The following is a 57,671-nucleotide window of genomic DNA, read 5'->3' as shown; positions in this document are numbered from 1 at the left end:
TCGAGTCCCTGGAGGAAGTATTGGAACATTATTGACAATTATTGGATGGATAATATTTATTACATTAATTGTAATTAAAAAAAATAGGTGGAAAACTTATGAATAAGAAGTGCAAATGGATATTTTATGAAAAACGTTGCAAATTTAGAAATTTTTATTTCCATAAAGTTATTCGGCGTCATATTTGTGAAAAATACTTCAATTTTGACCCGGTTATGCATTTTTATGCAAATAAATTAGTAATGGGGAAAATGAAAACGAATAGATGGTTAAAAGAGCAAATTGATTTCGGACAACCATTTATGGCTGCCAGATTTGGAAATACAGAACTATCTGTAATGACCAGCGTATTAAAAAGACGTATGTTTGGTACCTCACCTGAAATAGAAGCCAGATTTAATAAATGGTTTGCTCGGTTAGGAGAATTATCGGGGTTTTTTCCAAATGATCCTAAATTGGCAGAAAAGTTTACAGATTTAATGTTGGAATCATGCAGATATACAGATTTGCTCGCTATGTGGCACTGTGAAATGGATGACTACATTATTACTGAATACATGCCAGATGTTAAATTATCTTTTTTGAATTATTTAGAACCATGGCGTTGTAAAGAACCATGGTCATCGGCCTTAGAGGGAAAAAAAGTTTTGGTAATTCATCCGTTTGAGGAGTCAATCAAAGAACAGTACAAAAAAAGAAATTATATTTTCCCAGGTACAAATGTTTTGCCTGAGTTTGAATTGAAAACATTAAAAGCTGTGCAGACAATTGCTGGAGAAAAAGATGAACGTTTTGACACTTGGTTTGATGCATTAGATTATATGTATAATAAGGCGTTGGAAATAGATTTTGATATTGCTGTTCTGGGATGTGGAGCCTATGGTTTTCCGCTTGCTGCAATGCTTAAAAGAGCTGGTAAACAGGTTATTCATATGGGCGGGGTTACGCAAATACTATTTGGAATTAAAGGCAGGCGATGGATAGAAAATCCGAGGGCCGAATTATCGTTTAATGATGCCTGGGTATTTCCGAGAAGTTCTGAAACACCTAATAAGAATAAGGAAGTAGAAGGCGGTTGTTATTGGTAATGAATTAATAAATTTTCGACATAAATTGTTGACTTAAATAATCCGTACTTTAAATAGAGCCTAAGGAAAATAAAACGTATGAGTTCAGTGAATCAGATAAAAAAAAGTACTTATATTACATTAAGGATAGATGAGGCATGCTATTATCTATTTTGGATGATAATGCTATTTGCAAAGGGGATTGGGTTATACGAGGGCATGCAGTTATACAATATCTGTCTTATTTTGGCCTTTATTTTCCTGGGCATTAAGTTAGTGCTTACAGAATATAAAGTGGTTGATATACTGTGGATGCTTCCTTTAGCGCTTTTTGGAGTATGGATATTTTTACATTCTAAAGATAAAAGTGCATTGATTTTAATTGCATTAATAATTGGCTTGAAGAATATTGATATTATAAGGGTATTTAAGATCGGGGCATTGTTTTGGGGCAGTTGTTTTGCTTATATGATACTGCGTACATTAGCCGGAGGATATACAGGGCCGATTTTGGCTCATGAAAAATTAGGATTGGGTCCTATTCTCAGGTGGAGTTTAGGTTATACGCATCCAAATGTCCTTCATATAACTTATGTAGTGCTTTCTGCATTTATCCTTTATATATGGAATCAAAAGCCACGTAGACAGTGGAAGATTACAGGATGGCTTATGTTGGGAAATTTATATATTTTTCTATATTCAGTAAGCTTTACTGGTTTTCTGCTGGAAGTACTTTTATTGCTTTTTAATCTGTATTTATCCAATCGGAAAGAAGTGTTCAGATTGGAGAGAATTTTTTTGCAGTGTGTTTTCCCTATATGTATTTTATTCTCTTTGGTGGGGGCGATGGTGCTTGATGGAGATGGTAAACTTTTTGGGCTGATTAACAATGCTCTTAATAATAGGTATTTGGCAACTAGGGTTTATATTGAGCAATTAGGGATTAATCTATGGGGGACGAATGTGCCTGGTATAGGAGGCTTTGCAATAGACTGCAGTTATACGGAAGCCTTGATGTCATATGGTCTTGTTTTCTTTACAATTATTATTGTCGGTTATATGCTTACGATTCACGATATGGTTAGAAATAATAAATGGAGTGGATTAGCGATAATGTTATCATTGTTAGTTGCAGGTGTATCCGAGCCTTTTCTTTTTAATACCTCTTTTAAAAACTTAACGGTATTATTCATAGGACAATATTTATTCGGGACTATGGGGAAGAATTCTAAAATATTGAATATCCGCGGGATGGATCGGAAAGTTCCTTTATTATCGAATTGTAATAGAGAATATTATATTGAGATAGGATGGGCTGTTAAGATTCTGCGGTTTTTTGTACGAACAGCAGTTAGATTCAGCGGGAAACTGACACTTTTTATGTTTTTTTCATTTATTGTATGTTCTTTATTAGGAGCGAAGTTTGTTGATCGGCCCGACAGTATATACATTGGAATTGGCAGCACAGACTGTGGCGCACGCGAAGAAAAGTATATAGATATGAAAGCGCTTCCGGAGACATTTAACAGTATTGTTTATGAATATCCTGGCCCAGAGGGTGCAATGTATGAGTTTGACGGCAATATGCTAAAAATGGAATATGCACGTAAAGTAATCAGTTCGGGAATATGGGGAACATTAGGAATAACACTGGTAGTTTTAATAATTATCACAGCGATTGCATATTCAAGTGGTGAAAAAAATGGTAAAAAGATTGATGGATAGAGTTAAAAATCGGGATTTTGTTATAATGTTATTAATGGCCTGTATCTTTTTAGGTGTTATATGGCTTATGGCTAAGTCTGAAATAAGTGGAAATATTCCCGGATATGTAACTCATATAGGTCATTTTGGAGAAGAGCAGTTTATATATTCCCTAACAAATGATTATATTATTGAGCAGGAATTTATCAGCCCGAAGGATTTTGATTTTGCTACAATAAACTTTTCTGATCATGAGAATCAAATATCGGGCAAAACTTTTATATCAGTTCTGGACAAGACTTCGAGCGAAATTATATATTATAAAGAAGTGGAAAATTCAGAAATACATTATGGTGAGTCTGTCTGTATTTCTATCGAAAATGGAGGGAAAAAAAAGACTCCTTATATTCTTAGACTGCAGTTTGAGGGGATGGGAGAGGAAGGCTTAGGTATTTTTGGATTTAAAACAGATGAATATGATATGCCTGCCATAATAAATGGTAAGACAGGAGATTATTCCGTAGGGGTGGGTACGCATACTTATACAAATCGATATAAAAATCTTGCAGCAGCAGTTTTTTTGATGATATTTTTCATAATTATAATTTCATTGCTGCTGGTAAGTCAAACCAGACTTTCGGAAGAATATTTGTTTTTAGGTTTAATTATTCCTGTTGGAGTAACTTTTCTGCTGTTTTTGTCTGTCAATGTTGTTCATGATGGGGGAACTCATTTGGCAAAGGCTTATCATTATTCGAATGTTTTGTTGGGATGGGATGAAAAGGACACAAGTTCTTATGTCTATTTGAAGACTGATGAGGCAAAAGCATTTGATGAAATTTATGTCATTTATCGCAGGGAGAATGAAGTAGCGCAGCATTTTTGGGATACATTAGATGAATTTGATAATCGGGCTGCTGATAATCAACTTGTAATGAGTCACGAATATAGAGGAACAAGTGCTTCCAGTTTTTTTGAATATTTTCCTGGAGTGATAGGGTTAACCCTTGGGAGGATTTTTGGTGGAAGCGCACGGTTTAATATATTGTTTGCTAAGATTTGCTTTTTTGTGTTTTATGCAGCAATGGCTTTTTATGCGATTAAAATATCTCCATATTTAAAGTCAGTATTAGCATTTACTGTTTTATTGCCCATGGGGATTTATCAGGCAACGGGTATTACCTATGATTCTGTTGTTATGGCAGTCTGTATAGTTATAGTTGCATTATTCTTCAGAGCAAGGGCGGCAATATTAAGTAAAAGAAATTGTCTGATATTGTTAATTTTAGCGGCAATTTTGGGATGTGTTAAGGGAGGATTTTATTTATTATTTTTGTTACCTTTTATGTGTATCTCGGCCAGAAACTATGGGAGCAGTAAAAGAAAATGGCTTATCAGTCTGGGAAGTTTGGCTGTGGGAACATTAGCAATGCTCTTTACATCCTTTAATGCGTATTGGTCAATGCTGCAAAAAATGATGGGAATATCATCTAATGAAATTACAAAAAGTATAGTTAATATGGCACCTGTAGTAGTTGAGGCGGTAGAAAAAATTCCGGAAACAAATGTTACGGCATATGGAATATCATATTTATTTACTGATTTATTTGGATTTATAGAATTGTTCATCAGAACTTTAGTGAATAAAGCCGATTTTTATCTGGGTGGTCTTTTGGGATATAGAATGGCGTGGACAGACAAAACCATAAATTGGGTAATTCTTATTCTTTTTATTTTGCTTTTGGCAGCATCTGCAGTCAGAATAAAAGGTGAAAAAGCACCTGTTATCGGCATGAAAGAAAAGGCTGCATGTCTATTCTTTTTTGGAGTGGAGGTTATCGCTTTTCATTTACTCATGCTGATTGAAACGCCTATGAATGCAACTGTTATAAATGGTGTTCAAGGAAGATATTTTATTGTATGGATACCAATTATTCTTTATTTAATGTATAATGAACGAAGACTGTGCGAATATTCAGAGGTGCGGAAGCTATACTATTATTTTTCTATGGCCGAATGTTTATACATTTATTGCTTTTTTAAGATATTTCTTGGTATTTCCTAATGAGGTGCAAAGTGAAAGTTTTAATAATTATTCCTGCTTTTAATGAAGAGGAGAATATTGAAAAGGTAGTAACAAATATTCAAAAAACGTTCCCAGAATATGACTATTTAATAGTTAATGATGGCTCAATGGATTTAACGGGAGAAATCTGCGAACAAAAAGGGTATTCATTATTAAATTTACCTATAAATCTGGGTATTGGCGGAGCAGTACAAGCTGGTTATCTTTATGCAAAGAAAAGTCATTATGATATAGCTATACAAATAGACGGGGATGGACAACACAATATTATATATGCAGAAGAGATGGTAAAGTTACTTTCTGATGGACAAGCAGATGTTGTAATTGGTTCCCGATTCCTGGAAAAGGAAGGCTTTCAGTCATCTGGTGCAAGGCGAATGGGGATAAAGGTGTTAAGCTTCTTGATCAAGGTTTGTACAGGAAGTAAAATTTATGATGTGACAAGTGGCTTCAGAGCGGTAAACAGGACTTATATTAATATATATTGTCAGGACTATTCAAATGATTATCCTGAGCCGGAAGCTATTGTTACTGCAGTTATGTATGGAGGTATTATAAAGGAGATTCCTGTTGTAATGAATGAACGGCAGGGCGGAGAAAGTTCAATTAAATTTTGGAATTCGATTTATTATATGATAAAAGTAACGCTTGCTATTATCATTCGAAGAATCAGTTATGGTATAAGGAGGAAAAGATGATACCTTCAACATTAAGAATTGTACTGATTATCGCCTTGCTTTTCTATTTTGTTATTCTTTTAATCTTTTTGAAAAATAAAACACTTGAGTTACGTTATACTTTGTTGTGGATGTTTGCTGGATTTATTTTAGCATTATTAGTTATTTGGCCGGATGTATTAAGGGGATTCGTAAAGGTGATAGGAATTCAGGATAATATGAACGGCCTTTTTATCATGTCGTTTGCTTTTGTAATAATGATTATGATGTCTTTAACTTCTATTGTATCCAGGCAGGCAAATAAAATCAAATTATTGGTACAGGAGCTGGCTATAATGGAAAAGCGCATACGTGAATTGGAATCCCGGCAGTTTTCTGACAACAAAGATGAATTTGTTGATATGGAGAAAAGGTTTGAGCGAAAATAAACTAAAAATATTATATATTGGTCATGAAAGAAAACTGGGAGGAGCTTCATTATGTCTGGTATCTATGGCAGAAGAAATGAAGATAAGAGGACATGAAGTAATTGTTATTTTGCCTTTTAGACATTGTCCTGTAGGTGATAAACTCAATAAATTGGGAATACCTGTTTTTGGTGTTTTTTTTGGGTGGTGGATGGCTCCGGGTTATTGGAATGTTGCGTATAGAGCCTTGTTTAGCATATTACATTTTATGCAGTTTATACCTGCTTATAGAATTTGCAGAATAATAAAAAAAAATAAAATTGATATTGTTCATAGCAACTCCAGTACTATTGATATTGGAAATATGGCCGCTAAAAAAAGTAAAATAGCGCATGTGTGGCATTTTCGTGAATTTGGAGATTTGGATTATGAATTGAAGTTTATAAAAGGGCGTAAAGAGAGTTTAAAGCAGGTTGCGGCAATTGATGGAAGAGTAGTATTTATTTCCAGATGTTTAAGAAAATATTATCCTGAGCTGACTGAAAATGTGGAAGTGATTTATGATGGTATTTCGTCCCAATATCTAAATTATTCATGTCCTTTCTACAAAGAATCTCGGAAAATTACTTTTTTAATTGCGGGTAATTTACAAAGAAATAAGGGACAGAAAATAGTATTAGAAGCAGTACATTTATTGAAAGAAAAAGGAATAGAAAATTTTTGTGTTTTAATAGCAGGCGCAGTAGCAAGTACAAGAGATTCTGTTGTGTATAATGAAGAACTTCGGCAGTATATTGCAAGCCATAAACTGGAGGAAGTTCAACTTCTGGGAAGAATAGATGATATGAATGCTCTTCGGAGGAAATGTGACGTGGAAATTGTAGCATCTGTAATGGAAGCATTTGGCAGAGTTACGATAGAGGCGATGCTAAGCGGACGTCCTGTGTTAGCATCGGATTCCGGGGCAAATCCTGAATTAATTCAGGATAAGGTAACTGGCTGGTTGTTTAAATCAGGTGATGCTGAAAGCTTGGCGGTTAAAATGGAGAATATAATTATGCATCCCCAATGGCTGGAAAATATGGGTAAGACAGCATATATGTGGGCGAAGGGAAATTATATGTCAGAGAAAAATACACAACAAATTGAAGAGTTGTATCAATTTTTGTTGAAGAAATAGGAAGAAGAATGAGATTAGCGGTTATATTAGTAAATTACAACGGATTAAGATTTAATGAAGAATGCATTAATTCAATTTTACGGAGTGACTGGTTGGGAGAAATAAATATATATTTAGTTGATAATCATTCTACAGATGCTTCAATGGAACAACTTAAAAGTAGTTTTAGTAACAGGAAGGAAGTAAACTTTATATATTTATCACAGAATATAGGCTTTGCAGCTGCTAATAATATTGGTATTAAAAAAAGTTTGACAGAAGATGCTGATTTTGTAATGATATTAAATAATGATACTGTTATAGAAAAGGATATGATAAAAATAATGGTTGAAACATCATTGGAATATCCAAATAGTATTATTGTTCCTAAGATATTATTCGAAGCAGATAAAGATATCTTGTGGTATGCAGGCGGCTTTTTTTCACGTTTGGTATGGAAGCCTAAAAGTCGTGGAGAAAGCGAAAAAGATCAAGGGCAATATGATGAAGACACAGATTGTGATTTTGCAAATGGATGTTGTATGCTTATGCCACGAAACATGTTCAGCAGACTGGGGTTTATGGATGAATCATTTTTTTTATATTATGAAGATACAGAATATAGTTTGAGAGCTAAAAAAGCGGGAATTAAAATCCGTTATTCGTCTATGGCCAAAATGTATCATAAAGTAAATGCATCTACAGGAGGCAACAGCAGTCCTGCTTGTGCGTATTATATCAGCCGTAATTGGATAATGTGTATGCGCAAAAGGATGCCGTTGCTTCGGTTTGTATTTTTCTTTTTATATTATATTATAAACAGAATGGGCTGCTTTGGAGTTTGGGCATTGCAAGGAAAATGGAAAATGATATATGCCGGTTGTTTGGGAATATGTGATTATATGAGACAGAAAAGTGGGAAGTGGAGTGGCGTTCAGTGAAGAAAAGTATTGTGAAGAATGGATATTATATTCATTCGGAAGGCAGAAGCAGTATTGGTGTTGCGAGGAAGATAGATTATCAGATAGAGTTATTATCCAGGCATTTCCATGTGCGCGAATTAGAAATAAAAGTTGCTAATAGAAAAATTGGAGAACGTATCATTGGTCTAATGCCACTGTACTCAATTCCAAGAAATTATGATGAAGTTCTGGAACAGATGCAGTCTCCGGATTTTGTTTATATAAGAAAAATACTTGCAGATAAACTGTATATTAATTTTTTACGAAGTCTAAAAAGAAAATACCCGGAGTGCAAAATAGTAGTGGAAATTTTTACTTATCCTTATGATAAGGATGAGTTCCTTAAATGGAATACATGGCCTTTTTATTTTAAAGACAGATTTTGGAGAATGCAATTAAAAGATGTAATAGATCGTTTTGTAACCTATTCGGATAATGATATAATCTTTAATGTACCTACTATAAAAACAATGAACGGCGTTGCTGTAGAAAATATTACAAAGGTTTGTAGAAAGAATAATAAAAAGACAGATGTTATTAATCTGATAGCAGTAGCGAACCTGCAACGTTCACATGGTTATGAAAGAATTATAAAAGGATTATATGAGTATTATAAGAAAGGCGGAACGCGGAAGCTTTTTTTTTATGTTGTAGGAGAAGGCAGTGAACTGAAAAAATTAAAACATTTAAGCAGTAAACTGAAGTTAGATAAGTATATAATTTTTTGTGGGCGTAAGGTAGGAGAGGATTTAGACATAATATATAATCAGGCTGATATTGCGCTGGCAGCATTTGGATTGTATAAAGTAGGTGTTCAAAGTATAAGTACGTTAAAAGTATCAGAATATTTAGCAAAAGGGATGCCTATTGTAACCGGCTGCAAAGAACGTGCATTAGAAAATTTTCAGTTTTCATTGGAATTACCTAATAATAATAATAAAGCGGATATTAATAAGATTGTTGAATTTTATGACTGGCTGTCCGAACTTCCACAGGGGATGGCCGGAATTACTGAAGAAATCAGGAACTATGCTTTACAAAAAGTAGATATGTGCCATGTTATGGAGCCAATTGAAGAGTATATTGGTTTTTGAAGAAGCGGGGCTGTATAAATAAAGTGGATTTGTTTAAAGGATGCATTTTACATGAAACAAGAAATGATTTTAATCACTAAAGATTATCCATATGGATTTGGCGGCGGCGACAGCATTTTTGTGCTACCTGAAATTGCCAGCCTGAGTGAACATTTCAGATTATCAGTGATATCAACGTCAAATTCTGATGAGATAGGGACCGGTTTAAACAAGAATGTTAATTATTTACATTATCATCAAAAATTAAGTATATTCAAAAAAATTGGATATTTTTTTCTTTTTTGGCTGGATATATGTGGATGGAAGGAATTCGCTGATATCATAAAGCAGAAAAAGGATATTGTTGGAAGAACCTGGAAAAGTATAGAGTTTTATGCATGTGCAGAAGAATTTTATAAATTTATAAATAATAATATTGATATAGCCCGGTTTGAAGGAATATTTTATACATTTTGGTGTGATGAATATACTTTGTCACTCATAAAGCATAAATATAAAAACCATAAATATAAAGTAGTTTCCAGGCTGCATGGAAGAGATTTGTATAATGAGCGATATGCATTTGGCAGGCAGCCTTTTAAAAACATTATAAATCAGAGGGTAAACCGACTTTTTTTTGCTGCAGAACTTCCACGAAATTACTATTTGACTGCCTATCCAAATTTGAATATAAATAGAACAAGAGTCAGCAGATTGGGAGTTCATAGAGCAGGACGACAGGAGCCAGGGACTGAGAGCGGTAAAAAGATAATTATCAGCTGCTCTAATATAATTTCTTTAAAGAGGGTAAATTTGATAATAGAAGGCCTTGCTGGAATAGATGATATTGATATATATTGGATTCATTTTGGAGATGGAGAGCAGGGGAATGAAATAAGAACTCTTGCAGAGAAAAAATTGAAAGGTAAATCAAATATAAAGTATAATTTCAGGGGAAAGGTAGATAATAGAGAAGTTCTTGAATTTTATGAAAGTAATAAAATTTCAGCGTTCATTACAACTTCTTCCACAGAAGGAGGGTGCCCGGTATCAATAATGGAAGCTATGTCTTATGGGATTCCTATTATAGGAACCAGGGTGGGAGACATACCATATATGATTGATAAGAACGGACTATTGCTTTCGGAAAATCCTTCGGTTTCTGATATATCAGAAGCTATTCGTGAAATAATGGATGCTGGTTCGGAAAAAGAAGAAAGCATGCGTCAGGCATCTTTTAAATTATGGGAAGAGAATTTTAATGTAGATAAGAATGTTCCCCGATTTATACAGGAGTTAGAGGGCTTATAAAATCAAGACATTCACCCTATTAAAAAAGTAAGGACCGTGTTATAATATTATAGGTTTATTAAAAAGAAAAAGGACGACGTCGATGAGTGGGAAAAAGCCGATAGAATTGGATTATTTATTTATTTATGAACATAAAGTCAGAGAACTTGAAAATATTTGCTTGATGAAATATGAATTGGATAGGCGGGGATATCGTACACATATTATTCATATTGAAGATGAGAAAGCAGCCAAGGCTGTAAAACCTATCTATCATGCAAAAGTTATAGTTATGATGGCATGTTATGGAAATGATACTATGGAATGGCATACTAAGAGGTATGTCAAATTTGAGAAAGCTATAGATTTACAGTGGGAAAATATTATTTATCCCATGGATGAAAAAAATTCAAACGCGTTTAAAAATTATTCCGGCATTGGAAAAGAAGTAGTAAGGGTTTCCTGGGGAGAAGCGAATAGACGCAGGATGCTTGATGTTGTTGGTATGGATCCTAAAAAAGTTAAGGTAATCGGACATGTGGGTATGGATTTCCTGCGGGATGAGCTTAGAGGCTATTATCTATCCAAGGAAGAACTTTTGCAGCAATATGATATTGACGTAAATAAAAAAATCTATTTATTCGCATCTCCCTTCTTCTCAGATACTTTAGATGAAAGTTATTTAAACAAAATGTGTACACGTTTTGGTGAGGGATGGAGACAGTATTATTTTGAATATATGCTTAAGTCAAAGGCGATTATTTTAGAATGGATTAGCAAAATCTGTGAGAGCAGAAAAGATATTGTGTTTATTTACAGACCCCATCCTGCTGAAATTAGCTATCAGGCAGAAAAGCTGGAAAAGAAGCTTGACAATTTTCGGGTTATTGGTGATAAATCAATTAAACAATGGATTGTTATCAGTGATAAAGTTTATACAGGCAATAGTTCTACATTTGTTGAAGCTTTTCTTGCCCGAAAAATGTGTTATATGATATTCCCGATAGAACCTTCTGAGGATTATGAGTTGGAGATGATTAATGGGGCTGATAAAATAAAGACTTTTGAGGCTTTTGAAAAAAGTATTTTTGAAGTGGGAGGGAAATTCCCGATTAAAGAGGAGTTGATCGATACTGTCTATTCGATAGATTGGGAAAAACCAAGTTATGTTAAGTTTGCCGATATGGCTGAAGAAGTTCTAAGTAATCCATATTATACATTAACAAAAGAAAGTCTTAATAATTACAGGGTAAAGCAGGGAGTAGGTACCCGTATTATTCATCAGGTTTCCAAGTTAGGTTGTTTATATAACATATATTTAAAACTGCTTAATAACGAAAAAATACAATGGAAGTTATTACAACCAATGCGAGACGCTCACAGAAAAATAGAAGATACAGCCAGGAACTTAGCTTTTGAGCAAACTAATGATATAGAAGTACAAAGTATAGTTAACAGAATTGCAGAGCAGTTGGATAATAAAGATTTATAATGGAGGATAACGTCATGAAAAAAACAATAACAGCAATTGTTCCGGTAAAAGGAAACAGTACCCGCCTTCCCAATAAGAATATTTTGCCCTTCGGGGAAACCAATCTTCTAATTCATAAATTAAGGCAGCTTAAGCAGGTAGAGGAAATAACAGATATTATTGTCTCATCTGACTCTGACATTATGCTTAAAATGGCAGAAGAGGAAGGTGTTACAGCAATGAAACGTCCTGAAAAATATGCAAATGAGTCTGTACCTTTCGGTATGTTTTTGGAGTTTATCTGTAAGGAAGTTCCCAACGAACATATCATGTGGGCATGTGCCACGTCACCGCTTGTCGAGCCGTATCTTTACAGAAAGGCGATAGCGACGTATTTTGAAAAGTTGAATGAAGGCTATGATTCCCTGATAACATGCTGCCCATTTCAGACATATTTGATGGATGATAATGGACCTGTAAATTTCAAAATGGGACTTGAACATAAAAACTCAGAACAATTACCAATGTTGTATCATTTTACAAATGGAATAAATCTTGCGCCTAAAGATAAAATAATCGAATGGCATTATAACTATGGCCCCAAAGCATATAAGTTGATTGTTAATAAGCGGGAAGCAGCGGATATTGATGATGTCTACGATTATGTATCTGCGAAGGCAATGTATCAGATGAATGAAGGCGAAGAAATATAGGAGATAACAAAATGTCCCAGATAAAATTATTGGATTGCACTTTGCGTGACGGCGGTTATATAAATGATTGGAATTTTGGATTTCAGACAATTCGAAGTCTTATCCGTAAATTGATTGAAGCACAGGTCGATTATGTGGAGGTTGGATTTTTGCGCAATTGTGAATATAATGCCGACAAGGCGGTATTCAACAATTGCAGTGAGATGATACCAATTTTACCGGATAAGCGCGGTAATACAAAATTTACGGCAATGGCTCTGCATAATAAATATGATGTGGAAAAATTGGAAGACTATGATGGAGATACGATTGATGCAGTCAGAGTGACATTTCATGATTATGATATCGATGAGGGACTGGCTTTTGTTAAGAGTGTAAAGGAAAAGGGATATCAGGTGTTTTGCAATCCGATAAATATAATGGGATATACGGATGCACAGCTTCTTCAGATTATTGATAAGGTAAATCAGATTAAGCCTTATGCATTTTCTATCGTAGATACATTTGGATCAATGATGAAAGAAGACTTATTGAGAATATATTCCCTGGTAGAACACAATTTAAACAAGGATATAATTATTGGGCTTCATCTGCATGAAAATCTTGCACAGTCATATGCACTGGCTCAGGAGTATATTGAATTACAGTCGGGTAATCGTAAAAGTGTAATTGACGCATCAATGTTTGGCATGGGAAGAGCTCCGGGTAATCTTTGCATGGAACTGATTATGGATTATATGAACAGGAAACAAGAAGGGCATTATAATGTAAATCCTGTATTGGATGGAATTGATGAACATATCGTACATTTTAAAGAAATAGAACCATGGGGCTATAATATTGCATATGCCCTCTCTGCAAAATATAATCTTCATAGAAATTATGCGGAATATTTGCTGGAAAAGGGACGTCTGAATGCAAAACAGATTAATCAGATTCTTTCTCAAATAGAAACGAATAAAAAGACGGTATATGATGAAACTTATATAGAAAAGATATATTTGGATTTCCAGAGCAATATTGTTGATGACTCAGATACAATAAATGTTTTAAAGAAAAAATTGGATAAAAAAAGGATAATTGTTTTAGCGCCTGGGTCAAGCCTGAGCAGTTATAAAGATGATATTCATAAATTTATCAATTCCGGGGAAAATGTTATTATTTCGGCTAATTTTATACCAATAAATTATAAAATTGATTTTGCTTTCTTTTCCAATGCAAGAAGGTATGATGCGTGGAAAGAACAGATTGATGAAAAGAAGTGTATCATTTCGTCTAATTTGTTGGAAGAAGGAAGAAAAGCAGAATTTATAGTTAATTATTCTGATTTAAGTATTGATGATAACGGACGATGTGATAATTGTACTATTATGTTGATAAAGCTTTTGCGTAAATGTGGAATACAGGATATTTATATTGCAGGATTTGATGGCTATGATGAGGCCGGGAATAACTATATAGATACCTATATGGTCAGCATCCACACAAAAGGTAAAGAAGAAAATGTAAGAATCAAGAAATATGTGGACGATCTAAAAGATAGTATGATGAATCTTATCTTTCTTACTCCTTCAAAGTATGAGTAGGAAAAGGAAGGGGATAGATGGATTATAATAAAATTAATTTTCTTATAATAGATGTTGACGGTACTATGACGGATGCGGGAATCTATTATGATGAACATGGTAATGAGTATAAAAAGTTTTGTACTAAGGATGCTGCCGGTTTTTTTGCCGCCAGGGAAGCTAATATGAAAATAATGGTGCTGACCGGCAGACAGTGCGAAGCTGTATCCAGACGAATGACAGAATTAAAAGTTGATTATATAGTACAAAATATAAAAGATAAAGAAGTATATTTAAAGAATTTTATTGAAAAAGAAAAGCTAAGGCAAGATGAAATAGGATATTTGGGAGATGATTTGAACGACCTTTCCGGTATGCGTTTCGCAGGGTTTGTAGGCTGTCCGGCAGATGCCTGTGAAGAAGTAAAAAGTGTGGCGGATTATGTATCCACTGTAAAAGGCGGATATGGAGCGGTCCGAGATATTATCTCCCATATTTTAAGAATCAGGGGACAGTGGAACGATATAATTGCAAAAATATATGGCGCCGGAATATAAGTAATGCACCGGTTAATTCAGAAGGATATACTTATGAAACCCAGAATGAATGTTTATATTACAACATCTAAAAAAAATTTAAAATATGCGTATGTGGCAATTAAATCTTTATTTGAAAAAAATACGGATTCAGAGGTATATCTTTATATTGTTTCTGAGGATCTGGAAGAAAACGATGTAATAAATGAAAGAAACCTTGCGGGAGAGTTGGGACATCGGATTATAATATTACACTTTGATGAAAAGGTGGCGGAAAAACAGATTATATTGGGAGACAAGAATCACTGGCCTCTTGCCACACTGGCATGCTACTGGTTGTTTCACGATCTTCTTCCCAATGATGTAGAACGTATAATAATGCTTGAATCTGATGTGTTGGTAATGGGATCATTACGGGAAATGTATGATGCAGATATGCATGGATGTTATGCGGCATGCCCCGGACCGGAACATAAACCGGTGAGACATCGTGAGCTTATGAAAAAATATGGCGGTGATACTCTTACCTTTGTCGGTTCTGTATATGATGTTGAGAAAATAAGAAATGATTTTACACTGCAGGATATACTGAAAGTAAATGCAGAAGCAAATAAAAAATTTGGCTTTTCTCAGCAGGAATTAACATTTGGCTTACTCTTTGCAGGAAAAATCAAGTACTTTCCCGGAAAAGAATCCTGTATAGAGGAAAATAGCCAGGCGATTAAGGAGTGGGGATATGACTATATTGTGCAGTGTGAAAAGCAGTGTAAGTTATTGCATTTTTCCTCCCGCTCAGATCATGGCAAACCTTGGAATCCGGTAAGTATTATGCCTGGGTATTATTTTTGGTGGCAGGAGGCTAAGGACAGTCCTTATTATAAGCAGTACTTTGAGGAACAGTGGATATTATATGATAGGGTAGTTTTGGAAAAAAAGCAAATTGAAAAAAATATTAGCTATAGAAATATTTTGCTAATTACTATAGTTATAGGAGTTTTACTTATGTGTGCAAGTGTAATCTTATTTAAATTACCTATTTATTCTATACTAATAGTTTATAGTGCTTTGATTTTGGCATTTTGCATTACGATTCTATTAAGACAAGTTAGTATATTGTGGAGTAGAAAAAAGGGGCATAGGTAATGAAAATATTGTTTGCTGTTCATTCATATTATCCTGAAAAAGATGGAGTAACAATTGTTACCAGATATTTGTCTGAAGGATTAGCGAATAGAGGACATTATATAGCAGTAGTCACTGAAGACAAGGGAAAATATAAAGCATTTGATACGTTCAAAGGTGTAGAAATACATCGGCTTGACATTAGAAAGCAAGGCATGAAATATAATGGAGATAGAAAAGGATATTTTGAATTTATTGATAGCTTTAAACCTGATATATTAGTGATTGTGTGTACTCAAACGTGGGCCTTTGATTGGGTGAAAAAAGTAATAACAAAATTCAAATGTAAGAAAGTTCTTTTTTCACATGGCTATAGTGGCTTGAAATATAGTGGAGTATTGGATAAGTATCCTGTTTGGAAAGATATTAGATATTGGCAAATAACATCTTTGAAAAATCATTTTTATTGGAAGTGGTATTACTTAAGTGCTCAAAAATTTATGAAAAAAATAGATTCTATTATTTATATATCGAATAAGGGAAGTGATTATAAATATGGTATTAAATATAACTTGACGAATTATAGGATTTTAGAAAATGCTGTAGAGGATCAGTGTTTTAAAGAAAAGATGAGAAGCAAAAACATAAAAAAAACTGTTTTTTTAAATGTGGCAAATTATAATCAAAATAAGAATCAACTAAGAATATTAAAAGCTTTTTATATGACATCGTTAAATAATGCTAAATTGATATTTTGCGGCAGTAGCCCTAATCAATATATGGAAAAACTCATACAAGAAAAAAAGAAGTTAGATTCGATGGGATTTCGTGATGTGGATATTTTATATGGATTGTCGCGAAATGAAGTATATCAGCTTTATGATAATAGTGATATATTTGTTTTAGGTAGTGATTGGGAATCCTTTTCTTTAGTATTGTGTGAAGCTGGTGCTAAAGGACTTGCAGCAATATCTACCGATGTGGGGTGTGCCAGAAACTTGGATGGCTGTCTTGTTGTTAAAGATGAGATAGAAATGGCGGAAGCTATGAAACGTCTTTGTGTTGATAAAGATTTATGTATAGAGAATGGGAAAAAGATGAAAAGATTTGTAATGGAGCATTTTCGAACTGAGGATAAAGTATTACAACTTGAAAAGATATTTGAGGAAATATAAAAAATGTAAAAGTGTACTTTTTTGGGATGGAAAATATGGCTGAAAATAGTATTAAATTAACGAAGTTAAATAGTGAAATTATTAGTCTTTTACGGGTGGCTGCTTGCATAGGGGTTTTTTGTGTTCATTTTGGTATCGCTGTTGGTTTAGAAGGTAGTATTAGGGTTATAACTGATTTTGGAGCAAGAGGAGTACAACTATTTTTTATAATTAGCGGTTTTTTGGCATTTAACAGTGTTGTTAAGTCAGGCCTGAATGGAGCGATAGAATATTATTTTAAACGAGCAATTAGAATTTTGCCCTTATATTATTTGATGATTTTTTACTATTTTGTTGTGCATGTATTTTATTCAAAGGATATGCAGCCTGATAAGTTTGGATTTGGATGGTTGAGATATTGGGGATTAGCAAATTGTTGGGCACCAAGAGGAGAGGGGTTATGGTATAATTTGGGTGCAACATGGTCAGTTTTTGTCTTTGTCAGTTTTTACGTAATAGTACCGATTGCGAAAAGATACATAAGAAATTTTCGAGCAGCAGTATTGTTAGAGATTGGCTTTTTTTTCTTTTCATACATTTGGGCAAATTTTAATTTTGATTTTTTAGAATGTGTTAACTATTTTCCATACTTCGGCTTAGGTATAATTATATGGTTTGCATTATGGGAAAATAAAGAATTGTTTTTGTCTATATTTCTGAATTTAGGTATTTTATTTAATCTAGTTCAAAGCGGTAATATGGCAATTACATATTCAATGATATTTTCTCTGCTATTCTTAAATGGTTTATTATTAAATAAGAAATGTAGTTATGAAAATAAAGTACTCAATTTTTTAGATAAGTATTCATATACTATTTATCTGGTTCATCCTTTAATATTGGGTTTAGCTGCATACTTAAAAAACACTTCTATTTTTAATGATATTTTAATTATTATAATATCATTTATTGTGACATTATTACTATCAATTGTTGTATATAATTTTGTAGAATATCCTATTCAAAAGTTTTTAAAAAAGAAACTTATTAACCATATTAAGGAGTACAATTAAGGTAAATTTAATGGCGGCTAAAAAGGAAATTATTAAAGTAATTCATTGTGCAATTACGAAATTTAAATACTTTATAAAAAATGAATTGATTTTTTGGTTAATGAGGCCAATAAAAAAATATTACATTATTCGTAGACCAGAACCAGGAGCGGGTTTTTTTTCAAATTATTTTTGGGTTTTGGGACATATTGTGTTTGCGCGTAAAATAGGCTATGTACCTATTGTGGATATGCAAAATTATAAAACTTTGTATAGTGAAGATGTGCCTGTTTTAGGAGAAAGAAATGCCTGGAATTATTATTTTGAGGATGTTGATTCCATATGTTTAGGTGAAGCATTAAATAGTAAAAAGTATATTTACTCGAAAGAGAAGTATTTAGCTAAGTATTGTGAAAAATATGCATCTATACCTTATAGATATCCAACGGAAGAGATGATAAATTATTATGCACCTATAATAGCCAAATATATGAGAATCAAACCAGATATAGTAAGAAAGTTTCAGGAAGATTGGAGACAAAAAATTATAGAGGGACAAGATATTTTAGGAGTCCATATCAGGGGAACTGATATGAAAAATAATTTAGGTCATCCTATGCCTGCTACAGCTGCTCGGTATATAGAAATAACAAAAAATATTTTAAGTGAAAACTCCCAAATAACTATGATTTTTTTGGCGTCGGACGAAATCGAAGTCATAAAGAGTTATATGAAATGGTTGGAAGGTACACATTATAAGTTAATTGTAAATGATGCATTTCGAGCTGATAAATCTTCAGAAAAAAAGCTTGTTGGTATTCATGAAATGAATATAGTAAATGAAAGATCTTATCATAAGTATAATTTAGGGTTAGAAGTATTAAATGATGCATGGTGTTTAGCAAAATGTGATTATTTATTATGTGGGCACTCCAATATAACTAATATTGCTATATTATGGAATAATAAAAAATATAAAAAAATAATTTGTCTTTAATTAGAAGTGAGGGAAAATGGAAAATAGGTTATATACAGTATTATCCTGCCTTTGGAGAAATACTGTATTGAAATATTATCGTGGTTATCTTAAAAACAAAGAATTGAAATATTGGGAAGAGCGGATCAAACATTTTGGATGGAAGAATAGAAATAAAACATTTTACGTTATTAGAAGAAGGGATGCTTACTGTGGGATTTTTTCTATTTATATGACAACGCTTGCTCGCATTGATGAAGCTTTAAAAAATGGTTTTATTCCTGTCGTTGATATGCAAAACAGTTTTAATATTTATTTAAATAAAAAAAAGATTGGGAAGGAAAATGCATGGGAATACTATTTTGAGCAGCCAATGGGGTATACACTTTCAGATATCAATAAAAGTAAAAATGTTATAATAGGATCTGGCGCAGTACCGCAAATGTTTCCATATTTAGATGTTTCATTTCTATTAGGAAAGACTGGTGACTTTGAATACTGGAAGGCGCTTGCAAAAAAGTATCTTCGGATTAATGATAAGGTAAAAGAATATGCTGAGAAAGAACGAAACAGACTTTTTTCGAAAGATGAAAAAATATTAGGTGTTAAGTGCAGGGGAACAGACTATATAAAAGAATGTCCCAAAAATCATCCGATTCAGCCGGGTATTTTAGAAATCATAAATGAATCAGAAAGAATTTTTAAAGAATATAATTGCAACAAGATTTTTCTTGTAACAGAAGACAGGGAGTACTATGAGGCTTTTCAAAAAAAGTTTGGAGAAGTATTGGTGATATATGAAGATGATTTTGTAGACTATAAAGAAGGTTCAGTTGGTAAGGCGTTATATGAACAGAGTAAAAATATGTATGAAGAAGGATTGAAATACTTGACAACAACGCTTTTGCTGAGTGGCTGTAATTGTTTATGCGCAGGCTGTGTCTCAGCAACAGTAGGAGCATTACTAATGACTGAGGGATATGAATATTTGTATCTATTTGATTTAGGCATATATTAATATGGGAGTGAATTATAATGGGAATTCAAAGTTGTATGGATAATAGTAAAAGTAATGTTAAATTGTCAATATGTCTTCTTACATTTAATCATGAAAAACATATATGAGAATGTATGGACAGTTTTTTTGAACAAGAGGTTGACTTTGATATGGAAATTTTAGTCGGAGTTGATTGTTCTACAGATAAAACCGTAGAAATTTTAGGAAGTGAATACGGATGAAGTATTGACTTGTTTAAAAGAGAAAGCAATGTGGGATTGTGTGCTGATATGTACGATCTTTTTATGAAAGCGAGGGGAAAGTATTTTTTCGTTTTTCAGGAGATGATGTATGGAAAAGGAAAGTGAATTTTTGAACAAATTAATGATTTTTTTTATGTATCGGGGAGAAAACTACATTATAAAAACCAAATTTATATATAGGGGAATTTATGGTGACTATACAATTTTGGATTACCTTTTTGGACAGGAAGCATCTTATATTTATAGAACTATGAGAAATATTTTTTATTTGGATGAAATAAATAATGAGTTTTTAAAGATGGGATTATGTAATAATTAAGAAATAAAAATGTAGTTCTATACATTGGATAAAGGGAAAAAAATATATTTAGAGATATTATGTCAACATACCGTTATGTTGAATACAAGGAAGAGAATAATAATTATTATACTTATAAAATTAAAGATAAAGTTCATGATTATTAAATATACTTTAGGCTTGTAAATAAATTATATAGTAAAAAATATAATTTAAAGCTTTGTTTTCTTAAATTAGTGAATAATTATTGCCTTTATATGAGCGAGGATTTTAAAAGCATATTTTTTTGTATTCACTTTCATTCAAATGTGTTATTGATTTATAGAATTACTAATAAATTTTTATAATAATTTTATCTGTATTTCTCTTAAATAGATAATTTTTTTGCGTTAATATAACTGATTATAATATTACTATTAGTAATGAGTAGTAATTTTGATTAACAAAGGAGAGATTGTAAATTTATGAAGCAATGTGGGAAAGAACCAATTATACTCAGTGTTTGTATTGTTACTTATAATCATGAGAAATATATAAAACAATGTATTGATAGTATTTTGCAGCAAAAAGTTGAATTTTCAATAGAAATTCTTATTGGTAATGATTGTTCAACTGACAAGACTGCATGTATCTTAGGGGAAGAGTATGGTAGTAAAGTAGTGCTGATAAATAGAGAAAAAAATATAGGATTATGCGCAAATATGTATGATTTATTTTTGAGAGCAAAAGGAAAGTATGTGTATCTTTTTTCCGGTGATGATTTTTTGCATATTAATTATGTTTTTAGTAAACAAGTTGAATTTCTTGAAAAAAATCCAGAATATTTTAGCGTATCTGCTAGAAATCTGATATATAAACAGAAAACAGATTCGTACCAAGATATTATGGGGCCGGTTGGTGAATATTCTATATATAATTATTTATTAGACGGAGGAGTTCCATCTGTTGTAGGGACTATGAGAAACGTATTTGCCCAGGATAAGGAGTTTAATGGATTTCTCAAAAGAGGAGCAAGAAACAATGAGGAAATGAAGTTATGGCTTTATACATTGGACAAAGGGAAAAAATATATCATTGATGAACCTATGAGTGTTTATAGATCGGTAACAGAGTATGAAGATAATTATAACTCCACACATACAATTGTGGATAAGGTACACGATTATGCCATGGATTATCGCATTGTAAATAGAATATATGGAAATAAATATAATGTTAAACCGTATTATTTGCGATTGCTTAATTGGTATTGTGTTCATATGAGTTATAATATAAAAGATATGGTTGTTTTTTTTAAAAGTTTATCTCTTGAAGATACAATAGCTTTAGTGATGTATAAAATGTATTTGAAAACACATGGATATAAAAATCCATTAAAATGGACAAAAGAGGATTATTTGATAAAAAACAATAAGAACTGGAAAGCGAATCTTTAGGAAGGAAAGTTTAATAAATATGAATGTACCGTTTGTTTCTTTTAAACCATTGGAAGACGAAATACATAGTGAAATAGTTTCAGCTTTTGAAAAAGTTTTACAATGTAGTAGGTATATTGATGGTAATGAGTGTAAAGAATTTGAAAGAGAATTTGCTGCTTATTGCGGAGTAAATTATTGTGTAGGATGCGGTAACGGTTTAGACGCATTATTTATCATATTGAAAGCATATGGCATAGGTCTAGGAGATGAAGTGATTATTCCTTCTAATACTTTCATAGCTACTGCTTTGGCGGTAAGCAGAACGGGTGCAAAACCAATTCTGGTAGAACCTGCTTTGTCTACATACAATATTAATGGAGATTTAATTGAAGAGAAAATTACAAATAAGACAAAAGCGATTATCGCTGTACATCTATATGGTCATCCGGCAGATATGGATAAAATAACTTCAATAGCTCAGAAATATCAAATTAAAGTTATAGAGGATGCGGCTCAGGCGCATGGAGCTTATTATAAAGATAAAAAAGTAGGAAGTTTAGGAGATGCTGCAGCTTTTAGCTTTTATCCAGGAAAAAATTTGGGAGCTTTAGGAGATGCAGGATGTGTTACTACAAATGATTATAAACTGGCGGAAAAGGTCAGGGCACTTACAAATTATGGAAGTGATTATAAATATCATCATATTTACCAAGGCTATAATTCACGGTTAGATGAAGTACAAGCAGCTTTTTTGAGGGTAAAACTACCTTTATTGGATAAGATAAATATTGAAAGGCAAATTATAGCAGAGAAGTATTTAAGTAAAATTAGTAACAGTCTAATTATTCTTCCAACTATGTTGGCCTATACAAGACCGGTTTGGCATATATTTGCGATAAGAACAGGTTATAGAGATGCTCTTGTTAAATATTTACATCAGAAAGGAATACAGACGAATATACATTATCCCATTGCAATGCATAATCAGCTTGCTTATGATGAGTGGAAAATTAACGAAGGGGAACTCCCGGTTTGTGAAGAGATAAGCGCGACAGAACTAAGCATTCCAATGTATTATGGTATGAAGGATGCGGCAGATTATATTATTGATGCTATTAATGATTTTTCGGTTTAAAAATATAATTATAAGAGTGAATGGAGAGAGCTATGGAAATACAAATAATAAATTTTCAGAGCCATGGCGATGAAAGAGGTGAGTTAATTGCTTTGGAAGAAAATAAAAATATACCGTTTGAAGTTAAAAGGGTATATTTTATGTATAATACTAAGAAAGAAGTCCATCGAGGTTTTCATGCACATAAAAAATTACAGCAAGTTTTGTTCTGTCCATGTGGCTCATGTACAATTAAATTAGATTCTGGTAAAGAAACAGTTACGGTTCGTTTGAGTAATCCTACAGAAGGCCTGGTAGTGGAAGCTAATACCTGGAGAGAAATGTATGATTTTACACCTGAAGCTGTATTGATGGTACTTGCTTCAGATTATTACGATGAAAATGATTACATAAGAGACTATGATGAATTTTTGCAATATGTGGAAGCATGTGAAAGGAAAAAAGAATGAAAGAATTGGAAAAGGTCAGAGATGCTATAAATAAATTAAATTTCATTCTTACAAAAGAACAAAAAAAGTATACAATAATAATTTTTTTCATGTCTTTAATCGCCGCATTGTTGGAGATGTTAGGCCTATCGATTCTAATGCCTTTAATGCAGGCTTTTTTGGATGCAGATGAATTATATAACCAACCATATATTAAACCATTTGCAGATTTATTGAACTTAAAGTCGTCAGATCATATAGTTGTTTTTGTATGTATTGGAATTATGGGGATATATATTTTTAAAAATATATATAACGCTTTCTATATATGGGTGTCAAATAAATATTCCACCAAAATAATGAGGGAACTATCCGTTAGGATTCTGACTACTTATTTGCAGCAGGGATATATTTTTTTCGTAAATAATAATAGTGCCAGATTATTAAGAGGATTAGGTTCAGATGTCTCTAGCGTTTATAATATTGTAAAGGAAATGTTTAATCTTATATCTAAAGCGCTTACAATTATTTGTATTATAATTTTTATAATAGTCCAAGCACCGGCAATGGCTGTTTTCCTATTATTGTTAGTAGTGTTTTGCTTTATACTTACACAGGTCATTTTCAGAAAACCCATGCAAAAATATGGAAGGGAAGCAAGAGAATATAATTATAGATGCAATCAAGCATCATTAGAGGCTATACAAGGAAACAAAGAGGTATTAGTAACAAATCGGCAAAAGTATTTTATTGATAAATATAGAAAGTATATGGAGGGGGCTAATAGGGCAAGCATACGAATGGCAGTTGGAGCTGCAAGCCCATCTTATTTAATCGAAGGTGTGTGTGTATCCGGATTAATGTTAGCAGTTGCATTTCAGATTACTCATTCGGACAATGCTTATACTTTAATCAGCCAGATGGCGGTTATTGCGGTTGCTGCATTCCGCATTTTACCATCTTTGGGAGGGATATTGAGTTCGATAAATGGTTTGGTTTATCATGCTCCTGCTTTAAGTGCTGCTTATGATACATTGTCAATGGTCAAGGAACTTGAAAAAGGTAAGGCAGAAGATAATGTAATAGCAGGACAAGGTAATAGGGTATCATTTCAGAAAGAGTTAACTATTTCAAAATTATTGTTTTCATATCCCGGTTCGGAAGAAAAGATAATAGATAATTTAGATATGAAAATAAGAAAAGGTACCTCTGTTGCTTTTATAGGTATGTCAGGTGCAGGAAAAACGACTTTATCAGATTTAGTACTAGGTTTGTTAAAGCCTCAAAAAGGTGAAATATTGATGGATGGAGTTAATATTGATAAATTGGGAGGAAATTGGAACAAAGTTATAGGATATGTGCCTCAATCTATTTATTTAACTGATTCTACTATACGTAAAAATATTGCATTTGGAATTGATGATGATAAAATCAATGATGAACAAGTATGGAAAGTATTAGAAATGGCACAACTAAAGGAATTTGTTTTAAAACAGCCCAAGGGATTAGATACTTTAGTAGGAGAATGGGGGGTGAAATTTTCCGGAGGGCAAAGGCAGCGAGTGGCTATTGCACGAGCCTTATACGGCAACCCGGATATTTTAGTTCTGGATGAAGCAACAGCAGCCTTAGATTCTGAAACGGAAACAGCAGTAATGGAAGCCATTGAAATGCTGCAAGGGTATAAGACTTTGATTATTGTGGCACATAGATTGACAACGATAAAGAATTGTGATGTGATATATGAAATTAAGGAGGGAAAAGCTGTACCGAGAGAAAAAAAGGAAATATTTCCAGATTGATAGTGGGGAGGGACAATGATTTCTTTAATTAACAAGAGTGGGAAGTGGTTACTACATTACTTGAAATGGAAAAAAATTATAATTAGACAAAAATTTATGAAGTTTCATTGGTATCGGTTGTACGATGTAAAAAAAAGATACGGTCTGAACCACCATACAATGTTTAAAAAAAATTATGGTGTATTGGAATACTGTAAAATAAATAAGTTGAATTATACTGTTTTATACGAAGACGTTTCAACTTCAGTAGTTGAACCCAATTATTATGGAAGCCGAGTGGGGGGGGGCAAAACCGAATTCACATGCCCGCCTATATATATTGCTGAACTAGAGGAGATAGAAGTCTTTGGACAGAGTGACTGTCTGACATTAAAAGATAAGATAATTTTATGTGATTTTTTTCAAATCGATGAAAATAATGGAAGGCGGTATGATCTTTCCTCTGGAAGTATAATGAAATATAAGAATAAAAATGCAATAACCCTCGCTTATATAGATAAAGGTCGGACTTTGGATAAAGCGATATCTTTAATTGGCTGTTTTGCTTCGAATTATTATCATTTTACATTGGAAATATTATCGAGGTTAATATATGTTGACAATACACAAAAATATGATAGTTATCCGATTTTAGTGGATGAAAATGCATTGAAGATTAGACAATTAATGGAACTTTTAGATATTGTCAATCAAAAGCACCGTAAAGTTATCAGTGTAAAGTATGGAGAAAAGATACATATAAAAGAGCTGATATATATATCACGTAATATTTGGTTACCTCCTAATTATTTCAAGGGAGCAGTTATGAGGCCCCAGGATTTTTTGATTTCACAAACTGCAGTTATGAATATCAGAACATGTGTATTGGGCAAAAAAAAATTAGATCAGGAAAAGACACACCAAAAGATTTTTTTGTCAAGGAAAAATTGTTCAAATCAGCGCTTAATTAATTTTGTAGAGGTTGAGCAGCTATTTCAAGAATATGGATTTCATATTGTCTATCCCGATGAAATGTCTTTGAAAGAACAGATAGAGACATTCAATGGAGCAGATTATATTGTAGGTTCAGCTGGTGGTGCATTTACAAATCTTCTTTATTGCCATGAGGGCGCTACAGCTGTTATAATAGCGCCTCCTGCACATAAACTATATTGTTTTACAAATATAGCTTTTATGCTTCATGTTGAAGTGATGGTTCTCGAATCATATACAGTTGATGAGGGTATGGCTCGCAGTCAGGACAAATTTATGCTGGATATGTTTAAATGCAGACAGTTTTTGGAACAGTCACTTTGGATGTGAAAGGAGATATTAGTATGTTAAAAATAAGCATATTTGTACTTAAATTCAGCAATTGTTTGTGAATTAATAGCTCATGGCTTTTATGTTAATTATTTTCACTAATTTATTTATATAACTGTGATTTCAAGTGATTATAAGAGAATTTATTGTATAGCACAAATTTGTGAGACAGAATAAAACGGATTACATTTTTTGATATTTCTGTGTTTCTCTTTAGGAGTCGTTATAATATATGAGATATGTGTAACCGAAAAGTATAAAATATACAATAATATTATATTTAATTGTTTTGGTGTTTATATTATAAGTGTTTAATAATGGATTATTAATAAATACAAAAAGAAATTTACAAGACGGTAAAACACTAAAATATTATCTGCACAAGGATTTCGTACGAGTGTTTATTATTGTTAGTATATTTAACTTGCTGCTTTGCAGGAAGGAACAATATCGTTTGTTTGCTACTTAAACATAAACAACATAAACTAAAAATTATCCTTGCCTTGATGAATAATTACCCAATGCAATATATGAGATATCTTAATCTTTTTTCTGAAAATATTTTATAAAATTAATTAGAATTTATCGAAAAAACAATGCTGATATACTCTAATTATACTTATATTCAGGTGCTTGATGATGCTATGACAATTAAGTTATTAAACAGACAGATAAATTTAAGGAAATTAGGATATGAAAAAAGAAAAAAAATTACTGATAATTGGTTCGGGAGAATTTGCTGAAATTGCTTATGAATATTTTACATATGATTCCGAATATGATGTTGTAGGATTCGCGGTAGAAAAAGAATATTTAAATAAAGAAGAATTGTTTGGTAAAAAAATTGTCGAGTTTGAAAATATTTTAAAAATGTATCCTCCGCAACAATATTATGTGTTTGTTGCAATTACTTATAACCAATTAAACCGGGTGCGCAGGAGGCTTTATAGAAAGTGCAAAAAATTAGGTTATAATTGTGCTTCATATATAAGCTCTAAGGCGTTCGTGTGGCACAATGTTGAGATAGGAGAGAATACGTTTGTATTCGAAGATAATACTATACAATATCATGTTAAGATAGGAAATAATGTGATTTTATGGAGTGGTAATCATATTGGTCATAGAACCGTTATAGAGGATGATGTCTGGTTTACATCGCATGGAGTAGTATCAGGCTACTGTAGGATTGGAGCGGGTTCCTTTATAGGTGTAAATGCCACTTTAGGTGATAATGTAACTCTTCCACCGGATACAGTTTTCGGTGCGGGGGCTTTGACAGTTAAAAGTTTGGAGCAAAAGGGACTTGTTTATGTGGGATGTCCAGCAAAACCTCTGGGGAGGACATCTTATGAGCAATTTGGTATAGAGGAGGATGTTAAAGATGAAATGGAATAAAAAAGGATTAATATATTGTCCGGATGGAAGTGATGGTTGGAAAAATCAATTTGCTATGTTGCCAACACCTATTTTACTAAAAGACAAGCTTCGTATATATCTTGGATTTTGTGATAAAGATAATGTTGGAAGAATTGGCTATATTGATGTGAATCCGGCAGACCCATTGGACATATATGAAATCAGTAATGATCCAGTATTGGATGTGGGTATAAAGGGGGGGTTTGATGATAATGGTGTAGTACCGGTTTCTATTATAAAAAATGGGAACGAAATTTATTTGTATTATATTGGATTTCAGTTAGGAGTAAAGGTGCCTTATTATATGTTTTGTGGACTCGCAATTAGTGAAGATGGTGAAAAATTCACCAGATTTTCTCAATGCCCTATACTTGAGAGAAGAAATGATGAGATTTTTGCAAGGTGTGGGGTAAATGTTATAAATGATAATGGAATGTATAAAATGTATTATGTTGGTAGTTTTGGCGATGGATGGACATTAAGTGATGGAAAATTAAAACCATTATATACCATGAAATACCTGGAATCTTTTGATGGTATTCATTGGGATACAGAACCTATTAATTGTATGAATTTTGTTAGTATGGATGAACACGGATTTGGAAGACCATATGTATGGAAGTCAAATGATATATATAAAATGCTTTATTCTATCCGCACTTATTCTAGAGGTTACTATATTGGATATGCTGAATCAATAGATGGAAAGAAATGGTTAAGGAAAGATGAAGAGGCAGGAATTGGAGTATCAGAGAATGGATGGGATAATACAAATATAAGTTATCCCTATTTATTTAATTATAAAGATAATGTATATTTGTTTTATAATGGAAATGGCTGTGGTAAATCGGGAGTTGGATATGCTGTGCTGGAGGAATAATACATGGGGTTATTAGAGATAATTGAATATTTGCCTAAATATGAAAATAAATGGGATTATTTTGTTGAAAATGAGTCAATGAACGGAACTTTTCTTCAGACCAGGCGTTTTTTGTTATATCATCCAGAAGAAAGATTTGAGGACTGTTCACTACTTTTTGAGGAAAAAGGCAATTTAGTTGCAGTATGTCCTGCATGTGTAGTGAAGGAAGAGGGGAAAAAAATATTTTACTCTCATTTAGGAAGTAGTTATGGAGGGCTTATTATATCGCCTAGATTAAATAGACTTGAAAAAGTAATGGAATTGATAAATTCATTAGAAACGTATCTAAAAGAACAAGGATTTTATAAGTGCATTTTAAAGCCAACAATGAATCTGTTAAGTAATCCGCGGCAGGATTTGATAGAATTTTGTTTATCTTTTTGCAATTATATAGAGTATAAAGAATTAAATTTATATCTTGATTATGAGTTTTATCCAGAGGACGTTGTAAGTGCATTTTCGAAATTAAAAAAAAGGCTTGTAAAAAAATGTAATAATGAAGGGATTGAGTTGCGCAGACTGAATGAGGAAAAAGAAATATCTATATTCCATAGAATATTATGTAGAAATTTAAAGAAATATAATACAATACCGGTTCACTCAGTTAAAGAACTTATAGATTTATCAAGGCGGTTTCCTGAAAATATTCAATTTTATGGAGCCTTTTTATCAGTTAACATGATTGCAGGTACAATGGTTTTTTTATTCCCTAAGTATAAGTGTGCTCACACTCAGTACCTTGCTGCAGATCCGGATTATAGTTCAATTAGCCCCATGACTTTTGTATATTATTCTATGGCTAAAAAGTTTAAGGAAGTAGGGTATCGGTATTTATCATGGGGAATTGCAACAGAACATTTAGGTGAAAAAATCAATTATAATCTTATGAATAATAAAGAGGAGTATGGAAGCAGACATATTCTTAATCATGTTTATGAAAAACAATTTATATGAACTTGTATGTATTAAAAGTGATATGGTCATGATTTTTGATTGATATTGGAGAAATTATGACTACTATGGAAAATGATTAAATATAAATTATATGGTTTTCATATTAGTAATCCTTTGGGGGGGGAGGTAGTTTTTTTGTTCATCCGTATAACTACGTATTTTAGTAAAATAAATTTTCATGCCGCCAGTATTTAGCTCTACACTCTTAACTAACGAAAGTTTAAATACGTAGTTTTGCAGAAGAACCTTACGAGATACTTACTGTAGGGAAGAGAGAATGGCCTTGTCATATTGCTGAAGGATATTATTTTCAGAATCCATACTAATTATAGGGTTATAATACATGTGTTACACCAGCATAAACAAAAAATACGAGAACAGATTTTTGTGTTATATTTTAATCACCACAAAACAAATAAATACAAAGGAGTCTGTTCTCACATAATTCGTATAACACAGAATATGAGGTATTGTCTATCACACTATGCAAACAAATTTGACGTTTTCAAAGCGGCTGTCAAGTATAAGGCCAATCGGCAGTATATCTATCGTTGGAAGGAAGTGGCGCTTCGATGGCTCAATAGAGTCTCTGGGTGAACGCTCCAGACGACCTCATCACCATCCCAACCAGCACCCGCTGGCGCTTTGTAGAGGCTTTTGAGGAGCATAACACCTATTCCTCCGCCTTGTTCCTGAAACATCTGGTGTTGCATGGTATCACGCATAAGCTAATCCGGCCATATACGCCTCGTAACAACGGGAAAGTATAGTGGAGCCACCACAAAGATAACGAACGATTCCATGCGATATACCTGTTATATTCTTTGGGGGACTTTGCGAAGCTGCTGCAGGTGTATAACCACAGGGACTACAACCGCTTTCCTATGCGGCCCTTAGGATGGAAATGCCCTCAACGGGTATGGAACAATTATCTGCTCTCTCTGTAACAAATGTTTGACAAACCTACAGACTATTTTCAGAATCCAGACTAATCAACTTGACATGGATATTTATAGTAATGATTTCTGAATAGCTTGGTCTCGTTTAATTAATAGAGGTAGGAGAATGGAACGAATGAAAGCTAAATATAGGGTATGAAGTACGCGGAGGAATAATAAAATGATGTCTAAGAATGTTAATAGTATAGATATATGTAAATTTATAATGTCCATATGCGTAGTTGCAATTCACATACATCCTTTAGCAAATTGCAATAATGACCTTTTACTTTCGGTTTATAATAATATAGTTTCATTGGCGGTTCCATTTTTTTTTACTTCAACAGGATATTTTCTATTTCATAGAATGGGGGATAATTTATCTGGTAAGGAAGCTTTAAATATATTAAAAATGCGTATTTTACAGTTATTTAAAGTATATATTTTTTGGAGTGTAATATATTTTCCAATTGCATTATTTTATTATTTTCATGATAATCAAGGTTTCTTATTTGATTTGTGCGATTATATAAGAAAATTTTTATTTACTGGTTCCAATCATTTTTCTACTCAATTTTGGTATTTATTACGATTAATTTATTCATTATTGTTAATATATTTTTTACTGCGTAAGAAAATTACTGTAAAGGTAATATTGGCAATTGGTTTTGTTTTTTATATTCTGGGGATGTTTATTAATTATAAAATAAAAATGAATGATATGACGGGTATATTTGGAAATATACTTAAATATTTTGTTAGTATTTTTAGTCAAGCCAAATTGCTTAAAAGTTTTTTGTTTGTATGTCTTGGTGGTTTCATTAGTCGTATTGAATTTAAGAAATATATAAATAAGACAATCTTCTTTTTTGGCTTATTCGGATTTTGGGGAATATGTATTGGGCCTAAGCTATTGATTAATGAGTTCATTCTCCCTTTAGAAGTTATAATATTATTTACTTTTCTATTAAACTTTAATATAAAAAATAGAAAAGTTTATATTATATTAAGATCATTTAGTAAAATTATTTTTTATACACATATGTATTTCTATTTTATTTACACTTTAGTATCTGAAAAGTTTACAAGGTTACCGCCAGATGGTAGTATGGCTTTTGGCATCGTTCTATTCTTATGTATGTGTGTTGCCAGTTTATTACTTTATCTGGATAAATGTACAAAAAATACTAAGGTAAATAAATTGATAGTGCTATTTATTAAATAATGCTTTGTATAAATAGTATATAACATTACATAGTAGATTAGTAAAATTCAAGTTTGGACAATAGGTGATAAATGATGGGAATACAACTGTTATTAAAAAGACCGTTTCGATTTCTGTTAAAAAAAATAAAATGTTATCTTGGTATTGAAGTTGAAAGTGAGATCATGATTAAGTCTTTAAGAAAAAATGGAGCACATATTGGCAACAATGTTAGCATCATTAATTCTGAACTGGATTATGGTCATGCATTTTTGATCGATATTGGAGATAATGTAACCATAACAGGAGCAAGAGTTTTAGCACATGATGCTTCATTAAAAAAAGTATTAGGATATAGTAAGGTTGGCAGAGTAATAATATCAGATAATGTATTTATTGGAAATGGAGCAATTGTTTTACCAAATGTAACAATTGGTAAAAATGTTATTGTTGGAGCAGGTGCTGTTATAAGCAAAGATGTTCCGGAAAATTCAGTTGTAGCAGGAAATCCGGCAAAAGTTATCCAAAGTTATGAGTGTTTTATAAATAAGCATAAAGTTGAAATTGAAAAAGGAAATACAACTTGGAATACATATTGGTTAGATAAGACAGAGAAGGAAAAAGAAGAAATGAGAAATTGTCTCATTGATTGTACAGGTTATGATATTTAAAATCATATTTATAGGTTATGAGGAGTGGAACTAATATGTCATTTATATCGCAAAAGCGTTTTTATAGATCAATTGTTATTATATCTGTTTCTATGTTATTTATTTATAATTTAGCTTTGACAGTATTTAAATTGCATACTAATGATATTGTTTTTATGGACTTTCACGCTCGGTGGCAGGAAAGTGCATATCTCTGTAAAGGTTTAAATCCATATAAAGTTAATGACCTAAATAGTATTGATTCAATAGGCATAATAAATCCACAAATGATTACAGTGCCTTGGGCATGGTTAATTGGAATGCTTATTAACCCTGGTTTTTTGCCTTATGGAATAGCGAAAATAATTGGAGTAATAATATATATCGGGACTTACCTTATAACCTCAGCAGTATTAGCTAATTATTGGCTTAATAATATAGTAAATAATAGAAAGAAGGATTTGTTATGGGTGATTTTCCCGGGTTTTTTATTAGGTGCTCAAATATATTGGTGGTGGTCAATAATATGTGGTAATCAAGGCGCTATTAATGCTTGTATTATTATTATTTGTTTATGTTTATATAAAAAACATCCAATTATAAGTGGTCTTCTGATGACTGTTGCCATGGTGAAACCACAGCTTACAGCAATCTTCTATGTTCTTTTATTGCTGCAGAAAGAATATAAATTAATTTTTACTTCTATAATTTCAGGTTTAGTTTCTTTCTTAAGTGTATCGCTTATAACTAAAAGTACTTTTGTAGAATTGCTTTTACAAACATTTCAATCTGGAAGTAAGTTAGATGGTGTATTTTATGGATTATTTGATGTAATGAAATTTTTTAATGCGCCGATTGCTTTGATATTATTTGCGGATATTGTATGTGGGCTATTATATGTTTTATTATATTGGAAGGTCTTTAATAATAAAAATTGTACTAATATATTTGTTTTGTTTTCGGGAGTTGCAATTGCATCTACGTTTTGGTTTTATAAACAACCACATGATAATATAATTTTGGCGATTCCATGCATAGCCTATTTGTATATAGCATATGTTACTGACAAAAGAAGAGATTATTAATAAATGTATAATTAATATTTTTATATTAGTAGGTGCTTTTTATATACAAGGTGCAGTTCAAATAATATTTAGATTTTTTAAATGTTCAATACAGCCAGAAATGGCAACATCTATAGGTAAAACTATATACTGTATATGTCTAATAATTTGTGGGTGTTCAATACTGAAATTTAAAGAAAGCTTCGCTTTGACGAATATAAAACATTGAATTCGTGCTCAGAAGATTTGGAATGTCTATAAGTAGTAGCGGGAGCTTAAGTTATAAAGGGGAACATATGAAAATCAGGAATATTGATAAAACAGGCTTCGGTGTATTTATGATATATATTATTGGCTGTCTTGTATATGTTATGTGCGCAAGCAATATGTCAGTTCCAGTGCATTTAAAAGTAGACGAAGAGCTTTATCTGGCAATGGCCAAGTCATTTCATTATCAACATAATTTTCAGCAAGCATTTTCCTATGTTAATTATAATTGTGTATTGTATTCCATCTTAATTTCTTTTGCATATTATTTATTCGATCCTGAGAATATTATGTTTATTGTTAGGACAATTGGAATTATAGTAATGTGCTCAACAGTATTTCCGGCTTATCTATTGTCAGAGAAAATATTAAAAAACAAAAAATACGCTTTATTGATGACAATATTTGTCCTTTTCATTCCGGATATGATAGATAGTATGTATATTATGCAGGAAGTTTTATGTTTTCCGATTACTATCTGGTGTTTTTATTTTGCATATCGAGATATGGACTATAATGAAGACTGCATTAATAGATACAGTATTTTAACTATTGTGTTTTCAGTCCTTGCATTTTTTACAAAGACTAATATGATCATACTTTTACCGTCATATATAATTTACTTAGCATGTAGGGTCAATAAGCATAAAATAAAAAAAATAGTTTTTTTATCTATTCTGGGATTCACACTAATTGTGTTGGGAATGCTGTCTATAGAATTACTAAATGGTATGCATAGTGGAAGTAATCATTATGCAAAACAAATAATGGCTTTATTTCCTATTACATTTAAAACTTTCATGGCAGCGATAAATGGAATAATATATTATGTAATTTTCTTCTTGTTATGTACGGGTATTCTTCCAGTATTCGTAGTTCTTAAGAATACCAACAAGTATAGAAAAACAGAACAGAAGTTTATTCTATATCTTTCACTATGTTTGATTTTTTTAATACTTGAAATAGTAATAACAATTTTTTTGACTGAGGAAGCAGGGGCATTATATCCGCATAAATTTTTATTCAGGTATTTATTTGCATTAGGTATTCCTTTTATTATTCTGTTTTTTTCCAATAAAGAGAACGATGCGTTTTGTAAAAAAAGTTTTATATCTGTCTATTTGATAATTGGCGTATATATGATAGTTTATTATTTTTTGCTAAAAAGCAGCGGAACGACAGCAATTATGGATAGCCATATTAATGTTTTGATAGAAAATATAATTCGTATTTTGGGCAAATATATGGGGATGATTATTGGAATTCTTTTTTTGATTTTTTCTATTGTTTGGATTGGTTTATTACAAAAGGGGAAAGTGAGACAGAAATTTAGTATAATTTCCAGTGTATCAATGTTAATATTATTGCTATTTAACTTTTGGCAGCATCCGTACTATAGCAATATGATTTGTGAAGGCAAGGCAAATAAAAAAGATTTTATGTTATTAGGAAATTATTTAGGTGAAGAGGATAGGAAGATATATTATCTAAATGATGAATTGGATAATTATGCGTTATTCTATGGTTATATAGCGCAGGATTATCAGTGGATTAATCCCGATGAAATAAGTTTAGTTGAAAATGATGATGTCATTGTTATAAAAAAAGGCGCAATAAGTATCCCAGATGAATTTAAGAAAGTGGATCTAAATACTTCTAATATTGAGGTATGGGAAAGAAAACAATAGTATATTTACCTGGCCAGGGGAGGAATATGAGTATAGCATTTATCCTGTTATGTTTTTGGTTTTATAATAAGAATTCTGAAAAGTGTTTAGTTAATGCCTGCTCAAAAGCTATTATTCTTTGGGTGGCATTGGCATACTTTTCTTTGGAGATTTTATCAATATTTAATAAGGTGACTTTTTCGGCGCTAGTATTCTTTTGGGGGAGTATAAATATTTTACTTTTGATAGATGCTATTCTCGAATGCATTAAATTAAAATCAGGTAAAGTATTTGTTTTACAAATAGTAAATGTATTTAAAAAAAATATGATATGGGTAGTTCTATTTATAGGATTATTTTACTTGGCCTTAAAAACGGTTCCATATAATTGGGATTCTATGACATATCATTTATCCAGAATAGCCAATTGGGCGCAAAATAGGAGTGTTGCTCATTATAGTACACACAATATCAGGGAAATTGTCAGTCCTGTACTTGCGGAATTTGTGAATTTGCATGTGTATATACTATCGGGAAAAAGAGATTATTTATTTAATTTTCTTCAATGTTTTTCCACTTTAATGAATACTTGGCTAATCTATGAAATAAGCAGGAAAATAGGATGTGGGAGGCGTTATGCATATATGGCGGCTTTTCTGTTTTTTTCTGCGCCCAGCATATTTGGTGAGGCTTTGTCCACTCATGTTGATCAATTTGCGACTTTATGGCTATTAATCTTTTTATACTATTATACAGAATTAATGCAGGAAGACTGTTTGCATAACGATAAGAATACTATTCAAAATTGTGTTATTATGGCAATTTGTATTGCATTTGGATACTTGGCAAAGCCGTCCGTTTTGATTGGCATGGCTTTGCTTCTTGTTGTATTATTGGTTCAATGCATCAAAAGAAAAGATTCGCTTATTATAATAGGGAAATTGCTTTTGTGGGTAATTCCTTCAATGTTTTTATTTTTATTGCCAGAGTTTTATAGAAATCTGCAGTCATTTTCGGCCCTAACGCTTCCAATAGCAGGGCAGAGACAGTTAGTTGGAACTTTCAAACCGCTATATGTTTTAGTTAATGGTATTAAAAATTTATCTTTTAATTTACCCAACATATATCTGTATGAAAGTGATTATTGGATTGCGGCTATTGTTTATCGAATAGCAGGATTACTTGGTGTCCCTATTGATGACCCCAGTATATCAGAAGACGGAAGAGCATTTTATTTGCATGAAGCGCAGACTTACGAGCCAGATATGGCTGTTAACGCAGTACTTTTGCTTGCATTCCTACTGTGTTTCATTTGGGGAATTTTTCGAATAAAAAAACAGACAAACAGTTATGCAAAAAAATATTCAATGATAGTAGCTGTGATTTTTATTATTTTTTGTTGTCTGGTAAGATGGGAACCTTATGTTTCAAGATATATGATATCTTATTTAGCTTTATTATGTCCGATGATTGCATATGAAACAGAGGATTTTTCGAAAAATTTCAGCTTGCCGATGGGCAGAGCGTTTTTGTTTCCTGTCATTTTGTTTATGTGCTGTATCGAATTATTTGGATTGTCTGTCTATCATACAAAAATAAGTATGTATGGGAGTGACGGCCGGTTCAAGGGTTATTTTTATAATAGACAGGAAATATATAGTGATTATGATGAAGTATGCAATATTGTGATATCAAAAGGTTATAAAACAGTAGGCTTAGTGTTGTCAGGTGATTCTTATGAATATCCTATTTGGCAGAGATTAAATGGTAGTGTAGAACTTATAAATCATGTAATGGTGGTGAACGAAAGTGCGCAGTATGAAGAGAGGGATTTTATACCTGAATGCATAATTTCTACAAAAGTAATGGGAGATGAAATTGAATATAATAAGTCAGTGTATAAACAGAATGCCATAAGTAAAGGTAACTCTGAATTATGGTTATATGAAATAAACAGAGAAAAATGGTAGGTATAGAATAAATGTATTTAATTGTAAAGTGAGTGAAAATGAGAAAACTATTGAAAATATTTTATAAAATGTTTCTTATAATGATATTGGGAGGGGGGATTGGTACCTTCTTACTCATACTGGTCTATTGTATTCCGATAGAAAGGATTTTTACAAATTTTTCATCTGGTATTGAAGGAATGGAAAGAGATGAGAATTGGTACAGGATGATCTATGATTATGATGCATCTACTTTAGATAATTATACACAGGGATTAATGCTCAAGGCTGCGGCAACGCCGCTGCCACAAAATGGGGAGAATATTATACAGCAGACTATGAGAGTATATATGTTAAATGATAAGTCGGATATCCATGGTAGTAAGTATATTGATTATACATGGAATGGAAAACAATACTCCTGCGACAGTTATGAACGGTACTGGCATGGATATCTGATATTTCTCAAGCCTCTTCTATTTTTGTTTCCTTTGCATGATATAGTATTTCTAAACATAGTAGTTCAGTTATTTTTAGTTTTTGCGGTAATTACGTTGCTTCAGCGTAAAAATGTATGCGAACTGCAAATTCCATTTGTTTTTTTATGGATAATTGGGATGCAGATGACTGCAATGTTTAATATTGATTTGTCAGTTTGCTTTTATATTTATATGTTGGCTATAATAATATTATTGAAAAAAAATTGGTACATATCTCGTTATTATTATTATTACTTTTTGGTAATAGGAATGTGCACTTCGTTTTTTGATTTCCTTACATGGCCACTTGTTACCTTAGGAATACCTTTGATTGTGTATATGTATATTACAAATCATAAGAATAAAGTAAAAACGATAAGTTTTGCTTCTATATGCTGGGGAAGTGGATATTTGGGGTTGTGGTGTCTGAAATGGGGATTGTCATCCGTGATTTTACAAGAAAATGTTTTCAGTAATGCAATTGCACAGTTACAATTAAGAAGTTCTTCGTTTATAAATGCAGAGGCAACTGAAAAGATATTGTATATAGATGTTTTAGTAAAAAATTTCAGTGTGTTTGGTAAGAAAGTTTTTATTTTACTTTTTATAGTCATAGCGTTTTGGTTATTATATAAGTATATAAGTTCTGGAAAAAAGTTAGTATTGAAAAGAATGTTACCATATATCTTAATTTCATTCTATCCTTTTTTATGGTACTTATTTACAAAAAATCACTCTTATGAGCATTATTGGATGACCTGGAGAGAATTATTAATCCCTATTTTTGCCATGATTTGTGGAACGCTAAAATCTATATATGGAGAAAAGCAGCAGTTAAAATAAGCGGTATATTGCTTCAGAATTAATTATGTAAGATTAATTTGAATATTAAGAGGTGCAAAGAATGTATGAACCTAAGGTATCGATAATACTCACAACATATAATTCCCTAAAAAATTTGGAACAAACATATTCAAGTATAACAACTCAGGATTATAATAATATAGAAATTGTTGTTGTTGATGGGGGGTCTACGGATGGAACTATTGAGAGATTAAAGGAGTATGAAAAAATAATTAAATATAACATTCATTGGATATCAGAGCCTGATAATGGTATTTATGATGCAATGAATAAAGGATTAAAAATTGCTACCGGAGATCTTTTACTTTTTTTTAATGATATATTTAGTAGTAGCAGTGTAATTAGAATGCTGGTATCAGCGGTTAATAAAAATAAAAATTGTATTGGAGCGCACGGTGATTTGCTTTATTGTCAAAATGGAAAGATCAAAAGACAATGGAAGATGGGAAATGGGAATATTGAAGAAGGGTGGATGCCTGCGCATCCTACATTGCTATTGCATAGGGAAATTTTTAATGTTTATGGAGGATTTAAGACCGATTATAAATGCGCAGCAGATTATGAATTTATGGTAAGAATATTAAAAAATAACACAAATAAACTTGCATATGTACCAGAAGTTTTGGTGTATATGTTTTATGGTGGTACAAGCAGTAATGGAATCAAAGCCTATTGTATTTCTTTTTTTGAGGCAAGTAGAGCGTTAAAGGAAAATGGTATAAGCAGACCTTATTTGGTTAGTTTAAAAAGGACATTAAAAGTGTTACGGCAATTTTTGAATGTAAATATATTTAAGAAATTGTGATATCATAAAGAAATGCAAATAATGACGATTGATATATAAAGGAAGAGGATTATGATAAAAAATTATAAAATAAATTTATTTTTTATAAATTTATTTTTTTTGTTTTTGTGCTTCATAAACTATAGAACTATTTTAGCTGTTAATTATGAATTTAAGCAAGATAATTTATTTATAACAAGAGAAAATGAAATTGTTGAAGAGAAGGGAGCATATATGGATACTTCTTTTTCGGGAGATAATGTGTCTGTTATATCTCCTGAAATAGAATTGGACAAAGGAATATATATTGTAGATGTCGAATATGAGACAAACACTTCATTTAATACCAGTAACATAAAAATAGAGGAAGACACATATAAAGGTGTTTTTTCAGATGATATTCGTATGGACGCGAGTTCCAACAAAATTTCATATCATTTTTATGTAAACAATGACAATACTAAATTACGGGTATTTAATCATTTGTGGGGAGAGGAAGATGGAGACTATTTATTGGTTAAAAATATAAAAATAGCTACATCAGCGTCTACAGCTAGTTTGTACTGGTTTAAATGTGTTTGCGCTTTATTGATAATTAATGCATTATTTATATTTATAATAAATAGGAAAAAGATAAATATAGATATTAGCAATAAATTAGTGATGTTCGGTGTGATTACGGCCGCAATTGTTGCCTCTATTCCTATTTTTACGGATTATTTTTTATTGGTCAGGATTGCACTTTTCATTTGATGAGAATTGAGGGATTAAAAGATGGTATTTTATCTGGACAATTGCCTGTAAGGATTCAACCCACATGGTTTCAAAATAATGGTTATGCAGTTTCTGTTTTATACGGTGATTTATTTTTATATTTTCCAGCTATATTAAGACTTATAGGAATCTCAGTACAGAATTCATATAAGACATATATATTTGCGATAAATTTTATAACAGCTATCATTGCATATTATTCTTTTGCAAAAATATCAAAATCAAAGTTTATTGGAATGATGGCGAGTTTGGTATATACACTATCAATATACCGTTTTACCGATATATATTTTAGAGCAGCAGTAGGAGAATATACTGCTATGGCTTTTTTTCCACTTATAATATGGGGTTTGTATAAAATATATACAACGGAAACTACAAAAGATAATAGGATAATTTGGTTCCCTTTAGCAATTGGGTATACAGGAGTAATACAATCTCATGTGTTAAGTTGTGAAATGGTAGCTTTTTTTTCTTTAATTGTTTTGTTAGCTTTCTGGAAACGTACATTTAATAAAAATGTTTTAAAAAATTTAATGAAAGTATTAATTGTAGTGATTGCAATTAACTTAAATTTTATAGTTCCATTTTTGGATTATATGAGAGAGAATTTAAAAGTAAAACTTTTTACTTCAGGTAACGGTATACAAAGTATGGGATTACCTTTGGCCCAGCTCTTTGCTATTACACCAGGTGGAAGCGCTAGGCTAAATGGTTTTGAAATGGGAATGCAAAAAGAAATGCCTATGGGGCTGGGAATAACTTTCATCGTTATTTTATTTCTGCTTATTATTGGATTAATAAGGAGAGATAAAGATGATAAATTATGTATGCCATTTAGATTTGCTATTGCAATAAGTACATTGGCTATCCTTCTTTCTACAGATATATTTCCATATGATTTTCTTATTAAATTTCCGGTATTAAAAACTCTTATTAATACACTTCAATTTCCTTTTCGATTTATGGGAATAGTTACAGTCACTTTGACATTAGTTGCATGTTATGTTGTGAAATATGCTAATATATTTTACAAATCTAAAGTTTTTTGGGGACTAATATTAGTGATTTCAGGCTTAGCATTATACCAAGGATTAATAATGTCGGGTGATATTCTAAATACAAAAGAAGCTGTCAGGATATACTCTGGAGAAGCTGCGGTAATGTGGGATGGTGGTATTGGTAGTGCAATGTATTCACCAGATTACGGAGTTGAATATTTGCCGGTGGAAACGGATGTCGCTGCTATAAATAAGTCATTTATATTAGGTGACGAAAGTGTTATAATGCATAATTATAATATAAACTACAATAAGATAACAATTAATTTATTAAATATGTTAAGTGAAAGAACGTTTATTGAAGTGCCACTAATATATTATCGTGGTTATGAAGCAGTTGATATAAAAACATCAGGCAGACTTTCTGTTGAAATGGGAAATAACGGTAGAATAAGAGTTGAAATTCCGCCCCAATATGATGGTACTTTTAGAATACAGTTTGAAGAACCTGCTTATTGGAAAGGAGCGATGATTATTTCATTAATATCTACATTCATAATAATGTTTATATTTATAAAAATAAATAAAAATAAGATAATAAGTAAATTAAAAATTATTTTATAAATATTTTATTATTTTAATATCGTACAACGAAACCACTGATTACACATAAGGTAATATTTGAGGGATACGCAATGGTTTATAAAAATAAAATAAAACAAAAAAAATTTAGTATCATAAAAATTTCTTTTACTTTAATAATAATATTATTTTTTATATTGAGTTTAATCCCATTACTATATATGTGCCGTTATGTGCATGCATCAGGTGATGATTATGGATATGGAATGTTGCCACATTTGGCATGGCTTAATTCCCACTCTTTTGTCGAAGTATTAAAAGCAGCAGGTGCAACTGTTCGAGAATATTATTATGGCTGGCAGGGAACTTGGGCATCCATTTTCTTGTTTTCTTTACAGCCAGAGGTTTTTTCACCTGACTTGTATTGGATAGTGCCAATTATCATGATTTTTCTGACAGTTATAAGTACGTCATTGCTCTTATTTTATATATTAGTTAAAAAACTTGAATTTCCATTAACTGCATATGGTATTATAAATAGTTGCCTTCTACTTATGATGATTCAGTTTGTTCCAAGCACGAAATCTGCAATATTTTGGTATAATGGAACTGCACATTATATTATACCGTATTTCTTTGCAGTATTAGCAATTTATTCATTTTTTAAGTTTATTGATACTTATTCGTATAAGGTATGGTTAGTGGCTCTGTTTTCAATGTTTATGCTTGGTGGAGCCAATTACCTGGCAGCTTTACTTGCTCCAATCATTTTGTGTTTCTTGCTCATTGTTTATGGAAAAAAAAGGCGAAAGTCCTTTTTGTTATTGATACCTCTTGCAGTGGAGATGATAGGTCTGGGGATTAGTATGTGTGCACCAGGTAATTTTGTACGGGGAGGAGAAGAGTTATCGCTAACATTTAGTAAATTAGTTAGTACAATTATAAAATCATTCGAACAGGGCTTTATTACAATTATTGAGTATATTAAAGACAAGCCTGTAGTTTTTATAATCATGTTATTTATGGTCATAGTTGTATGGGAATCACTTATCTCTAAGCCGCTAAATTTTAAGTATCCCTACCCTTGTATATTTGTTGTGGCAATGTTTTGTGTTTACTGTGCTATGTTTGCGCCTGTCATATATGCCGGCACAGAAGTTTCGGGAGGTGTTCCCAATACCATTTTTCAGGTGTTTTTACTTACGGTAACAGCAGACATTGTATATGTTTTAGGATGGGGAAGGAGGAAATCGAAAGAAAGAAGTGAAAAAACAGGTAAAAGGGCATTTTATTTGGAACCGGTTAAATTCAGAAGAATAGTATCAATACCATCAATAATTGTGTGCGTTATTTTTGTGTTTTTTTGCAGAGGTAATTTGCGGGATATGACGATGTTTAAGTGTATTGATTACGTGGTTAGTGGTCAGGCGGATGATTATAAGTTGCAAATGGAAGAAAGACTCTCTCTTTTATTGGATCCCAGCCTTAGAGAAGTGGAACTCCCTGAGATTAATCAGGAACAGGGACCGTTAATGCATATGGAGGTATTAGCAGATCCAAATGCGTGGACGAATCAGGTAGTAGGTCAGTTTTATCAAAAGGACAAAGTAGTTGGTGTTAAAAGAAAGTAAATTATATCAATTAGTAGGTTTTTCTTGGAGAGTTAGACAGACTAGTTTTCTTGTGATAGAATAAACCGATAGTTGATAAAAATATATTTATATGCATTATTCGGAGCGTTAAAGGAGTGTGTGATGTCTGAATCAATAAATTGTATTGAAGAAAATAGTAACATAGACAGAGGCAGTATATTGTACTTAGTAGTCCCCTGCTATAATGAAGAAGAGGTTATTATAACCTCTTCTCAAAAAATGAAAGACAAAATGCAGAGGTTGGTTAATAATGGTTTTATTTCTCCAAAAAGCAAGATAATGTTCGTCAATGATGGAAGCAAAGACAATACATGGAAGATAATTCATGCTCTGTGTAAGGCAGATAATATTTTTTCTGGGCTTAGTTTTTCCAGAAATTATGGACATCAGAGTGCAATATTGGCAGGAATGCTGACTGCCCGGCAATATGCTGATATGGTAGTGACAATAGATGCTGATTTGCAGCAGGATATTGAAGCACTTGATGAATTTATTAAATGCTATAATGATGGTTGTGAAATAGTGTATGGAGTGCGTAATGATCGGGATACGGATGGTTTTTTCAAAAAGACAACTGCAACATTATTCTACAAAATAATGCATATCCTGGGGTGCAATGTTTTAAGTAATCATGCTGATTATCGATTGTTGTCAAAAAAAGCGTTGGATGCGCTTGCTGAACATAATGAAGTGAATTTGTTTCTGCGTGGACTTATTCCTACTATGGGATTTCAATCTGACGTGGTATATTTTGATGTTAAAGAAAGGGAAGCCGGGAAATCAAAATATACATTAAAAAAGATGATGACTTTGGCCGTAGATGGGATTACATCAATGAGTACAAGGCCGATTCAAATTATTACACTGATAGGTTTTTTTGTCAGCCTGTTTAGTGTAATAATGATAATATATTGTATATGGGACTGGTTTTCCGGCCACAATGTGCCTGGATATACAACAACTCTGGTGGTTTCGCTGTTAATGGGGGGATTGACTATTTTTTCTCTTGGTATCGTTGGAGAATATGTGGGTAAAATATATCTGGAGGCTAAAGCTAGGCCAAGGTATATTGTAGAATCGTTTATTTGGAAAGAAGGAGATACTTTAGATTTTTCGAATAGTTACAGTGATAAGGAAGGCGTTGACTTACAATAGATGGAGACGGAGAAATGAGTAAAATAGACATACATGCAGATGATTATTGTTTGTCCCCCCATACATCTGAGGATATATTAAACTGTATCAGAGCAGGAAAGCTTGACAGTATCAGTGTTGTTACAAATATGTCCTGTTATGAGCAGTATGCGCAAAAATATCTCGACGAAAAGGATTCTTGGCATCAGCTACTGAAGTTATCTGTACATCTTAATTTTATGGAGGGACATTGTTTGGCACGGGTAGAGGATGTGCCGGATCTTGTAGATAAAAATGGATATTTTAATATATCATGGGGAAATTTGTTTTTATGGAATTATTCTCCCCGAAAATATGTGCGAATAAAAAAACAGTTAAAATCGGAAATAAAGGCGCAGGTAGAAAGATTTATAGATTTTTTTGGAGACAAACAAGCTATAAGGTTTGACAGTCATCAGCATACACATATGATCCCTATATGTTATTGGGCTTTGCTTGAAGTAATAGTAGAACAACATTATAAAACAGAATATATTCGTATTACGAAGGAGCCAATAATTCCCTATCTAATAAATATTTCTTTGTGGAAAACATATAAACCTGTAAATTGGATTAAAAATCTGTTATTAAACTTTTATGCTTTGGGAATGGAAAAGACGATAGAGGAGAATAAGCCGTCATGGCAGGAAGATAATATGCCGATGTATCTATGGGGGGTATTAATGAGCGGTAAGATGGATGTAAAACGGGTGACAAAGCTTTGGAGTGATATGAGTCAGAAGGCACAGACAAAGGGAAGGAAACTGGAGGTATTGTTTCATCCGGGCGCAGCAGCAGCAGATGAAATGGGGGAAGAGTTTTGTAATCAGGAAGCCAATAAATTCTATCTTTCCGAGGGAAGAAACATAGAATATGAATGCGTGATGGAATTGGAAATCAGATTGCAGAGGAAATTGTATGAGCATTGAAAAAAAACGTAGAATTACATTTGGTATTGCAGTTTTGTTAGCATTTGCAGCTATATTGATTTTCAATATATTTACTCCATATATGACGGATGATTTATCATATAAAGCGACAGTTCTTAAAGCAGGTTCTTTTCTGGAGCTTATTAAACAGGAATATGATCAATATATGACTTGGACTGGAAGAAGTGTCGGTCATATAATATTGAGATTTTTTCTGCGGGGAAGCAAGGCGGTTTTCAATGTTTTTAATAGTTTTATCTTTACATTATTGACACTCTTAATATATTGGAATATTGATCATAAAAATCAGTATGATACTTCAGTATTTATTCTTATTAATCTTCTTTTATGGCTGTTTGGAGTAATGTTCAGCCAAACCGTTCTTTGGGAGACGGGGGCGTGCAACTACCTTTGGGGAAGTACCATAATTATGTCTCATGTTACCTTATATCATTGGTTGATAAAGAAAACAGTGCGCGGGAGAGCAACAAAGGCACTTCTTTGGAGTCCTGTTCTGCTTTTCACAGGTGTATTGTCTGGTTGGTGTAATGAGAATACCTCCGGGGGAGGGATTTTGTTCGTTGTTATCCTATTATGCTCTTACTTTTTCGGAAAGAAAGATAGAAAATTGAAACCCTGGATGATAACGGGACTCCTTGGCCAGTTGATTGGATTTGGTTTTCTTGTTGCCGCACCGGGAAACCGTATAAGGGCACAGTTTATGGAAGAGGAACATACGGGGATTTTTGCTATTGTTTCGAGATTTCAAAAAATTACTCTTGCAATAGAAAGTAATTTTTTATTACTTATAATTTTTGTTTTAGTAATAGCTGTGGTCATCCGTTTGGGTAAGAAATCTTGGAAAGAATTTATTGAAAAGCACTTTTTATTTGTAGTCTGGAATCTTATTTTTTTAGCAACCTGTTATGCGTTAATTCTGACTGCGGAACCAATGCCAAGAGCTTATTTTGGGGCTGGGGTATTTCTGATAGCAGCTGTTGTTCAGGGGTATACGGATATTTCTGACAACGATGTTTATTTCAAAACATTAAAAAGTAGCTTTATTGCCGTATTGTCTGTTATATTGTTTTTTACTTATATGGACAGCGGTGCCAATATGATAAGGATTTACAGAGAATATCATGAAAGAGAAGTATATTTGGAAGAGAAAGCCGCCGCAGGGGAAAAGGATGTAACAGTCCCAATGCTTCGGCCGGGATTTGAAACAAAATACAGTGATGGCTATCAATCTGATATTACAGATGATCCGGAGTATTGGATTAATGACGCTTACGAGCAGTTTTATGGAATAGAAAGGATTTCAGCCGTACCCAGAGAAGGATGGACAGAATATTAAAAAAGTGGTTCCGTATAGGAGATTTACATTATGTTAAAAGAGTTGGATTATCCCTTTGATGCAGAATATATCCTTAAAAAATCTAAAAGTCTCCGCAGGCAGCTGTTATCAGATGGAAACCTGAAGATCCATAAGAAAATTGCTGTATTGGGTGGAAGCACTACGCATGATATTATCAGGATTTTGGAATTGTTTTTGCTGAATCAGGGGATAGAACCGGAGTTTTATGAATCAGAATATGGAAGATACTGGGAGGATGCGGTATTTGGTTCTGAAAAGCTTGATGAGTTTCAGCCGGATGTGATTTATATTCATACCAGTAACAGAAATATTAAAGTATGGCCGGCTTTGGGGGATAGTGATGAAGTGGTTGCAGATAAGCTGGATACTCAGTATACTCATTTCGAAAAGATGTGGGAGGTAGCTGCTGATAAGTGGAACTGCCCAATAATACAGAACAATTTTGAACTGCCATTTTACCGTACTCTTGGAAATCAGGATGGAGTAAATGTTTGCGGAAAGACATCTTTTATAAATCGGTTAAATAACAAGTTCGCTGAGTATGCAAGAAATAATGATAACTTTTACATTAACGATATACATTATCAATCAGCAGCATATGGATTAGATGCATGGTCAGCGCCACTTTATTGGCACATGTATAAATACTCCTTGTGTCTGTCGGCAATTCCATGGCTTACCCATAATATTGCCAATATAATCAAGTCTATATATGGAAAGAACAAAAAATCTCTGGTACTTGATTTGGATAATACATTATGGGGAGGAGTAGTGGGGGAGGATGGGCCGGAGAATCTGGAGCTGGGTCCAGAAACATCCATGGGACAGGTTTACATGGAAGTTCAGAGCTATATAAAAGAGTTAAAAACGCTTGGAGTAATGCTTAATGTAGATTCCAAAAATAATGAGGAAAATGCTCTGGCGGGTTTGCTGCATCCGGATGGAATTTTAAAACCTGAGGATTTCCTGGTGATAAAGGCTAACTGGGAACCCAAGAGTAAAAATATTATGGAAATTGCGGCCCAACTGAATATTCTTCCTGACAGTTTGGTTTTTGTAGACGATAATCCGGCGGAAAGGGAAATAGTCAGGGCGCAGGCAAGTGGGGTAAGTGTTCCGGAGATAGGTGTTCCTGAAGACTATATTCGCAATTTGGATCATGGTGGCTATTTTGAGGTTACCAACATATCAAATGATGATTTAAAGCGCAATGATATGTATAAGGCTGATAGGAAAAGGCAGGAACAGCAGTCAGCGTTTACTGATTACAGGGATTATTTGCTTTCTCTGAATATGAAAGCTGAAATCGCCCCCTTTTCTTTCCGTTATATGAGCAGGATAGCCCAACTGACAAATAAAAGTAATCAGTTTAATCTTACAACTAAAAGATTCACACAGGGAGAAATTGAGAAGATTTCTGCTGACGAAGGTTATATTACGTTATACGGTCGGCTGGAGGACCGTTTTGGTGATAATGGTGTTGTTTCTGTTGTTATAGGGCGCATAGAAGATAAAAGGCTTCATATTGAATTATGGCTGATGAGCTGCAGGGTATTGAAACGAGATATGGAATATGCTATGATGGATGCTCTGGTTAAGGAGTCTTTGCGGTATGGTATTAACACCGTTTACGGCTATTATTATCCTACAGCAAAAAATAAAATGGTTCAGGATTTTTATTTGCTGCAGGGATTTGAAAAAGTGGAAGAGAATGAAAGCGGGACGATTTGGAGACTTGAGCTATCTGAACAATATGAAAACAAGAATCGGGTAATTGAATTAATGAATACGGAGGAAGAATTATGAGTAGAGAAGAGGTATTTGTAAAGCTGAATGAAGTATTTCAGGATGTGTTTGATGATGAGAGTATTACAGTTAACGATGCCACCACGTCAAATGATATAGCAGATTGGGATTCTTTGGAACATATTAATTTGATTGCTGCTGTTGAGCAGGAGTTTGGAGTAAAGTTTAATATGGGCCAGGTGATAACAATGGTAAACGTAGGTGAAATGGTTGATATAATTCTTATGCAGTTGATGTAATTGATAAAATTAAGTAAATTACTAAATTAATTTTGTTTGCAATAGTAATTGAACTTTAATCTGAAGTAGAAAGGAACAGGAATTTGTCAATAACATCCTTTTATTTTCTGATATTTTATGCTTTTATTTTGTTCATATATTATAATGTGCCTAAGTGGATGCAGTGGAGCGTCTTGCTTGCTGCCAGTTTATTTTATTTCCTTACTTCTGGAAATTCCATATTAATACTATATCCACTTACGGCGACTGCAATAAGCCACTTTGGTATTCGAACTATTGTTAGGATAGAAAGCGACAGAGAAGAACTGAAAAGAAAAGGAAAGAATCCGGATTTTATAAAAAGAAATGTTCTTTGTGCTACTGTTATAGGAATTCTGATATTTCTTATTACTTTTAAGTATATAAATTTTGTGATCAATACTATTAATGGAATAGGAAATTTTTGGGGGAGAAATACGGTTTTATTTCCTGTAGTTAACTGGTTGGTGCCTTTAGGTATATCTTATTATTCCCTATCATTGATTGGTTATGTTGCAGATGTTTATTTTGGTATTGCAAAACCAGAGAATAATTTTGGTAAACTTGCTGTTTATGGAATGTATTTCCCAGTGATGATATCCGGCCCTATCTTAAAATATCGTGAAGATGGAGAACAGTTTTTTCAACCTCATTTTTTTGATTATACACATGTTACCCGCGGAATGCAGAGAATGCTATGGGGATATTTTAAAAAGCTGATAATTTCAGAGAGAATGGCAATAATAGTTAACACTGTTTATGGAAATTATGCAGATTACCCTGGGGGATATATATGGATTGGCACAATTTGTTTTGCATTTCAATTATATACTGATTTTTCAGGCTGTATGGATATAGTGCTCGGAATGTCGGAGACATTTGGTATCAGGCTGCCAGAAAATTTTGAGAGGCCTTTCTTTTCTAAAAATATATCTGAGTACTGGCGCAGATGGCACATAACTTTGGGAATTTGGATGAAGGAGTATGTTTTCTATCCACTTCTTCGAACCTCTTTTTTTATAAAGTTTGGGAAAAAACTTCGAAAATGTTTTGGAAAAAAATGGGGAAAGCAGTTAACTACATTTACAGCAATGTTTTTCCTATGGTTTACGGTAGGAATATGGCATGGAGGAAGCTGGAAGTATATAATAGGTTCAGGTTTGCTTCATTGGTTTTATATAGTGTGCGGTGAAATTTCATCTCCCTGGACTGATAAAGTTATGTATAAGCTGCATTTAAAGGATGAATCTTTCGTAATGAAGTTATTCCGTATTTTCCGTACTTTTTTTCTTGTTAATATTGGATTTGTTTTTTTTCGTGCTGCAAGTGTTTCGGATGCTGTAAAAATGTTAAGAGCAGCAACAGTAAATAATGTAGTGGATATTATAAATGGTGGATTCTTGCAATTAGGACTTGATTGGATTGAAATTGTTATATCTATAATGGCATTATTCCTTTTGTTTATGATTTCATTAATGCAGAGGAACGGCTCGGTAAGGGATAGAGTTGCAGATAGAAATATATTTCAAAGATGGGTCATCTGGTATGCATTGTTATTTATGGTAATATTATTAGGGTATTATGGCCCTGGTTATACTGCAGCAGAATTTATTTATCAGGGATTTTAAGAAAAGGACTGTATAATGATACAAGATAAAACGGAAAAAAGAATTGCTGTTTTTCTTATTATTGTTTTTATTTTTGGATTGATACCAATACTTGTTATTGCAAAATATAATTATCCCTGCGCGGATGATTTTGGATTCAGTGCATATAGTCGTATTGCATGGAAAGAAACGCATTCGCTTCTGCAGGTACTAAAAGGTGCAATAATTACTGTAAAAGATAGGTGGTTGGGATGGCAGGGGACCTTTTCCAGTATATTTGTGATGGCTTTGCAGCCGGCAATATTTGGTGAGGCATGGTACCGTGTTGTACCCTGGATTATGATTGGGGTAATGAGCCTGAGTTCAGCTTTTTTATTCCATGTTATACTGAGGGTATGTATGTCAGTCAGAAAGTCCATATATGTATGCATAACCATGCTCTACTTATTTTTCGCTCTGGAGTGTATGATAGATAAAACCCAGGGCTTTTTCTGGTTTAATGGTGCAGCGCATTATATGATTCCTCATAGTGTTGCGGTAGTCTTGTGTGGGTTGATTATTCTGCTTTTTAAGGAGGACAGACATAAAATCAGAAGAATGTTGGCAGCATGTGTGGCATCTTTATTTGTGGGGGGAAGTAATTATGTAACAGGTTTGAGCATAATAATTTTATTTGTTGTAGTCTTGGTAGTAGTCATATATCTGAAAAGAAGAAAATATTTGAAAAGATTATTGCTTCCACTCGTATTTTTTACTGTTGCGTTTCTGGTCAATATATGTGCTCCTGGTAATATAGTAAGGCAGGAAGAAGTATTATACCGCCCCGGAGTAGCAAAATCGATATTAATGTCGTTTTATTATTGTGTGGAATATTTTACTGAATCATGGTTTGACTGGACATATATTATTTTCATATTATCAATTATTCCTTTTTTATGGGAAGTTGTAAAAACAGTGGGAAATAAATATCGGTACCGTTTTCCTTTGCTTGTTCCCATAGCTTCTTTTTGCTTTTTATCTGCAATGTTTACGCCAAGTCTTTATGCTATGGGGGAGGCTGGTGGGGGAAGGATATTCAACATTATATTTCTTGATTATCTTTTTCTAATTATATTGAATTTATATTATGTATTAGGATGGATTTATCGGCACTGTCGTGTGGATGAAAGTAATGAAAGCTGTATAGCAAAAAAAGAAACTAAATTATACTTAATAACCGTTTTGATAATGACTGTGTTTATTGGAGTGTTGTATTGCAAAGTAAATCCTGATTATTTTACAAGTGTTTCAGCAGTGAAATCACTTGTTTCAGGAGAGGCGAAAGAATACGGAAAGGAGACAATGGAGCGTACGCTAAGACTTCAAAACAATACGCATTCTGAGTTAGAATTATCGTTATTAAAAACCAAACCATTTTTACTGTATTATAGTGATATAGGGATGGAAGAGAATGATTGGAAAAATAGTTCAATGGAAAGATATTATCAAATAGATAATATAATTGGAGTGGAATAAGCTCAAACGGGAGGTTAATATGGATAAAATTGCGGTATTAATACCTTGCTATAATGAAGAGAAAACGATTGAAAAGGTGATATCAGATGCTAAGAAAGCTTTGCCGGAGGCAGTGATTTATGTTTATGACAATAATTCATCTGACAAAACGGTTGAGCTTGCCTTAAGGGCAGGTGCGGTGGTTCGACATGAGTATAAACAAGGTAAGGGGAATGTAATACGCCGTATGTTCAGGGAAATTGATGCGATGTGTTATATAATGATAGACGGAGATGATACCTATCCGCTTGAAAATGCCCGAAAAATGTCCGAGAGGATTTTAAACTATGGTGCTGATATGGTGGTGGGAGACAGATTGTCTTCTACATATTATGAAGAAAATAAAAGACCTTTTCATAATTTTGGAAATAGTCTTGTTAAGAAAAGTATTAATATTCTTTTTGGTTCCGAAATTCAGGATATTATGACTGGTTACAGGGCCTTTAGTTATCTATTTGTAAAAACGTTTCCGGTTCTTTCAAGGGGCTTTGAAATTGAAACTGAAATGACCATACATGCGGTAAATAATAATATGCAGGTTGAAAATGTGATTGTAAATTACCGGGATCGACCGGAAGGAAGCGAGTCAAAGTTAAATACCTATTCGGATGGTATCAAAGTATTATTTATGATATTAAAGATGTTCAGGCAGTATAAACCATTAAGTTTTTTTGGAATAATGGCTGTTATACTTACGCTGGGAAGCGTCATATTTTTTATACCGGTATTGCGTGATTTTGTATATACGGGATTGGTCGCAAAATTTCCGACTTTAATTGTTTGTTGTTTTGTGGAATTAGCAGCTATCCAGTCGATTTTTGCAGGATTGATTTTGCATAATCTTCAGGTACAGGATAGAAGAGACTTTGAAAACAAGCTTAATTGTGCATATGATTCATATCAGTATAAATGTCAGTGAAATAGAAACAGATATATTTTCCTTTCCCTTAAGAATTAATGAAGTATCTTGTATGTTAATATAATATGCTATATACTGAAGATGGTTAAAAAAGCATATATGCTGTATATGATTATGGCAGAATGAGAGGAAATAATGAAAAATAAAAGGAAAAGAACTTTTTTGTTACTTATTATAGGTTTATTAATATTCACATATTTATTATCTGGATGTGGAAACTCTCAAAGTACAAAGAATAATGTAACAGAAACGGCATCTATAGATTATGAAGAAGAGATTAAACGGCTAAAGGAAGAAAATGAAGAATTAAAGGAAGAACTTGCAAAATATTTGCCTGTTACAGAAACAACGCCAACGGAATCAGAGACGGTGACGGAACAGGCAAATTCTTCTGAAGAGACTGTATCGGACAACGAAGTTCCTGCAGAAGAAAGAAAGCAGATTGTTGTATTTGGTGATAGTATTTGGGATAGTGCAAGAGATGAGTCTGGTATTGCTGCACAGGTTGCAAATTTTATGAATGCGGATGTATATAATTGTGCAATTGGCGGTACAAGGGCTACGCTTAAGGATGGTGAATCTCCCGATGATTATGAAAATTGGGATTCCACTTCTCTTTCCGGGTTGGTTAATGTAGCGACAGGTAAAGTTGATCCAGAGAGCTTTTTGGAAGGATATCCTGCAGGAGGTGTTATACGAAACATCGATTTTGATAAAACAGATTATTTTATTATAGCATATGGATTGAATGACTATTTTTCAGGAGCCACACTTAATGTAGAGGGCGGTCGTGAATGGGATGCTCATGGTTATGGAGGAGCATTAAGGTATGCAATAGATGAGTTAAGAGGGAGTTTTCCTGATACTCAGATTTTGCTAATATCGCCTACGTACTGTCAGTTCTGGAAAGATGGTGTTATGTATACTGATAGTAATATGAAAGATTTTGGTGGGGGATCGTTAACTATGTATGCCAATGTATGCCGGAATGTTGCTGAAATGCAGAATACACTATATATTGATGCTTATAGTACGATGGGAATTAATATATATACAGCGGATGAGTATCTTGAAGATGGAATCCATTTGACTTCTGCAGGTCGCGAACTATATGCAAAAGCCGTTTCCAGTTGTTTGAAGTATGGAAAACCTGGAAAAGTCTCCGGCAATTCTGTTTATTATTAAGTATAGTTTTGTTGAAGTTTATCTTAGGGTAGCAAGTTAGAAATGATAGTAATTTTGCCTGCAATTGGTTAAGAAATAGATCATTATCTAAATCAATTGCAGGCGTAACTTTAAAGGTTGGATGCTTTGATGACTTTTTCGATAAAGTAATGTTTGTAGTATAATTTAGCATTTATCACCTAATATTTGCTCAGTCCTGATGATACAGATCTCTGGTATAAACTTTATCAATTACATCTTCCAGTTCACTATAATACCGATTAGCTACAATAACATCACTGCAGTTTTTAAATTCATTAAAATCTTTATAGACTTTGGAACCAAAAAATTCATTCTCTTTTAATACGGGTTCATATAGGATAACCATAGCTCCTTTTGCTTTCAGGCGTTTCATAACACCTTGAATAGAACTTTGACGAAAGTTATCGGAATCCGTTTTCATGGTAAGTCGGTAAATACCAATCGTGACTTTTTTTCCGCCTGTTTCAGAGATACCTTCGGATGTCTCATAAAATCCGGCCTTTATAAGAATACGTTCTGCTATGAAATCCTTTCTTGTACGATTAGAGTCCACAATAGCTTGGATAATATTTTCTGGTACATTACTATAGTTGGCCAGAAGCTGCTTTGTATCTTTGGGAAGACAATATCCTCCGTAACCAAATGAAGGATTATTATAATGATTACCTATCCGGGGATCCAGACAGACCCCCTTTATTATTTGATCTGTATTTAATCCGTGCATTTCTGCATATGTATCCAGTTCATTAAAATAACATACACGTAATGCCAAATAGGTATTAGCGAAAAGCTTTACAGCCTCTGCTTCAGTGGGATTTATTATAAGAGTTGGAATATCTTTCTTAATAGCGCCCTTTTTCAGTAATGCAGCGAAAAGATTTGCTTTTTCTAGTAGACTTTTGTTTTCAATAGAAACCCCTACAATAATCCGCGAAGGATACAGATTATCAAAAAGTGCATGTCCTTCTCTTAAAAATTCAGGACTGAATAAAATACGTTCTGTATGATATTTTTTGCAGATGGATTCAGTATAACCTACGGGTACAGTCGATTTGATTATAATAATCGCTTTTTTATTTACGCCCAGGACTTTTTCGATAACATCCTCGACGGATGAGGTATTAAAGTAATTTTGTAAGGGATCATAATTTGTAGGTGTAGACACGATAACGATATCAGCTTCTTTGTAAGCTTGTAAGGCATCTGTGGTTGCAGTTAAGTTCAATTTTTTTGTGGTTAGATATTCCTCGACTTCTTTATCTACAATTGGTGATTTTTTATTATTAATAGCATTAACTTTTTTTGAATCTATATCTACTGCATATACTTTATTATGCTGAGATAGCAGTATTGCATTGCTTAATCCTACATAACCGGTACCTGCAATTGCTATAGTATAGAATGGATTGGGAGAATTTTTCATGCTCATTAATTTTCCTTCCTTTGAACTTTTTAATTTCCGGATTAAAGAATTTGAAAGAGTATTTACTCCATTATCAAATTGAAGTAATATTGCATTTGCCGAACTAATCTTTTATAAAAAAATGCTACAATCCTAATCTCAAAATTGCATATAAATAAACTCTGTAGAGATCCCTTTTTCCGAAAACAGTAAAATAACCAGTAACAAAAAGATATATAAAGGCCATCTGATAAAAAACCTCTGCCTGGAAATAAATCCAATAACATCTGTTTTAAGAGAAGCCCAGTCATATAAAAACAGTAGAATTATTGGCAAACAATTATAAACTACGTGATTTAAAGTAAGGCCCATCTGCAAAGCACAATCCTGTATATACACTGAAAAATGGGAAATACCGGTAAACATATTCTTCAGAACATAAATTCCATCCTGTATAGTTGCCGCCCGGAAGAATATCCATGCAAAACAAACAAGCAAAAAGGTAAAGGGAACTGTAAGAATACTAAGGAAAAAATGATAATACTTATTCCTTTGAAAAGGACTTGATTTTGCATTCCAAGGGAAAAAGCCCTCAATCACCTGATATGCACCATGGATTCCGCCCCACAATATATAATTCCAATTTGCTCCATGCCATAGACCACTGACAAGAAATGTTATCATAATGTTTATAGCATGGCGTATTTTTCCTACCCTGTTTCCTCCTAATGGAATATAGATATAATCCCTTAACCAGGAGGATAAAGAAATATGCCATCGGCCCCAGAAATCTTTGATGGAGGAAGCAAAATAAGGAGCCTTAAAATTCTGAGTTAAATTGATACCCAATATTTTCGCGGAACCCAAAGCAATATCCGTATAACCGGAAAAATCGCAATAAAGCTGTATGGCAAAGAAAAAGGTGGCCAGCACAAGGGAAAATCCCTTATAAGCAGGTAAATCGTTATATACCTGATTAACATAAACGGAAAGACCATCTGCTAAAACTAATTTTTTAAAGTAGCCCCAGGCCATTAATTTTAAACCATATGAGGCCTGATCAAATTGAAAAGTACGTGGTGTATATAATTGCGGCAGCAGCTTTTTCCCTCTCTCAATAGGCCCTTGCATAACCTTCGGGAAAAAAGAAATATAGACGGCGTAAATCCCAAAATTCTTTTCTGCGTGTATATCACCTTTATAAACATCAACAAGATAACTGATAGTTTGAAAAATGTAAAAAGATATTCCGATAGGTAATGCCAGCTTCAGAGTAAAAGGCTGCATGGGAATAGACAGCTTATCGAAAAGCAAAGCTATGTTCTCGGTAAAAAAATTAAAATATTTAAAGAAAAACAATAATCCCGTACAAATTATTATCGAAAGAGCTAGAATTGTCTTTCGATATATTTTGTCTTTCCGACGGGCATCCATTATCAAAGCAGCTATATAAGAAATAATTGTTGTAATAAGAATGACAGCTACATACTGAGGTCCCCAGCTTGCATAAAAATAGTAACTGGACATGAGAAGGATTATCCAGCGATATTTGCCGGGCACTATCCAGTAAAGGATAAAAACAATAGGGAGAAATACAGCGTAGCCAAAAGAATTAA

49 protein-coding genes (2 of these 49 only partly in view) are annotated in these 57,671 nt (G+C 32.8%); 47 read left to right on the top strand and 2 right to left on the bottom strand.

Annotated features, from left to right (window positions below; translation table 11 throughout):
• The 47 genes from BLA28_RS03395 to BLA28_RS03155 all read left to right on the top strand — a co-directional run.
• Positions 1-106: the end of a YfhO family protein gene (locus tag BLA28_RS03395; RefSeq protein WP_069156019.1), read on the top strand. 2,483 nt of this gene lie to the left of the window's left edge; 106 of the gene's 2,589 nt are visible here — the last part of the coding sequence; its start codon lies off the left edge, out of view; its stop codon occupies positions 104-106.
• On the top strand, positions 99-1,088 hold the full coding sequence (locus BLA28_RS03390; protein WP_069156018.1) for a hypothetical protein: 990 nt from the start codon (positions 99-101) through the stop codon (positions 1,086-1,088). Before BLA28_RS03395 ends, BLA28_RS03390 begins: the two co-directional genes overlap by 8 nt.
• Before the next feature lie 78 nt (positions 1,089-1,166).
• Positions 1,167-2,792, top strand: coding sequence for a hypothetical protein (locus tag BLA28_RS03385; protein ID WP_069156017.1), 1,626 nt, complete (start codon positions 1,167-1,169; stop codon positions 2,790-2,792).
• Positions 2,770-4,836, top strand: coding sequence for a DUF2142 domain-containing protein (locus tag BLA28_RS03380; protein ID WP_071698886.1), 2,067 nt, complete (start codon positions 2,770-2,772; stop codon positions 4,834-4,836). The genes BLA28_RS03385 and BLA28_RS03380 overlap by 23 nt, the downstream gene beginning before the upstream one ends.
• A gap of 11 nt (positions 4,837-4,847) precedes the next feature.
• Positions 4,848-5,555, top strand: a complete 708-nt coding sequence (locus BLA28_RS03375; RefSeq protein ID WP_025486065.1) for a glycosyltransferase family 2 protein — start codon at positions 4,848-4,850, stop codon at positions 5,553-5,555.
• Positions 5,552-5,962, top strand: a complete 411-nt coding sequence (locus BLA28_RS03370; RefSeq protein WP_009251306.1) for a DUF2304 domain-containing protein — start codon at positions 5,552-5,554, stop codon at positions 5,960-5,962. Before BLA28_RS03375 ends, BLA28_RS03370 begins: the two co-directional genes overlap by 4 nt.
• Positions 5,949-7,121: a glycosyltransferase family 4 protein gene (locus tag BLA28_RS03365; RefSeq protein ID WP_169897199.1), complete on the top strand. Its 1,173-nt coding sequence runs from the start codon at positions 5,949-5,951 to the stop codon at positions 7,119-7,121. The genes BLA28_RS03370 and BLA28_RS03365 overlap by 14 nt, the downstream gene beginning before the upstream one ends.
• Before the next feature lie 8 nt (positions 7,122-7,129).
• Positions 7,130-8,041 (top strand): glycosyltransferase family 2 protein, encoded by a 912-nt coding sequence (locus tag BLA28_RS03360; RefSeq protein ID WP_009251304.1) that lies wholly within the window; start codon positions 7,130-7,132, stop codon positions 8,039-8,041.
• Positions 8,038-9,156, top strand: a complete 1,119-nt coding sequence (locus BLA28_RS03355) for a glycosyltransferase (protein ID WP_069156014.1) — start codon at positions 8,038-8,040, stop codon at positions 9,154-9,156. Before BLA28_RS03360 ends, BLA28_RS03355 begins: the two co-directional genes overlap by 4 nt.
• A 51-nt stretch (positions 9,157-9,207) precedes the next feature.
• Positions 9,208-10,446: a glycosyltransferase gene (locus BLA28_RS03350; RefSeq protein WP_069156013.1), complete on the top strand. Its 1,239-nt coding sequence runs from the start codon at positions 9,208-9,210 to the stop codon at positions 10,444-10,446.
• A gap of 82 nt (positions 10,447-10,528) precedes the next feature.
• Positions 10,529-11,917 (top strand): surface carbohydrate biosynthesis protein, encoded by a 1,389-nt coding sequence (locus tag BLA28_RS03345; protein WP_069156012.1) that lies wholly within the window; start codon positions 10,529-10,531, stop codon positions 11,915-11,917.
• Positions 11,918-11,931: 14 nt separating this feature from the next.
• Complete coding sequence (locus BLA28_RS03340) at positions 11,932-12,609, top strand: acylneuraminate cytidylyltransferase family protein (RefSeq protein ID WP_069156011.1); 678 nt, start codon at positions 11,932-11,934, stop codon at positions 12,607-12,609.
• Positions 12,610-12,620: 11 nt separating this feature from the next.
• A complete protein-coding gene (locus BLA28_RS03335) occupies positions 12,621-14,195 on the top strand; it encodes an aldolase catalytic domain-containing protein (RefSeq protein WP_069156010.1) in 1,575 nt (524 codons plus the stop codon).
• A gap of 17 nt (positions 14,196-14,212) precedes the next feature.
• Positions 14,213-14,731 (top strand): KdsC family phosphatase, encoded by a 519-nt coding sequence (locus BLA28_RS03330; protein ID WP_069156009.1) that lies wholly within the window; start codon positions 14,213-14,215, stop codon positions 14,729-14,731.
• A 33-nt stretch (positions 14,732-14,764) separates the two neighbouring features.
• The gene (locus tag BLA28_RS03325; RefSeq protein WP_069156008.1) at positions 14,765-15,853 is read left to right on the top strand and encodes a glycosyltransferase family 8 protein; all 1,089 of its coding nucleotides are present in this window, start codon (positions 14,765-14,767) and stop codon (positions 15,851-15,853) included.
• The gene (locus BLA28_RS03320) at positions 15,853-17,007 is read left to right on the top strand and encodes a glycosyltransferase family 4 protein (RefSeq protein WP_069156007.1); all 1,155 of its coding nucleotides are present in this window, start codon (positions 15,853-15,855) and stop codon (positions 17,005-17,007) included. The genes BLA28_RS03325 and BLA28_RS03320 overlap by 1 nt, the downstream gene beginning before the upstream one ends.
• Positions 17,008-17,042: 35 nt before the next feature.
• Positions 17,043-18,059, top strand: coding sequence for an acyltransferase family protein (locus tag BLA28_RS03315; RefSeq protein ID WP_169897198.1), 1,017 nt, complete (start codon positions 17,043-17,045; stop codon positions 18,057-18,059).
• Between the two features lie 10 nt (positions 18,060-18,069).
• The gene (locus BLA28_RS03310; protein WP_069156005.1) at positions 18,070-19,035 is read left to right on the top strand and encodes an O-fucosyltransferase family protein; all 966 of its coding nucleotides are present in this window, start codon (positions 18,070-18,072) and stop codon (positions 19,033-19,035) included.
• A gap of 16 nt (positions 19,036-19,051) precedes the next feature.
• Positions 19,052-20,032 carry a hypothetical protein gene (locus BLA28_RS03305; RefSeq protein ID WP_069156004.1) on the top strand — a complete coding sequence of 327 codons (981 nt, stop codon included), beginning with the start codon at positions 19,052-19,054 and terminating at the stop codon, positions 20,030-20,032.
• A 330-nt stretch (positions 20,033-20,362) separates the two neighbouring features.
• The gene (locus tag BLA28_RS03300; RefSeq protein WP_069156003.1) at positions 20,363-20,593 is read left to right on the top strand and encodes a hypothetical protein; all 231 of its coding nucleotides are present in this window, start codon (positions 20,363-20,365) and stop codon (positions 20,591-20,593) included.
• A 443-nt stretch (positions 20,594-21,036) separates the two neighbouring features.
• Positions 21,037-22,008, top strand: a complete 972-nt coding sequence (locus BLA28_RS03295) for a glycosyltransferase family 2 protein (protein WP_069156002.1) — start codon at positions 21,037-21,039, stop codon at positions 22,006-22,008.
• Positions 22,009-22,027: 19 nt separating this feature from the next.
• Positions 22,028-23,125, top strand: a complete 1,098-nt coding sequence (locus BLA28_RS03290; protein ID WP_069156001.1) for a DegT/DnrJ/EryC1/StrS family aminotransferase — start codon at positions 22,028-22,030, stop codon at positions 23,123-23,125.
• Positions 23,126-23,157: 32 nt separating this feature from the next.
• Entirely contained in the window at positions 23,158-23,574 is a 417-nt protein-coding gene (locus tag BLA28_RS03285) for a sugar 3,4-ketoisomerase (protein ID WP_069156000.1), read from the top strand.
• Positions 23,571-25,355 carry an ABC transporter ATP-binding protein gene (locus tag BLA28_RS03280; protein WP_069155999.1) on the top strand — a complete coding sequence of 595 codons (1,785 nt, stop codon included), beginning with the start codon at positions 23,571-23,573 and terminating at the stop codon, positions 25,353-25,355. Before BLA28_RS03285 ends, BLA28_RS03280 begins: the two co-directional genes overlap by 4 nt.
• 15 nt (positions 25,356-25,370) lie before the next feature.
• Positions 25,371-26,657, top strand: coding sequence for a glycosyltransferase family 61 protein (locus tag BLA28_RS03275; RefSeq protein WP_071698885.1), 1,287 nt, complete (start codon positions 25,371-25,373; stop codon positions 26,655-26,657).
• A gap of 693 nt (positions 26,658-27,350) precedes the next feature.
• A complete protein-coding gene (locus BLA28_RS03270) occupies positions 27,351-28,052 on the top strand; it encodes an acetyltransferase (RefSeq protein ID WP_069155997.1) in 702 nt (233 codons plus the stop codon).
• Complete coding sequence (locus tag BLA28_RS03265; protein ID WP_069155996.1) at positions 28,039-28,953, top strand: glycoside hydrolase family protein; 915 nt, start codon at positions 28,039-28,041, stop codon at positions 28,951-28,953. The genes BLA28_RS03270 and BLA28_RS03265 overlap by 14 nt, the downstream gene beginning before the upstream one ends.
• Before the next feature lie 3 nt (positions 28,954-28,956).
• Positions 28,957-29,949 (top strand): GNAT family protein, encoded by a 993-nt coding sequence (locus tag BLA28_RS03260; RefSeq protein WP_069155995.1) that lies wholly within the window; start codon positions 28,957-28,959, stop codon positions 29,947-29,949.
• 1,119 nt (positions 29,950-31,068) lie between these two features.
• Positions 31,069-32,112, top strand: coding sequence for an acyltransferase family protein (locus BLA28_RS03245; RefSeq protein WP_071698884.1), 1,044 nt, complete (start codon positions 31,069-31,071; stop codon positions 32,110-32,112).
• A gap of 71 nt (positions 32,113-32,183) precedes the next feature.
• A complete protein-coding gene (locus BLA28_RS03240; protein ID WP_081329819.1) occupies positions 32,184-32,762 on the top strand; it encodes an acyltransferase in 579 nt (192 codons plus the stop codon).
• Positions 32,763-32,797: 35 nt separating this feature from the next.
• A complete protein-coding gene (locus tag BLA28_RS03235; protein WP_071698883.1) occupies positions 32,798-33,826 on the top strand; it encodes a glycosyltransferase 87 family protein in 1,029 nt (342 codons plus the stop codon).
• A gap of 275 nt (positions 33,827-34,101) precedes the next feature.
• On the top strand, positions 34,102-35,760 hold the full coding sequence (locus tag BLA28_RS03230) for a glycosyltransferase family 39 protein (RefSeq protein WP_069155991.1): 1,659 nt from the start codon (positions 34,102-34,104) through the stop codon (positions 35,758-35,760).
• Between the two features lie 26 nt (positions 35,761-35,786).
• Positions 35,787-37,709: a hypothetical protein gene (locus tag BLA28_RS03225; RefSeq protein WP_069155990.1), complete on the top strand. Its 1,923-nt coding sequence runs from the start codon at positions 35,787-35,789 to the stop codon at positions 37,707-37,709.
• Positions 37,710-37,747: 38 nt separating this feature from the next.
• Positions 37,748-39,010, top strand: a complete 1,263-nt coding sequence (locus BLA28_RS03220; protein WP_069155989.1) for a hypothetical protein — start codon at positions 37,748-37,750, stop codon at positions 39,008-39,010.
• Positions 39,011-39,071: 61 nt separating this feature from the next.
• Complete coding sequence (locus tag BLA28_RS03215; protein WP_069155988.1) at positions 39,072-39,836, top strand: glycosyltransferase family 2 protein; 765 nt, start codon at positions 39,072-39,074, stop codon at positions 39,834-39,836.
• A gap of 51 nt (positions 39,837-39,887) precedes the next feature.
• Complete coding sequence (locus BLA28_RS03210; RefSeq protein WP_071698882.1) at positions 39,888-40,568, top strand: hypothetical protein; 681 nt, start codon at positions 39,888-39,890, stop codon at positions 40,566-40,568.
• Positions 40,565-42,214: a glycosyltransferase family protein gene (locus tag BLA28_RS03205; protein ID WP_143131482.1), complete on the top strand. Its 1,650-nt coding sequence runs from the start codon at positions 40,565-40,567 to the stop codon at positions 42,212-42,214. The genes BLA28_RS03210 and BLA28_RS03205 overlap by 4 nt, the downstream gene beginning before the upstream one ends.
• Positions 42,215-42,285: 71 nt before the next feature.
• The gene (locus BLA28_RS03200) at positions 42,286-43,803 is read left to right on the top strand and encodes a DUF6056 family protein (protein WP_069155985.1); all 1,518 of its coding nucleotides are present in this window, start codon (positions 42,286-42,288) and stop codon (positions 43,801-43,803) included.
• A 123-nt stretch (positions 43,804-43,926) separates the two neighbouring features.
• Complete coding sequence (locus tag BLA28_RS03195) at positions 43,927-44,979, top strand: glycosyltransferase family 2 protein (RefSeq protein ID WP_069155984.1); 1,053 nt, start codon at positions 43,927-43,929, stop codon at positions 44,977-44,979.
• Between the two features lie 14 nt (positions 44,980-44,993).
• Positions 44,994-45,926 carry a ChbG/HpnK family deacetylase gene (locus BLA28_RS03190; protein ID WP_069155983.1) on the top strand — a complete coding sequence of 311 codons (933 nt, stop codon included), beginning with the start codon at positions 44,994-44,996 and terminating at the stop codon, positions 45,924-45,926.
• The gene (locus tag BLA28_RS03185; RefSeq protein WP_069155982.1) at positions 45,916-47,283 is read left to right on the top strand and encodes a DUF3329 domain-containing protein; all 1,368 of its coding nucleotides are present in this window, start codon (positions 45,916-45,918) and stop codon (positions 47,281-47,283) included. Before BLA28_RS03190 ends, BLA28_RS03185 begins: the two co-directional genes overlap by 11 nt.
• A gap of 30 nt (positions 47,284-47,313) precedes the next feature.
• On the top strand, positions 47,314-49,110 hold the full coding sequence (locus BLA28_RS03180; RefSeq protein ID WP_069155981.1) for an HAD-IIIC family phosphatase: 1,797 nt from the start codon (positions 47,314-47,316) through the stop codon (positions 49,108-49,110).
• Complete coding sequence (locus BLA28_RS03175; protein ID WP_069155980.1) at positions 49,107-49,349, top strand: acyl carrier protein; 243 nt, start codon at positions 49,107-49,109, stop codon at positions 49,347-49,349. The genes BLA28_RS03180 and BLA28_RS03175 overlap by 4 nt, the downstream gene beginning before the upstream one ends.
• An 83-nt stretch (positions 49,350-49,432) precedes the next feature.
• A complete protein-coding gene (locus BLA28_RS03170) occupies positions 49,433-50,995 on the top strand; it encodes an MBOAT family O-acyltransferase (RefSeq protein WP_069155979.1) in 1,563 nt (520 codons plus the stop codon).
• Positions 50,996-51,010: 15 nt separating this feature from the next.
• Positions 51,011-52,489, top strand: coding sequence for a DUF6056 family protein (locus tag BLA28_RS03165; RefSeq protein ID WP_069155978.1), 1,479 nt, complete (start codon positions 51,011-51,013; stop codon positions 52,487-52,489).
• Positions 52,490-52,508: 19 nt separating this feature from the next.
• Positions 52,509-53,447 (top strand): glycosyltransferase family 2 protein, encoded by a 939-nt coding sequence (locus BLA28_RS03160; protein WP_069155977.1) that lies wholly within the window; start codon positions 52,509-52,511, stop codon positions 53,445-53,447.
• Between the two features lie 135 nt (positions 53,448-53,582).
• Positions 53,583-54,632: an SGNH/GDSL hydrolase family protein gene (locus tag BLA28_RS03155; protein WP_069155976.1), complete on the top strand. Its 1,050-nt coding sequence runs from the start codon at positions 53,583-53,585 to the stop codon at positions 54,630-54,632.
• Between the two features lie 190 nt (positions 54,633-54,822).
• On the opposite strand, the gene BLA28_RS03150 is transcribed toward BLA28_RS03155, so the two are convergent.
• Both BLA28_RS03150 and BLA28_RS03145 read right to left on the bottom strand, forming a co-directional pair.
• Positions 54,823-56,082: a nucleotide sugar dehydrogenase gene (locus tag BLA28_RS03150; RefSeq protein WP_069155975.1), complete on the bottom strand. Its 1,260-nt coding sequence runs from the start codon at positions 56,080-56,082 to the stop codon at positions 54,823-54,825.
• Between the two features lie 132 nt (positions 56,083-56,214).
• Positions 56,215-57,671, bottom strand: the 3' portion of a protein-coding gene (locus BLA28_RS03145) for an MBOAT family O-acyltransferase (RefSeq protein ID WP_069155974.1). The gene runs 7 nt beyond the window's last position; 1,457 of the gene's 1,464 nt are visible here — the last part of the coding sequence; its start codon lies beyond the right edge, outside the window — the gene reads right to left on this strand; it ends in the stop codon at positions 56,215-56,217.

This window comes from Eisenbergiella tayi, from assembly GCF_001881565.1.
Classification (GTDB): Bacteria; Bacillota; Clostridia; order Lachnospirales; family Lachnospiraceae; genus Eisenbergiella; species Eisenbergiella tayi.
This window is presented reverse-complemented; position numbering and strand designations above follow the sequence as displayed.

Excerpts from the sequence above, each read along its gene's own strand:
- BLA28_RS03360 (WP_009251304.1), top strand. The coding sequence starts at position 7,130 with ATGAGATTAGCGGTTATATTAGTAAATTACAACGGATTAAGATTTAAT.
- BLA28_RS03315 (WP_169897198.1), top strand. The coding sequence starts at position 17,043 with ATGGCTGAAAATAGTATTAAATTAACGAAGTTAAATAGTGAAATTATT.
- BLA28_RS03230 (WP_069155991.1), top strand. The coding sequence starts at position 34,102 with ATGAAAATCAGGAATATTGATAAAACAGGCTTCGGTGTATTTATGATA.
- BLA28_RS03305 (WP_069156004.1), top strand. The coding sequence starts at position 19,052 with ATGGAAAATAGGTTATATACAGTATTATCCTGCCTTTGGAGAAATACT.
- BLA28_RS03390 (WP_069156018.1), top strand. The coding sequence starts at position 99 with ATGAATAAGAAGTGCAAATGGATATTTTATGAAAAACGTTGCAAATTT.
- BLA28_RS03260 (WP_069155995.1), top strand. The coding sequence starts at position 28,957 with ATGGGGTTATTAGAGATAATTGAATATTTGCCTAAATATGAAAATAAA.
- BLA28_RS03215 (WP_069155988.1), top strand. The coding sequence starts at position 39,072 with ATGTATGAACCTAAGGTATCGATAATACTCACAACATATAATTCCCTA.
- BLA28_RS03195 (WP_069155984.1), top strand. The coding sequence starts at position 43,927 with ATGTCTGAATCAATAAATTGTATTGAAGAAAATAGTAACATAGACAGA.
- BLA28_RS03285 (WP_069156000.1), top strand. The coding sequence starts at position 23,158 with ATGGAAATACAAATAATAAATTTTCAGAGCCATGGCGATGAAAGAGGT.
- BLA28_RS03300 (WP_069156003.1), top strand. The coding sequence starts at position 20,363 with ATGGAAAAGGAAAGTGAATTTTTGAACAAATTAATGATTTTTTTTATG.
- BLA28_RS03320 (WP_069156007.1), top strand. The coding sequence starts at position 15,853 with ATGAAAATATTGTTTGCTGTTCATTCATATTATCCTGAAAAAGATGGA.
- BLA28_RS03295 (WP_069156002.1), top strand. The coding sequence starts at position 21,037 with ATGAAGCAATGTGGGAAAGAACCAATTATACTCAGTGTTTGTATTGTT.
- BLA28_RS03380 (WP_071698886.1), top strand. The coding sequence starts at position 2,770 with ATGGTAAAAAGATTGATGGATAGAGTTAAAAATCGGGATTTTGTTATA.
- BLA28_RS03330 (WP_069156009.1), top strand. The coding sequence starts at position 14,213 with ATGGATTATAATAAAATTAATTTTCTTATAATAGATGTTGACGGTACT.
- BLA28_RS03245 (WP_071698884.1), top strand. The coding sequence starts at position 31,069 with ATGATGTCTAAGAATGTTAATAGTATAGATATATGTAAATTTATAATG.
- BLA28_RS03335 (WP_069156010.1), top strand. The coding sequence starts at position 12,621 with ATGTCCCAGATAAAATTATTGGATTGCACTTTGCGTGACGGCGGTTAT.
- BLA28_RS03165 (WP_069155978.1), top strand. The coding sequence starts at position 51,011 with ATGATACAAGATAAAACGGAAAAAAGAATTGCTGTTTTTCTTATTATT.
- BLA28_RS03290 (WP_069156001.1), top strand. The coding sequence starts at position 22,028 with ATGAATGTACCGTTTGTTTCTTTTAAACCATTGGAAGACGAAATACAT.
- BLA28_RS03310 (WP_069156005.1), top strand. The coding sequence starts at position 18,070 with ATGGCGGCTAAAAAGGAAATTATTAAAGTAATTCATTGTGCAATTACG.
- BLA28_RS03220 (WP_069155989.1), top strand. The coding sequence starts at position 37,748 with ATGAGAAAACTATTGAAAATATTTTATAAAATGTTTCTTATAATGATA.
- BLA28_RS03155 (WP_069155976.1), top strand. The coding sequence starts at position 53,583 with ATGAAAAATAAAAGGAAAAGAACTTTTTTGTTACTTATTATAGGTTTA.
- BLA28_RS03385 (WP_069156017.1), top strand. The coding sequence starts at position 1,167 with ATGAGTTCAGTGAATCAGATAAAAAAAAGTACTTATATTACATTAAGG.
- BLA28_RS03275 (WP_071698885.1), top strand. The coding sequence starts at position 25,371 with ATGATTTCTTTAATTAACAAGAGTGGGAAGTGGTTACTACATTACTTG.
- BLA28_RS03185 (WP_069155982.1), top strand. The coding sequence starts at position 45,916 with ATGAGCATTGAAAAAAAACGTAGAATTACATTTGGTATTGCAGTTTTG.
- BLA28_RS03200 (WP_069155985.1), top strand. The coding sequence starts at position 42,286 with ATGGTTTATAAAAATAAAATAAAACAAAAAAAATTTAGTATCATAAAA.
- BLA28_RS03210 (WP_071698882.1), top strand. The coding sequence starts at position 39,888 with ATGATAAAAAATTATAAAATAAATTTATTTTTTATAAATTTATTTTTT.
- BLA28_RS03345 (WP_069156012.1), top strand. The coding sequence starts at position 10,529 with ATGAGTGGGAAAAAGCCGATAGAATTGGATTATTTATTTATTTATGAA.
- BLA28_RS03240 (WP_081329819.1), top strand. The coding sequence starts at position 32,184 with ATGATGGGAATACAACTGTTATTAAAAAGACCGTTTCGATTTCTGTTA.
- BLA28_RS03280 (WP_069155999.1), top strand. The coding sequence starts at position 23,571 with ATGAAAGAATTGGAAAAGGTCAGAGATGCTATAAATAAATTAAATTTC.
- BLA28_RS03265 (WP_069155996.1), top strand. The coding sequence starts at position 28,039 with ATGAAATGGAATAAAAAAGGATTAATATATTGTCCGGATGGAAGTGAT.
- BLA28_RS03180 (WP_069155981.1), top strand. The coding sequence starts at position 47,314 with ATGTTAAAAGAGTTGGATTATCCCTTTGATGCAGAATATATCCTTAAA.
- BLA28_RS03235 (WP_071698883.1), top strand. The coding sequence starts at position 32,798 with ATGTCATTTATATCGCAAAAGCGTTTTTATAGATCAATTGTTATTATA.
- BLA28_RS03175 (WP_069155980.1), top strand. The coding sequence starts at position 49,107 with ATGAGTAGAGAAGAGGTATTTGTAAAGCTGAATGAAGTATTTCAGGAT.
- BLA28_RS03190 (WP_069155983.1), top strand. The coding sequence starts at position 44,994 with ATGAGTAAAATAGACATACATGCAGATGATTATTGTTTGTCCCCCCAT.
- BLA28_RS03160 (WP_069155977.1), top strand. The coding sequence starts at position 52,509 with ATGGATAAAATTGCGGTATTAATACCTTGCTATAATGAAGAGAAAACG.
- BLA28_RS03350 (WP_069156013.1), top strand. The coding sequence starts at position 9,208 with ATGAAACAAGAAATGATTTTAATCACTAAAGATTATCCATATGGATTT.
- BLA28_RS03340 (WP_069156011.1), top strand. The coding sequence starts at position 11,932 with ATGAAAAAAACAATAACAGCAATTGTTCCGGTAAAAGGAAACAGTACC.
- BLA28_RS03225 (WP_069155990.1), top strand. The coding sequence starts at position 35,787 with ATGAGTATAGCATTTATCCTGTTATGTTTTTGGTTTTATAATAAGAAT.
- BLA28_RS03370 (WP_009251306.1), top strand. The coding sequence starts at position 5,552 with ATGATACCTTCAACATTAAGAATTGTACTGATTATCGCCTTGCTTTTC.
- BLA28_RS03270 (WP_069155997.1), top strand. The coding sequence starts at position 27,351 with ATGAAAAAAGAAAAAAAATTACTGATAATTGGTTCGGGAGAATTTGCT.
- BLA28_RS03325 (WP_069156008.1), top strand. The coding sequence starts at position 14,765 with ATGAAACCCAGAATGAATGTTTATATTACAACATCTAAAAAAAATTTA.
- BLA28_RS03150 (WP_069155975.1), bottom strand. The coding sequence starts at position 56,082 with ATGAGCATGAAAAATTCTCCCAATCCATTCTATACTATAGCAATTGCA.